We start from the raw sequence: 57,671 nt of genomic DNA, 5'->3' as shown, positions 1-57,671 counted from the left end.
GGCGGGCGGCGCGGATAGCCCCGGCCGAGGGGCTGGGCGCCGACTGACCGGCGCCGGGGTCCGCCCCGCGGTGCGGACCCCGGCGGGCCCCTCAGCCGCCGTCCGGAAGGGGCCCGGGGGCGTTCCCGGCGTGGTCGACCAGGCCCGCCTCGTGCGCCAGTACCGCCGCCTCCACGCGGTTGCGGACCCCCAGGCGCTTGAGGATCGTGCTGACGTGACCCTTCACCGTGCCCTCCACGAGGAAGAGCCTGCGACCGATCTCCAGGTTGGACAGCCCCGCGCCGAGCAGGGCCAGGACCTCGCGCTCGCGTCGGGTCAGGCCGCTCACCCGCCCACCGGCCGCGAGGCGCTCCGCAGCCCGGCCGCGGTCCAGCTCGTCCAGGACCCGCCGTGCCACCCGCGGGGAGAGGAACGCGCCGCCCTCGGCCACGGCCCTGACCCCCAGGATCAGCTCACGGGGGTCGCCCGTCTTGAGGAGGAACCCGTCGGCGCCTCCGGCGAGGGCCCGGAGCACGTACTCCTCCTCGCCGAAGGTGGTCAGGATGACCACGCCCGTTCCCGGTGCGACGCGCCGCATCTCGGCCGCCGCGTCCAGCCCGTCCATCACCGGCATGCGGATGTCGACCAGGGCGACGTCGGGGCGGTACGCACGTGCCATCTCGACGCCCTCCCGGCCGTCGGCGGCCTCCGCCACCACCTCGATCCCCGGGTCGTTGGCGATGATCGAACGCACACCGGCGCGGATCATCGCCTCGTCGTCCACCAGCAGGACTCGCACCATGGCCGGCGTCACCCTCCTCACCACGTCACCACCTCGGCCGACACCAGGGTTTCGGCGTCGAAGCACAGCCGGTACCGATCGTGGTCACCGTCGAAGATCTGCGGGCTCGACCGGTAGAGGGAGCACTCCAGTCCCGGCCGCATCCCGTTCTCCTCCCCGCCTGTGGAGGCCGCGTCCAGCCGGTTCTCGGGCAGGACGGCCTCCACCTCGGCCCGGTCCTGGCCCGGGCGCAACTGCTCGAAGACCTCGGGTTCCAGTGTGGCGGTCGCGGCCTGGTGCGCGTTGAGGGCGAGAGCCAGCCCGTATCCCAGGAGAGCCGTTGTCATGGCGAGGCCCACGATCAGGCCTATCGCCCACCCGGTACGGCGGCGGGCAAGGCGGTGTGTGCTCAGGCTCGACGGTTCCGCGTGCTCGTCCCGTGCCGCCGCGCCCCCGGGGTGCGGCCGCCCCCGTACGGGCATACGGGCCGACACGGCCCAGCCCGGTCCCTCGGGCCCCGCACCGAACGTCCCGCCGACCAGCCTGACACGTTCGCGAAGACTCTCGAGCCCGGTTCCGCCACTCACCCCGTGGGCTCGTGGGTATCCCTTCCCGGGCGCGGATCCGACGACCCGGACCACGACCTCGTCGGCCCCCGTCTCGACAGTGACCCGCACGGCCGCGCCCGGAGCGTGCCGGGCGGCGTTGGTCAGGGACTCCTGGACCACCCGGTACACGGCCCGGTCCACGAGCACGGGCAGCGCACGCGTGTCGCCCTCCTGGCTCAGAACCACCTCCATCCCGGACGCCCTGGAGCGTTCCACCAGGGCGGTGAGGGTGTCGTCCGCCGGGCCCAGAGGCGCGGCCTCGCCATCGACTCTCAGCACACCGAGCGCTTCCGCCAGCCGATCGGCCGCACGTGCCGCCGCCTCGCGCAGCTCGGCGGCCTCGGAACGCCGCTGCTCGGACAGGTCCTCCGCCATCTCCAGGGCGCCGGCGCGCAGCGACAGCAGGCTGAGCTCGTGGCCCACGGCGTCGTGGAGGTCGCCGGCGATGCGGGAGCGCTCGCGCATGCGGACCCGTTCGGCGACGAGTCTCGCCTCGCTCTCCAGGAACCGCGCCCGATCCCACCCCGCCTCCTCCAGGGCTGCGGCGTTGCGCAGGTACAGGCCCACCAACCAGGGGAGGGGCACGGCGAACAGCACCAGGACGCTCCCGGTGATCCACAGTCCCAAGGGCTGACCGGACAACAGCAGCCATCCGGCGCCTCCCGCCGCACCGGTCGCGTACACGGCGACAGCAGGGCGCGGATCCGAGGACAGGCGCCCGGTGAGCAGGGCGGGCAGCGGGACGAGGAGAAAGAGGAGGGGCCACACAAGAGCCGGCAGAGCCACGAGGACCGAGCACGCCAGGGCGGCGTGTCCGGGCGGGATCGCTGCCGGGGAGGTTCTCATATCTCGGAAGGTAACGTCCGGCGCCGGTCCCGTCATCTGACGAAAGTCAGGTACGCGCGGTGCGGGCCGACCGCGGCCCCGGGGCCGGGCTCTCGGGGGTCGGGGAGGGGAAGAAGCGGCGCCGCGGTGGGGCGCCGTCCGTGTCCGGGGCGCCCGGCCCGCCCTCCGGCGGGCCGGGCGGTCGCGCCCGGTCGACCGCGGGCGCGACGTCCCCGGTCAGGCCCTCAGCGGCGTGAAGTCGCGCGAGGCGACGAACCCGGGCCGGCGCTCCCGCGCGGCGAACGGCTCGACCAGAGCGTTCTCCACACTGTTGAACACCACGAAGATGTTCGAGCGCGGGTACGGGGTGATGTTGTTCCCTGATCCGTGCATGCTGTTGCAGTCGAACCACAGCGCCGACCCGCTCGGGCCGGTGAACTGCTCGATCCCGTGGCGCCGCGCCAGCTCGGCGATGTCCTCCTCCTGCGGGACACCGACCTTCTGGGCCTTCAGCGAGGACCTGTAGTTGTCGTCCGGCGTGCGGCCCAGACACGGGACGAACGTCCGGTGGGCGCCCGGCATGAGCATCAGCCCGCCGTTGAACGGGTGGTTGTCGGTCAACCCGATGGACATGCTGACGGCCGCCATGTCGGCCATGCCGTCCTCGGCGTGCCAGGTCTCGAAGTCCGAGTGCCAGTAGAAGCCGGTGCCGCGGAAGCCGGGCATGAAGTTGACCCGGCTCTGGTGCACGTAGACCTCGGAGCCGAGGATCTGGCGCGCCCTGTCGAGGATCCGGGGTTCCCGGATCAGACGGGCGATGCGATCGCTCAACAAGTGGGCGTCGAACACCGAGCGGACCTCCTCGGAGGCGGGCTCGATGATCGTGCGCTCGTCGGAGCGGATCGCCGGATCGTCGGTCATCGCCTTGAGCTCGTCCATGCAGGCGCCGACCTCCTGGTCGGACAGCAGGTCCCGCTGGATGTGGAATCCGTTGCGGGCGTGTTCGGCGAGCTCTTCGGCGGAGGCCGGTCCCTCCTGCGCGCTGCCTCGGACGGTCGGTTCGTCGCTGATGATCCACTTCCGGTCGGAACCGGACTCGACGCGTGTCGGATATCGATCTTGGATGTGGACGTCTACCAGGGTCATGGGACGCCTCTCCTTTCTCGGTGCCCGTCGTTTTCCTCGTCGGCGGACGGTTGCGGTCCGGGGCGCCTCGCGCCCGGCCACGGCCTCCGGGCCCGGCGGAACCGGATTCCGCCGCGGTCGGCCGGAGGCGCGCTCGGCGCGGTGTCGCGGGGCCGTCCGGGACTCCTGCGCGGTGCGGTTCCTCGTGGGGCGCCGACGCCGGCCTGGGCCGTCGACACCGTCGCCCCCCCTTCGGAGCCGGCGGTGGACGGTCCGTGGCCGTTGGCGCCCCGCAACGGGAACCGGGCCGCGCGGGCGCCCTCCGCCGGTCCGCAGTTCCACCCGCCGGACCAGGCCATGCCCGCCGGGAACGCCGATAATCATGCCGGAGGGTGTCGGTGGTTTCTCCCAGGGTGACCGGAAGATCCGATCACGGTGTCATGCCGCCTCTGCCGTATCGGCCCTGTTCGCGGGCGCCGTCCGGCACTGCCTGCGAATTGCTTCCCGGTGTCCGTCCGGACAGGCGCGCGGGGCCCGGCGCGCCCCTCGGGGCTGTGCCGATCCGTGTCCGGGGAGGGGGCGGGGCCGTGGGAAGGCCTGCCCGTCGTGCTGCCGGTGTCGGCGGGTCAGTTGACGGCGCGCTCGATGACGAGGTCGGCGTCCCGTCGCAGCTTGTCCACGGCCCGGGACAGGGTGCTCTTCACGGTGCCGAGAGTGACGCCCATCCGGGCGGCGATCTGCGCCTCGGTGAGGTCGTCGTAGTAGCGGAGGACGACCGTGGTGCGCTGGCGGTCGGGGAGGCGTTCGATGGCCCGCCCGACCACGTCGGCGAGGTCGCTGCGCCAGGTGGGGTCGTCCACGCGCTGCTCGGGGATGTCGTCGGTGGGGTAGACGTCCAGCCGTTTGCGGCGCCACTCGGAGATCTGCGTGTTGACCATCGCCCGGCGCACGTACCCGTCGCGGGCCTTCGGGTCGGCGATCCGCTCCCAGGAGAGGAAGGTCTTCACGAGGGCGGCCTGGAGCAGGTCCTCGGCGTCGGCGAGGTTGTTCGTGAGGGAGCGGGCCATCCGCAGCAGGGCGGGGCCGCGCTCGGCCACGTAGCGGCTGAACTCGTCGTACCTGGGGGTCCGGGTAGTTCCTGTCACGCCGACCACCGACTCTCACAGGTGCTGCGTGCTGCTTTGTCATGCTTTCTTCCCCTCACTGTCACACAGCGAACGCAAATCTCCGGGCACCTGTGCCCCATGTGCCGGCCAACGGCACGCCATGGAGGGCCGGTCCCGTCGGGCGGCGGCCCCGGGCCGGACCCCCGACACGCCGGGGCGCGGGGCCGGGGAAGGGCGGGGCGGCGCGCAGACTCTTGGTCATTTTTGTGGATCTATCGGTGTGTATCGGGTCTATCTGCGACTTTGCAGCCACAAGCTGTACTCAAGCGGCTGCATGCGGTCATCATGGTGGATGGTCCGCATGGGGCACTGCCCCGGACGTACCGGCTTCCGGAAGGTTGCCGCGAGCAAGGTCCGGGACATGCGGACCACCCGAACAGGTGCGTGTCGGCGTGTGGCCGGTGGCCGGTGGTTCCGACCGGGACAATGGGCAGAGAGTGACGAGTCGGGTGACAAGGGGGCGCAGACGACATGTCAGTGATGACGGACAGCGGAAGGGACCGCAGAAGGTTCACCGCGGCGGTGCTCGGCCCCGAGACCGCGCTCGAACCCACACCGGTGGGCGACCGCGTCGTGCGCGGCGTGGTCGTCGGCGCCACCACGCACATGCTCTGCCTGGCCACGCCCCGGGGCGAGGAGCGGTTCCTGTACGACCGCGCCACCGTGTTCTGGCGCGGGGGAGAGGTCCGGCCCGACGACCTGAGGGACGGCGACGACGCCGTGGTGCTCTGCTCACAGGACGGTCGCCTCGTCGCCGAACGCGTGTGGGCCCAGGCCGCCCGGGCGACCGGCGTCATCGTCGGCCGCGAGGGCGAGACCCTGGAGATCGACCCCGGCCACGGCCGTCCCCGCACGACCGTGGTCCTCCCCTACCGCACCTCGGGCCGCATCGCCGTCCGCCACCCGCGCCTGGAACCCGGCTACGTCTTCGACGCCGTCGGGGTCTGGCGCGAGGGGGCCGTGTGGGCCGCCCGACCGGCCACGACGCAGCCGCCCTACCCGCTCAGCGCCACACCGCCGAGGCCGCCCACACCCCGCCACTCCACCACGCTCAGCGGCATCGCCACCTGGTACGACCCCGCCTGGGGGCGCTCGTCCCACCTGGACCCGCGCGCCCGCGTCGACGGCGTCGCCTATCCGGCACTCGACCCCGTCGGCCACGACGCGGACTGCGACCGGCGCACCTCCTGCGTGCCGCTTCCGCTGCTGTCCGCCGGTGCGACGCCGAACCTGCGCAACGACTGCACGAGGGACACGGCCGTGCTCCCCGTCGTGGACTGCGCCGCCGCCGACAGCTGGCTGTGCGACCTGTGCCCCGCCTGCGGGGGCCAGGGGGCGGGGCGGATCGCCTCCCTCACCATGACCGCGTTCGTCGCGCTCGGGGGGCTTCTGGAGGACGGCTGCTTCAACGCGACCATGACGGTCCACAACGGGGAGGGATGACCATGCTGCCGGAGATCGTGGAGGCGTTCCGCGAGGTCCAGCTGCCGCTGCTGGCGGTGCTGCTCCTGCTCGGCGCCGCGAGCAAGACCACCGGGCAGGCCGCCGGCTCGGGACTGGCCGTCCTGGTGCCCGAGCGCCTGCGACGCCCGGCCACCGTCGGGACCGGCCTCCTGGAGGTCGCGCTCGCCGTCGGGCTGCTGGCCCTCACCGGCCTCCCGGGCGACGCCGTGCGCCTGCTCACCGCCGTCGTGTTCGCCGCGTCGGTGGTGGTGCTGGTCCTGGCGCGCAGGCGCGACCCGGAGGCGGGCTGCGGCTGCTTCGGCGGGCTGAGCCGCGCCCCCATCGGTTGGCGCACGCTCACCCGGGCCGGGCTCCTGTCCGCCGCCGCCCTGGCCACGCCGGGCCTGGAGCCCGCCGGGTGGCAGGTGGCCCTCGCCCCCACCGCGCTGCACGGCTGGGTCCTGGGCGCGGAACTGCTGCTCCTCGCGGCTCTCAGCCCCGAGCTGCGCGAGGTGGCGGCCCGGACCCTCCACCGGGAGCCGTGCGAGCTGCGCGAGGTCCCGATGCGCCGTACGGTGCGCAGACTGCGCCGCAGCGACGTGTGGCGCACCAACGAGAACGTGATGATCAAGGCCGAGCCCGACGACGTGTGGAGGCACGGCTGCTGGCGGTTCCTGCGCTACGACGGGATGCGCCACGGGCGGCGTGTGGACGTCGTGTACGCGGTCAGGATCGGCGGGCGCCGCCGTACCGGCGTGCGCGCGGTGCTCGTCGACCGGGGGAGCGGGGCGGTGGTCGCCTCCTTCGGCGCCGTGACCGGCCTCGAACTGGTCGGGCCGCCGCGCAGGCTTCCCCGGCCGCGCCAGGCGGCCAGGCGGGACGCCGAGCGGCACGACGCGGCCCGGGCCGCGGAGACGCTCCGGGCGGCGCGTGAGCACCCGGCCAGGATGATGCCCGACCACTCGCGCGACGCCGACACCGGCCAGCCGGTGTGACGGGTTCCCGCACGGGACCGGCCCCCGCCGGACCGGTTCCGTGCGGCCCCCGCGGGGAACCGGGCGTCCGGGCGCCGGAGCGCCGCCCGCCGGGGCCGGGCCGGACAACGGGATCCCGGGCGGGCCGCCGCGGTGCGGCCGGGGTCCTCAGCCCAGCATCCGGTCCTGGCGTTCCACGGCGGCCTCGCTGAACTCGACGAGCATCTCCTCGTAGTCCTCCAGCGCGCCCTGGCCGAGGATCGACGTGGTGCCCACCAGGCCGCCGTTGCGGTACATGATGCTGAACATGCGGCTGTCCTCCTCCGCGGAGCTCACCTCGATGGCGTAGGCGCGGGACTCGTCGCCGATCTCCGGGACCTCCTCCAGGTCGCTCACCCCGTAGTCGGACGTGGTCCCGTCCTCGTAGGTGGCGGTGTACGCGGCGCAGCTCTCCGGAGGCCTCGCGGCGAGCGCCTCGGCGGCGGTGCCCTCGTCCAGCTGGACCAGCATGTGCGACACCGCGCCCTCGGACCACTCGTAGGCGGCCACGGAGGCGGGCGCCCCCTGCACCCCGTCCAGGTCCCCCCAGCGGTTCGAGGCGTCCAGGCACTCGGGCTTGTCCAGTTCGGTGGTGGCCCGGACCTCGGCGCTGTACCGCACTGTGACAAGCTCGGAGTAGGTGCCGCTCTCACTGCCCTCGGGCACGAGGGTGGCGTCGCGGACGTGCAGCGGGTGCGCGTCGTACAGGGCGGCGGCGGCCTCGGCGTTGGGATCGTCTCCCCCCTCGGCCCCGCCGCCGCACGCACTGAGCATGACCACCACGGGTAGGACCATGGGAAGAGCCAATGGCCGGACGTGTGCCCGCCCTCCCCGCGGGCGGGGGTTCTGACCAGCCGGAATCCGAGCTGAGCCGGCGGGACAGGGACGCAAACGCATGGTGCTATCTCCTCGTTTGTGCGATATTTCCGCTGGGTGCGGTGATCGGCCCGGGCGCGAGATCGCTGAGCGTGTCGCGGGGTTAGCACAAAGTATTGAGGAAGGACAATGGTGTCGGAGTCGAAATCGCCATATCTGCGGTCGGTGCTGGAGAGCATCCCCCCGTACAAGCCGGGCAGGAAGGTCGTCGGCCCCGAAGGCCGGTCCGTCAAGCTCTCCTCCAACGAGAGCCCCTACGGCCCCCTCCCCTCGGTGCGTGAGGCCGTCGCGCGGGCGGCCGCCGAGCTGAACCGCTACCCCGACCCGGGCGCCGAGGAGCTCACCTCCCGTCTCGCGCGGCGCCTGGACGTCCCCGAGGAGCACCTCGCCCTCGGCGCGGGCTCCGTCGGCATGCTCCAGCAGCTCCTGGAGGCGGTCGGCGAACCCGGGGCCGAGGTCGTCTACGCCTGGCGGTCCTTCGAGGCCTACCCGCTGCTCGCCGGGCTCGCCGGGGTCACCCCCGTGCAGGTTCCGCTGAAGGACGAGGCGCACGACCTCGACGCCATGGCGGACGCGGTCACCCCGGCCACCCGCATGGTGATCGTCTGCAACCCCAACAACCCGACCGGCACCACGGTCCGCGAGGACGAGCTGACCGCCTTCCTGGACCGGATCCCGGACAGCGTGCTGGTGATCCTGGACGAGGCGTACCTGGAGTACGTGCGCGACCCCCGCGTGCCCGACGGCGTCGACCTCTACCGGGACCGGCCCAACGTCGCCGTGCTGCGCACGTTCTCCAAGGCCTACGGCCTGGCCGCGGTGCGCCTGGGCTACCTGGTCGGCCACCCGCCGGTGGTCGACGCGGTCCGCAAGACCCTCGTCCCGTTCGCCGTGAACCACATCGCCCAGGCCGCGGGGATCGCCTCCCTCGACGCCGAGGGCGAGCTCATGGAGCGGGTGGCGGCCACCGTCGCGGAGCGAGACCGCGTCCGCGACGCGCTCGTCGCCTCCGGGTGGACCGTGCCGCCGACCGAGGCCAACTTCGTGTGGCTGCGGCTGGACGGGGACACGCTCGACTTCGCCGCCGCGTGCGCGGAGGCGGGCGTCTCGGTGCGCCCGTTCGCGGGCGAGGGCGCCCGCGTGAGCCTCGGCACCCCTGAGGAGAACGACGCGTTCCTGGCCGTGGCCACCTCCTACGCCGAGCGCCGCTAGGGAACCCGCGGGGGTGCCCGTGCGGCGGTGCCCGTCCGGCCGGCCGGGGTGTCCGGCGCACCGGCCGCGGGGGCGCCCGTCCGGCCGGTGCGCGGCCCCCGGGAGCGGGGGCCGCCTCGTCGTCCATGCGCGGGAGTCTGGCAGCGGGGAGCGGGGTTGTCACCGGATTATCCACAGCCTGTGGACGGGGATGGCGGGGGCGGGTTGGAGAGGGGTAGCGTCGATTCGGGGGACCCGCGGCTCCCCGTGGCCGCTGTGCGGCGCCCCCGTGTTCCACGCTCCCACCGGGCCGTTCCGCGGGCAACGCCCCTCCACGGCCTGTGGAGAACCCGGCCGGGCCGCTTCCGGCGGATCCCGTACGCGGTCCGCCACGTCTCCGGAAAACCTGGCCGACCCGCTGTCCGTCACCGCGAACCTGGCCGCCCGGTCACCCCAGACGCCTTCACGGGCCCGATCGGCTCGCCCCGGGGCTTGTTCCCCACAGGCCCCCGCGGACACCCCACAGAGTGGTCCCGGACTGCTCAGCAGCCCCTCGAGGCTGGGGCCGGGCCCTCACACGGTCGCCCCGCAGCACCGGGGCAGCACGCGGCGGGGGCGGTCCCGTTGGGAACCGCCCCCGCCCGCGTACGTGTGGCGCCTGTCCGCCCACCGCCTACTTGCCCGCCGCGTCCTTGTCCAGCTTCTCCACGATCAGCCTGTAGAGCTGGCGCGGGCGGCCGGGCTGGAGGGTGCGGTTGGGGGGCAGCGGCCATGCCAGCCCCTCCTCGACGAGGGTGCGCAGCAGCCGGCGCGCGGTCCGGGAGGTGACGCCGAGCATGCGCCCGGCGTTCTCCGCGTCGACGACCAGCGGGCCGTCCTCCTCGGCGATCTTCTCCGAGAGCCGAATCAACGTCTCGCGGCCCTTGGTGCGCAGCGGTTCGGAGGACTGCCGTGCGGGCGCGCGCTGGGCGGGGACCAGGGAACGACCCTCGCGGTCCACCGCGAAGCTCTGACGGGACGCCTGGGCGCGGTTCAGGGCGGCCCGGGCGTGCGCCTCGGCGTCCTGGGTGGTGCGCCCCATGCCGATCCCGACCTCGATCGCGATCCCCAGCTCCGCCTTGATGCGCTCCACGAACGGCGGCTGCCGGAACCCCTCGGTCGCGGTCACGAGCGATCCCCGCGTGGCGGTCACCATGAACGAATGGTCGTCCAGGCGGTGGGCCGTGGCGTTGATCCGGTGGGCCTCCTGGAGGAGGAGCCGGTGCAGCGACAGCCGCAGCTCCTCGCGCCAGTACCGGGGGGTCGACCGCCGGGACGAGTCCCGCAGCGTGGGCACGTCCACCACCACGACGCCCAGCTGGGCCTCCTCCAGCCGGTGGTGCGCCCCCAGCAGTCCCGCGGTCTGGAGGGCGCTGCGCACGCCGGCGTTGGTGGGCCGCAACCGGATCACGGGGACGCCGATGGCCTCCAGCCGCTCGGCGACGCCGCGCACGCAGGTGATCGCCATGCGGGTGGCCTTGCGCCGCCACAGCCCCTCGTGGAAGGACGTGAGCTGCGCGGTGTTCGTGAGCTCCTCGTGCACGTGGATGCCGTCCACGGGCAGGTCGACCTCGGAGTAGGCCTCGACCACGTCGGCGCGGCTGAGCACGTCGAGGCTGGCTCTGGTCGGGTCGTACCGGTCGTCCAGGGTCGCCCGGAGCAGGGCCTCGTGCAGGCTGGCCCCGCCGAGCGGCACGAAGGTGGCGGGCATCGTGAGAACCCCGGCCTTGCGCGCGAACTCGTACGGGACAGGGCTGGCGAACAGGTAGGCGTCGATCGCCGAACCCAGCCTGACGACCTTGTCCGTCGCCTCTTGCTCATCTCGGTACGCGGCTGCGATGAGTCTGGCGTTGAGGGGCCCGGTGGACCCCGGGCCCATGAGCATGACCCGTTCGACCACCTCATGGGGCCCTATGACGCCGATCGTCAAATCGCCAGTACGCTGGGCACTCACCTCGGGTTGCTCCCCGCTACCATTCCACGCTCTTCACTATGTGCGCCCACTGGTTTCCCGACCCGATCTCTGTCACGGCATGATTGCCGAGATCGTACCCATTGTGCGGGGCCAAAGAAGATCGTTTTCGATATCAACGCCGAAAGCCCGGGTGGGAGGCAAGCCCCCACCCCGGCTTGAACTGCGCTTTCGGCTCCCTACGAGACGACGACGCGCTCCACGTCCGCGCCGAGAGCAGCGAGCCTCGCCGCGAACTGGGAGTGACCGCGGTCAACCAGGTATCCGGGCGCCACGATTGTCTCACCTTCCGCGACCAGTCCGGCGAGGACCAGGGCCGCACCGGTGCGCAGGTCGTGGGCGATGACCTCGGCCCCGCGCAGGTTGGTCGGCCCGTGCACGATGGCGCGGGTGCCCTCGACCTCGATCTTCGCGCCCATCTTGTTGAGCTCGTCGGCCAGGGCGAACCGGCCGTCGTAGATGGCCTCGTGGATGTAGCTCTCGCCCTCGGCCAGGGTGGCCAGGGCCATCAGCGGCGACTGGAGGTCGGTCGCGAAGCCCGGGAACGGCGAGGTGACGGCGTTGATCGGGCGCAGCGGCACGGAGGGGTCCCTCTGCACGTGCAGGACCGCGCCCTCCTGGGAGAAGCCCACGCCCATCTGCTCGAGCTTCCAGCGGGCCACGCCCAGGTGGTCCAGGTGGGCGCCCACCAGGCTGACCTCGCCACCGGTGGCGGCGACGGTCATCGCGAACACGCCGGCGTCGATGCGGTCCGACATGATCGTGTGCTCGACCGCGGTGAGCTCCTCGACGCCCTCGACCGTGATGAGCCCGGTGCCGCCACCGCTGATCCTGGCGCCCATGGCGCTCAGGAAGTTGATGACGTCGATGACCTCGGGCTCGAGGGCCGCGTGCTCGATCACCGTGGTGCCCGGCGCCAGGACGGCGGCCATGAGCAGGTTCTCGGTACCGGTGTGGGACGGCGTGTCCAGGTAGAGGCGGCCACCGCGGAGGTTGCTGGCCTCCACGTTGATGTGGTTGCGCTCGAGGTCCTCGGTGACCTCCGCGCCCAGGCGCGCGAAGCCCCGGTAGTGGAAGTCGAGGTTGCGGCTGCCCAGGTTGCAACCGCCGACGCCCTCGATGCGGGCGCGGCCGGTGCGGTGCATCAGCGCGGGAACGAAGAGCACGGAGCCGCGGAAGCGGGCCGCGATCTCGGCGGGCAGGACGGCGCGCTCGGGGTCGTTGAGACGGGACGCGTCGATGACGACGGTGCGCTCGGCCTCGTGGAACTCGACCTTGGCGCCCACGTGTTCGGCGAGCTCAAGCGCGCGGTAGACGTCCTCGATGACGGGCACGTTCCGCAGCACGGTACGGCCCTTGGCCGCGAGTAGAGCGGCCCCGATCATCGGCAGGACGGCGTTCTTCGCGCCTTGGATGAACGCCGTTCCACTGAGGGGGCGTCCGCCGCGGACGCGGTAACGAACCTCCTGGCCCATGCTCATGTGCTCCTTTGTGAGGCAGATGTGAAAAAAGGTCACCCTCGTCGGGTTTCGCCTGTATGCGTTTTAGACGCGGGTTTCCCCTGGAACGTTGCGACCATCTTGCGCGTGACCTGCGCGGCCGGTGAAGCCGGTGCTCGCGACGACTCTATAGCACCCACCCGCGTGTACCGGCACAGAACGTGGTATACCCGCCGGACGTGGATGGGGACCGGTCAAACAGCCAAAGAGGTATTCGGCCCAAGGGAAAGACCAGGGATGCCGCGCGCGTGGCAGGACGCCGGCGGGACGCCGCGCACAACGTGACCACCATACGTGGTCCCCGACGTGAAACGACTGCCCCGTGCGCCGAATCACTACCGGTTCCCGGCGCGGAGACCGGGCTTCCGGCCGGTCAGGCGCTCATGGATCTCCGTGTAGCGGTCCAGCGTGCGTTCCACCACGTGCTCCGGAAGCGCGGGCGGCGGGGTCTCCGAGGCCCGGTCCCATCCCGACTCGGGCGAGGCCAGCCAGTCCCGCAGGACCTGCTTGTCGAAGGAGGTCTGCGGGCGTCCGGGGGCCCACTCGTCCGCCGGCCAGTACCGGGAGGAGTCGGGGGTGAACACCTCGTCGGCCAGCACCAGGGCGCCGTCGGCGTCCCGGCCGAACTCGAACTTGGTGTCGGCGAGGATGACGCCGCGCTCCCGCGCCAGCTCCCGGCCGCGCCGGTACACGCGCAGGGTGAGGTCGCGCAGCTCGGCGGCGAGGGCGGCTCCGTGCCGGTCGGCCACGACCTCGAACGACACGTTCTCGTCGTGGTCGCCGACCTCGGCCTTGGTGGCCGGGGTGAAGACCGGCTCGGGAAGCTCGGAGCCGTCGACGAGGCCGTCGGGGAGGGCGACGCCGCACACCGTGCCGTCGACCCGGTACTCGGCGAGGCCGGAACCGGTCAGGTAGCCGCGCGCCACGCACTCCACCGGCACCATGTCCAACCGGCGGCACACCAGTGTCCTCCCGTCCCAGTCGGCGGGTGCTCCCGCCGGTGGGACGTCGGACAGGACGTGGTTGGGCACCAGGTCCCCCAGCTGGTCGAACCACCACAGGGACAGCTGGGTGAGCAGGCGCCCCTTGCCCGGGATCTCGGTGGGCAGCACCCAGTCGTACGCCGACACGCGGTCGCTGGCCACCATCACCAGGCTGCCGTCCGCCGCCGCGTACAGGTCGCGCACCTTGCCGGTGTGCAGGTGGGTGAGCCCCTCGACCCGGACGGGCTCGGGGGTGACGACGAAGCCGCTCATGTGGGTTCTCCGGTCCTTGCTACAGCTCGGCGGCGGCGCGCTCGGCGATGTCGGTGCGGTGGAACGAGCCGCGGAGCTCGATCCGCGACGCGGCCTCGTACGCCCGCTCGCGCGCCTGGCGGAGGTCGGCGCCGGTGCCGACCACGTTGAGGACACGGCCCCCGCTCGCCTTGACGCCGTCGGTGCCCTCCCACGCGGTGCCGGCGTGCAGCACGTACGCGCCCTCCAGCGCGTTGGCCGCGTCCAGGCCGCCGATCAGGTCTCCCTTGACCGGGTCGCCCGGGTAGTTCTCCGCGGCGACCACGACGGTGACCGCCGCGCCCGGCTTCCACTTGAGGGAGCCGATGCCGCCCAGCCCGGCCGTGTCGGTGGCCTGGAGGACCGCGCCGATCGGGGTGGCGAGCCGGTCCAGGACCACCTGCGTCTCCGGGTCGCCGAACCGCGCGTTGAACTCGACCACGCGCGGGCCGCCCGACGTGAGCGCCAGACCCACGTAGAGGAGGCCCTGGTAGCGCGTGCCGCGCCGGTTCATCTCCGCGAGGGTCGGCCGCACGACCGACTCCATCACCTCGTCCACGAGGCCCTGCGGCGCCCACGGCAGCGGGGCGTAGGCGCCCATGCCGCCGGTGTTGGGGCCCCGGTCGCCGTCGTAGGCGCGCTTGAAGTCCTGCGCGGGCAGCAGCGGCAGCGCGTGCACACCGTCGCTCAGCACGAAGAGGGACACCTCGGGGCCGTCGAGGAACTCCTCGATGACCACGCGGCCGCACTCCCGGGCGTGCCGCTCGGCGAGGGCGCGGTCGTCCGTCACCACGACGCCCTTGCCCGCGGCGAGGCCGTCGTCCTTGACCACGTACGGGGCGCCGAACTCGTCGAGGGCGTCGGAGACCTGGCCCGCGGACCGGCACACGCGCGCCTTGGCGGTGGGCACCCCCGCCGCCTCCATGACCTCCTTGGCGAACGCCTTGGAGCCCTCCAGCTTCGCGGCCGCCCGGTCGGGCCCGAACACGGGGATGCCGCGGTCGCGCAGGGCGTCGGCCACACCGGCGACCAGCGGGGCCTCCGGGCCGATGACGACCAGCTCGGCGCGGATGCGCGCGGCCAGCTCCGTCACGGCGAGACCGTCGGTCACGTTGATGACGTGGTTCTCGGCCAGCTCGGAGATGCCCGGGTTGCCGGGCGCACTGTGGATGCCGGTGACACCCGGGTCCAGGGAGAGGGCGCGGACGAGGGCGTGCTCGCGGCCTCCGCCGCCGAGAACGAGGGCTTTCACTGCAGGGGGCCTCTTCGTGTTGAAGGCGGACGGGCGGGGGTCAGACCAGGGAGCGCAGCTGGAGGGTCTCGTCGCGTCCGGGACCGACGCCGATGGCGGAGACGGGTGCTCCGGCCATCTCCTCCAGGGTACGCACGTAGACCTGTGCGTTCTTGGGGAGTTCGTCGAACTCGCGGACTCCGGTGATGTCCTCGGACCAGCCGTCGAGGTACTCGTAGACCGGCACCGCGTGGTGGAAGTCGGTCTGGGTCATCGGGATCTCGTCGTGGCGGACCCCGTCGACCTCGTAGGCGACGCACACGGGGATGCGCTCCAGGCCGGTGAGCACGTCGAGCTTGGTGAGGAAGAAGTCGGTGATGCCGTTGATGCGGGTGGCGTAGCGCGCGATGGGGGCGTCGAACCAGCCGCAGCGGCGGTTGCGCCCGGTGGTCACGCCGTACTCGCCGCCCTGGGTCCGCAGCCACTCGCCCTGCTCGTCGAGCAGCTCCGTGGGGAAGGGGCCCGAGCCGACACGGGTCGTGTAGGCCTTGAGGATGCCCACGACCTTGGTGATGCGGGTGGGGCCGATGCCCGAACCGGCGGCCGCGCCGCCCGAGGTGGGGGAGGAGGAGGTCACGAAGGGGTAGGTGCCGTGGTCGATGTCCAGCAGCGTGCCCTGGGAGCCCTCCAGGTAGACGGTCTTGCCCTCGTCGAGCGCCTTGTTGAGGATCAGCGAGGTGTCGGCGACGTACGGGCGCAGCCGCTCGGCGTAGCCGAGGTACTCCTCGATGATCGGCTCGGCCTCCAGGCCGCGCCGGTTGTACACCTTGGTGAGCAGCTGGTTCTTGTCGTGCAGGGCCAGCTCGATCTTCTTGCGCAGGATCGAGGGGTCGAACATGTCCTGGACGCGCACGCCCTGGCGGGAGACCTTGTCGGCGTAGGTCGGGCCGATGCCGCGACCGGTGGTGCCGATCTTGCCCTTGCCGAGGAAGCGCTCGCTGACCTTGTCCAGGGCCCGGTGGTAGGGCATGATCAGGTGCGCGTTGGCGGAGATGAGCAGGCGGGACGTGTCCACGCCGCGCTCGTCGAGGCCGCGGAGCTCCTCCAGGAGGACGCCCGGGTCGATGACGACGCCGTTGGCGATGACCGGCACCACGTTGGGGGAGAGGATCCCGGACGGGAGCAGGTGGAGGGCGTACTTCTTGTCGCCGATGACCACCGTGTGGCCGGCGTTGTTGCCGCCCTGGTACCGCACCACGTAGTCCACGCGGTCGCCGACGAGGTCGGTCGCCTTGCCCTTGCCCTCGTCGCCCCACTGGGCACCCACGAGCGTGATCGCCGGCATCTGGATCTCTACCTTTTCGCTCGACACCTGACCGGGGTTCCCACCCCGAACATGGATGAACCCCTGGCGCAAGGCAGCGACAGGGGCCGTTGCGTATTGAGCGTACACGACCTGCGCATCCGGGTTAAGTGGGGCGCCGGGGCGTCTGTGCCACACCGGCCCGGGGCGCTCGGGGAGAGGGCGGGAGCCGCGGGGCCCTCAGCCGGAGGCGGGCGCCGAGAGCACTTCCAGCAGGCTGGTGAAGCCGGCCTCCGCGTCGCCGGTGTGGTCTCCGGCGTCGATCCGGGGCGCGTAGAACCGGAACACGGCGGCCAGGGAGTCCGTCTCGGTGACGGGGAGCAGGGCCTCGGCGCCGATGCCGTGGGCCCTGGCGACGGCGAGGGTCTGGAGCCAGCCGAGCAGGGAGGTCCAGAAGAAGGTCATCCCGGGCTGGTGGTACAGCGCGGCCAGCCCCGGATCCTCGCCGAGGTAGGTGGTGGCGGTGAAAACCTCCAGGGTCTCCCGGTGGAGGCGGAACACCTCGCCGGGGCCGCTGTAGAAGGTGGAGGACCCGGGTGAGCCGATGCCCGAGGGATCGGACCGGACGCCTCCGGTCAGGTGGTGGGCGCCGTGCCCGGCGAGCCACCGGGCGGCCTCTCTGGCGCGTTCGGGGGTGTCGGAGCTCAGTGGCGGTCGCCGCGATCCGGCACGGGGAGAGGGGGTTCGCGGACGAGCTGGACCGGTGCCTGACGGCCGCCGGGGACCCGGCCGAGGGCATCGTCGCCTGTGTGCGGGCGCTGGCCGAGGGGATGCGCGAGTCCGGCTGGGAGGACGGGTGCCCCGTCGCCTCCACCGCCCTGGGGGTGACGGGCAGCGTTCCCGAGATCCGGCGGGCCGCGGACGCGGCCTTCGCGCACTGGCGCCGGCTGGTGTTCGAGAGGCTGCGGGACCACGGCATCGCCGAGGACGACGCGGCGGATCTGGCGTACACCGTGATCAGCACCGTGGAGGGCGCCGAGATGGCGGCGCAGGTGGCGCGGGACGAGGCTCCGCTGCGGATCGCCGGAACCCATCTGGCCCGGCTGATCGGCCTCTACGCGTCCGGCCCGCGGGCCTGAGCGGGGTGTGGCCGACGGCCCCGGGGCCCGCGCGCGGGCCCCGGGACCGTCGGGGCGTCAGCCGTTGAGGACCTTGTCGGCCTCGGCGCTGGAGTCGCGCAGGAAGTCGGCGCAGCGCTCCGCCTCCTCGGCGTCCCCGATCTGCTCGGAGGCCTTGCCCAGGGCGTGCAGGGCGCGCAGGAAGCCCTGGTTGGGCTCGTGCTCCCACGGGACGGGGCCGTGGCCCTTCCAGCCCGAGCGGCGCAGCTGGTCCAGCCCCCGGTGGTAGCCGGTGCGGGCGTACGCGTAGGCGGCCACGGGCTGCCCGTCGGCCAGGGCCAGCTCGGCCAGGCGCGCCCACGCGGCCGAGTACTCGGGGAAGCGTCCGGCGACCGGCGTGGGGTCGTCGGCTCCGGCCAGGGCCTCACGGGCCTCGGGGTTGTCGGCCAGACGGGTCTCGGGCGGCTCGTTGAGCAGGTTCCGGTGCAGGTTCATGACCCCATCCTGCCACCGGGTCCGCACCCCTCACGGTGCCTCCCGCGACATCGCGCGTCCGTCCCCGGCCCCGTCCTCCGGGGGCGCGGCGCCCGGCGGCCGTGCGGCCGCCGGGAACCGCGCGCGGGCGCGCCCGCCGCAGCGGCGGGCGCCGGGTCCCCTACTTCATCTTGTTGCCGGCGGACTTCAGCTGCCGCGCGGCCTCGGCGACGCGGTCGGCCATGCCGGCCTCGCCCGCCTTGCCGTAGGAGCGCGGGTCGTAGGCCTTCTTGTTGCCGATCTCGCCGTCGATCTTCAGCACGCCGTCGTAGTTCTTGAGGATGTGGTCGACCACCGGACGCGTGTACGCGTACTGGGTGTCGGTGTCGATGTTCATCTTGACGACGCCGTAGCCGATGGCCTCGTGGATCTCCTCGATGGTGGAGCCCGAGCCGCCGTGGAAGACGAAGTCGAAGGCCTTGTCCTTGCCGTGCTTCTCGGCGACGGCCTCCTGCGCCTTCTTGAGCACCTCCGGGCGCAGCTTGACGAAGCCGGGCTTGTAGGAGCCGTGCACGTTGCCGAAGGTCAGGGCGGTCAGGTAGTAGCCCTTCTCGCCCAGGCCCAGCACCTCGGCGGTGCGCAGGGCGTCGGCCGGCGTGGTGTAGAGCTTCTCGTTGATCTCGCCGACGATGCCGTCCTCCTCGCCGCCGACGACGCCGACCTCGATCTCCAGGATCGTGCGGGCCGCCTCGGACGACGCCAGCAGCTCCTCGGCGATCCGGAGGTTCTCCTCCAGCTCGACGGCCGACCCGTCCCACATGTGGGACTGGAACAGCGGCTCCTGGCCCTTGGCGACGCGCTCCTTGGAGATCTCCAGGAGCGGGCGGACGAAGCCGTCGAGCTTGTTCTCGGGGCAGTGGTCGGTGTGCAGGGCGACGTTCACCGGGTACTTGTCGGCCACGACGCGGGCGAACTCGGCGAAGGCGACCGAACCGGTGACCATGTCCTTGATCGAGGCGCCGGAGAGGAACTCCGCTCCGCCCGTGGAAATCTGGACGATGCCGTCGCTCTCCGCCTCGGCGAAGCCGCGCAGGGCGGCGTGCAGCGTCTGGCTGGAGGTCACGTTGATCGCCGGGTAGGCGAAGCCCTGGGACTTCGCGCGGCTCAGCATCTCGGTGTAGACCTCGGGACTGGCGATGGGCATGGCTTGACTCTCCCTGGATTCGGCCTGGAGCGAGCGGCCGCCGGTATCGCTCCGGCGGCACCCCACGTGCGTTCCCGGTGGAGGCCGGCGAGCGGGGGAAGGCCCATGGGGCGGGCCGCGCTTCCGGACGTGTCCACCAGGTGTCACCCAAGTATCCCGAATCCACGGAGCCCTTGAAAAGGTCTAGACCAAATTGTCCGGAGTTCCCGGTGTCGTCGCAGCTGACGGCGCAGGCGTTCCCGGTTCTCCGGCCCCGGTGTGAAAAGTTGTGCATTTCGCGGGCGAACGTGAACGCATCATGGGAACCCCTGGGCAGAGGGCCGATCACTGTCGCTTTTTGTCGTGATACGCGCTACATTCAACGCCGTGGGAAGGCATAGGAATGACCCTCGCGGCGTTGGCCAGGTGATGGCCATCGTCGGGGCTGTCCTGCTCCTGGTCACGCTCCTGGCCCTCGGCGGATTCTTCTTGTACCGCTCCCTCCCGGGCAACGGCGCCAGTGTGAGCGCCAACGCCTCGGGAACGGCGGCGGAGTCGGAGGAACCGGAGAACATGGGTGTGCTGCACATCCGTGTGACCGGTGAGTCCAGCGACGTCTTCGTCCGCATCCCCGGAGGCGACGTCCTCCTCGACCAGGAGGTCACCCAGGGCCAGTCGGTCAACTACGCGAGCGCCGAGGGCGGCCTGGAGGTCACCATCGGCGACCCCTCCGCCGTCGAGGTCTTCGTCCACGGGAACCGGCGCGACATCGCCGACCGCGAACCCGGCCACAGCTTCACGATCGACGGTTAGACGGCCGCGCGCCGCACCGGCGCGGAGTGACGGGCCCGACCGGGCCCCGCCCCCGCGGAGGCGGCCCCGGCCGCGGCCGGAACCGCGCCCACGGGCCGGACCGCTACACGTCCAGGTCGGACACGCCGTACACGGCCCGGTAGTCCAGGCCCTCCTCCGTGATCCGCCCGCGGGCGCCCCGGTCCAGGATCAGCGCGACCGCGACCACCTCGGCGCCCTCCTCGCGCAGGGCCTCCACCGCGGTCATCACCGAGCCGCCCGTGGTCGAGGTGTCCTCCAGGGCGAGCACGCGCCGCCCCCGCACGTCGGGGCCCTCGATCCGCTTCTGCAGGCCGTGCGCCTTGCCCGCCTTGCGGACCACGAACGCGTCCAGCCTGCGGCCGCGCGCGTGCGCGGCGTGCACCATCGCCGCGGCGACCGGGTCCGCGCCCAGCGTCAGGCCGCCCACCGCGTCGAACTCCAGGTCCGCGACGTTGTCCAGCATGACCGAGCCGACCAGAGGCGCGGCCTCCCCGTCCAGGGTGATCCGCCGCAGGTCGACGTAGTAGTCCGCCTCCAGGCCCGAGGACAGGGTCACCTTCCCGCGCACGACCGCCTTATCGTTGATCAGACGCAGGAGTTCATCACGTTCGCTCATGACCAGTGAGCCTAGAACACCCGGTCGGGCGGTCCGGACCGCGGCGGCCGGGACGGAGGGACGACCATGCCACAGCACGAGACCGTCCGGGTCGAGACGACGGTCGACACGAGGGACGGCGCCGAACGGCTGGCACGGTCGGTGGTCGACCGCCGGCTCGCCGCGTGCGCGCAGGTGGGCGGGCCCGTCACCAGCTTCTACCGCTGGGAGGGCGAGGTCCGGAGCGACGAGGAGTGGACCGTGGTCGCCAAGACCTCGGCGGACCGGCTCGACGAGCTCACCGCCCACATCGTCGGCGTCCACCCCTACGACGTCCCCGAGGTGGTCGCCGTGCCGGTGGCGGGCGGCAACCCCTCCTACCTGGCGTGGGTGCGCGACGAGACCGCGGGCCGCACCGCGTGATCGCCGTCCTCCTCCCCCCGACCCTCGGCGCCGCCACCAGGCTGCCCGACCTCCACCGGCGGCTGCCCGAGGTCGGGGCGGGCGCCGTCCGCCCCGAGGTGGGCGGGGACGAACTGCCGCCGCACGCGGCGCGCTACGTCGCGCGGGCCAGCCTGGAGATCAACCGGCTGGTCGCGGCGGACGCGCCGACCGCCCTCGTCGCGGAGGGGGACGCCGGGCCCCTGCTGGGCGCGGTGGGCGCGGCGCAGCGGGCCGCCCACCGGCCGGTGTTCGGCTACGTGCTGGTGGACGCGTTCCTGCCCCAGCCGGGCAGCGCCGACAGGGCCGGCCTCGTGCGCTCGCAGAGCCCCGAGGGCGGCGCGGTCCCGCCCGGCGCCGACTCCGGCGCTCCCCGGCCCGGCGAGCCGCCCGCCTACCGGACCGAGCTGCTTCCGGTGGCGGCCGACTGGCCGGACGCCCCGTGCGCCTACCTGCTCACCGACCCGGCCTTCGCGCACGTGGCGCGGCTCGCGGCCATGCGCGGCTGGACCGTGCGCGAGACGGACCCCGACGGGGCCGCCGCGGCCCTGGCGGAACTCCTCGTCGGGCTGCGCGGCATGTCCTGAGGCCGTGCCCGCCGCGCCCGGCGTGTCCGTCGGAACCCCGGGGCCGGGACCGGGACCGGCGGAAGGCCGGGCGGCACGGCCGGAGCCCGGGACGGACACGCCCTCCCGCCGGAACGCGGTCAGGCGTCGACGGCCTTGGCCGCCCGCAGGTCGGCGGCGAGCGAGGCCAGGATCCCGGTGAGCATGCCCGCGCCGGTGACCGCACCGCTCACGAGGGGCGCCCACCCCGGGTACCCGGCGAAGACCATCGCCAGCCCGGCGAGGCCGAGGACCGACATGTAGGCGGCGGTGAACACGAGGGACCGGGCCCGCCAGCGCCGGGCCAGCGGGAAGAAGTGCAGTCCGACCACGAGGGCGATCCAGGCCACGTTGGCCTGCATCGGCGCGTCCAGGGCCCTCAGCGCCTGGATCCCGCCGAACAGCGCGACGGCCTCGACGGCCAGGACGGCGCCGAAGAACCCGTCGAACCGCATCCGCGGCGCGTCGGGGCCCGGGTCTGCGGCCGGCCGTCGGCCGATCGCGACGACCAGGGCGAGGACGGCGACCACCGCGGCCACGGCGAGGACGCGGAGGACGAGCGCCACCGCGGGGGGCAGCGGCGGCCCGGTGTTCGCGAGGACGAACGCCAGCCCGAATCCGACACCGATGAGGGACCCTGCGAATCGTGTCATTGCGAGAACCTACAGCGCTGGACGGCGGCAGCTCCTCCCTTTTCGCCCATGGAGGAGCGAAACGGGTGCTAACCCCCCCAGGGGGCGGGACCGCCGCGCGGGAACGCCGCGGCCGGGCCGGGAAGCGTGCTCCCGACCCGGCCGCGGGCGCCCTCCGCCGGGGGCGTCAGGCGCGGTCCGGGAGCGGCGCCTCCCGCACCGCCGTCTGGATCAGCCGCCCCGTGTCGCCGCGGGTCACCCACTTGCCGCGGCCGGGGGGCTGGGGCGCGGCGTACACCCGGGGCAGCAGCTGGCCCTCGCTCCGGTCGCCCGACATCACCAGGGCGCTCGTCCCGATCTCGCGCATCGCCTGCACCAGCGGGTCGTACATGCCGCGTCCGGCGCCCGCCACCCGGCGCGCCACCACGAAGTGCAGGCCGATGTCGCGGCCGTTCGGCACGAACGGCACGAACGGGGCCAGCGGCTTCTGGCCCGCCGTGGTGAGCACGTCGTAGTCGTCCGCGAGCACCACGATGCGCGGCCCCTTGAACGACCCCGGCTCGAGGGAGTCGACGTCCCCGTCCTCGGGCAGACGGCCCTCCACCTCCTTGGCCACGCCGCCCGCCAGGCCGGCGCACACGCGCGGGCTGCTCGCGTAGCCGCCCATGTACTCCTCGGGGACCACGTTGCGCAGGGTGCGGCGCGGGTCCATGACCGCGAACACGACCTCGTCCGACGAGTACCTCTCCACCAGGCTCTCGGCGATGAGCCGCAGGAGGTTGGTCTTGCCGCACTCGCCGTCGCCCAGGACGAGCAGGTTCTGGTCGCGGTCGAACAGGTCCAGCAGGACCGGCTCCAGGGCGCGCTCGTCCACGCCGATCGGCACCAGGCGGGGCTCCGACTCGACCGTCGGCAGCGTGCGGGCCGACAGCCGGTGCGGCAGGATGCGCACCTTGGGCGCGCGCTTGCCGCGCCAGGCCTGGTCGACGGCCCGGACGGTCTTCTCCACGACCTCGCCCAGGTTGTCGCCGTCCGCCACCCCGTCGATGCGGGGGAGCGCCACCTGGCCGAAGAGCTCGGCGTCCGTGAGGACGCGCCCGGGGGTCTTCGCGCTGATCGTCTCCGAGAGCTTGCGGTCGATCGTGGAGTCCGACGAGTCGTTCAGGTGCAGCTCCACCTTCTGCCCGAAGTTGGACTGGGCGGCGATCCGGACGTCGTTCCAGCGCAGCATGCCCGCGACCACGTGGACGCCGAACCCGCCGCCGCGCTGCAGCAGGTCGGTGACCTTCGGGTCGATGTCCTCGAAGTCCTTGCGCAGCGCCCCGAAACCGTCGATGCAGAACACCACGTCGGCGCTGGCCAGTTCCGGCACCTCGCCCCGGGCGTGCATGCGGCGCAGCTGGGCGACGGAGTCGATCCCCCGGTCGCGGAACACCGCCTGCCGGTGCTCCAGCATCCCCTGGATCTCCTCGACGGTACGGCGGACGCGCTCGCTGTCGGTGCGCACCGCCACCCCGCCCACGTGCGGGAGCGACGCCAGGGACTGGAGGCCGCCGCCCATCAGGTCCAGGCAGTACACGGCCACCTGTTCCGGCGTGTGGGTGAGCGCGAGCGACAGCACGAGGGTGCGCAGCAGGGTCGTCTTGCCGCTCTGCGGGCCCCCGATGACGGCCGCGTGGCCGCCGGACGCCGTCAGGTCGAGCTTCCACACGCCCTGCCACTGCTTGGTGGCGTCGTCCAGGACGCCGACCGGGACGTGCATCGGCTCGTGGGTCCCGGGCAGCCGCAGCCCCCGCTCGCCCTCCACCGGAGCGCCCGCCACCGTGTCCAGCGTGGTCGCGGACGGCAGCGGGGGCAGCCAGATCTCCCGGGTCCGCTCCCCGTGGCGGCCGAACTGTCCGACCATCACGTCCAGCAGGGTCGGCCCGACCGTCCGGGACGGCATCGGCGTGTCCTCGCCGGGGGCCTGGGCCGCCGCCGGGTCCTGCCCGCCGTCGCTGTTGTACGCCGTGTACGGGCGCACCGACGGGGTGCCCTCCGAGACCTCCTCCTCGGCGACCGGCCCCCGGTAGGCGCCGGACACGTATCCGGCCTTGAACCGCTGGTAGACGCTGGTGTCGACCTTCAGGTAGCCGAACCCCGGCAGCGAGGGCAGGTGGAACGCGTCCGGGGTGTTGAGGACGGTGCGGCTCTCCTCCTCGGAGAAGGTGCGCAGCCCCAGGCGGTAGGACAGGTAGGTGTCCAGGCCGCGCAGCTTGCCGCCCTCGATGCGCTGGCTGGACAGCAGCAGGTGCACGCCGATGCTCCGGCCGATCCGGCCGATGGACAGGAACAGCTCGATGAAGTCGGGGCGCGCGGTCAGCAGCTCGCCGAACTCGTCGATGATCACCAGCAGGTGCGGCAGCGGCGGCAGGCCCGGGTCGTGCTCCCGCTTGTACGTGTAGTCGCCGATGTTGGACACGTTCCCGGCGTCGCGGAGCATCTGCTGGCGGCGCTGCACCTCGCCGGACAGGCTCGCGTACACGCGCTCGATGAGCGCCGCGTCGTCCTCCAGGTTGGTGATCACCCCGGCGACGTGCGGCATGTCCTCGAACGGGGCGAACGTGGCGCCGCCCTTGTAGTCGACCAGGACCATGCTCACCCGCTCGGGCGGGTGGGAGGCGGCCAGCGCGAGCACGAGGGTGCGGAGCATCTCGCTCTTGCCGGAGCCGGTGGCGCCCACGCACAGCCCGTGCGGGCCCATGCCCAGCTGCGCGGACTCCTTGAGGTCGAGGATCACGGGCTGTCCCATGTCGTCCACGCCGATCGGGACGCGCAGGAACGCCCGCTCGCTGCGCGGCGCCCACAGGCGCTGCACGTCGACGGCGCCGGGGTCCTGCACGCCCATCATCGCGGGGAAGTCGACGCTGCCGCCCTCCTGGGCGGTCTCCTCGATCGACTCCGGGGACAGGCGGAGCGGGGCCAGCATGCGGGCCAGGCCCGTCAGGGTCGCGGCGGAGACGTCGTCGACGGTGCCGCTGGTGACCACGGGGTCGGCGCCGCGCAGCTCCTCGATCCGGACCTGGTCGCCGTCGACGCTGATCCTCAGGTTCACGTCGCCGGGCTCGTCGACCTGGCGGGACACCAGGTGCAGGACGGTGACGCCGAGGTCGGCCGGGTCCACGGCCTCGTCCGGCCGCACGAGCTCGGCGGCCACCTCGCCGTGGGTGTCGTGGACGACCAGCAGGCGCCGCATCATCCGGTACGCCTCGCGCTTGCCCATGCCCCTGCGGACCTCCGACGCGAAGTCGGTGCGCGAGCGCAGCTCGTCGGCGATGAGGCCGCCGAGCTTGGCGGGGGTCGGGGCGATGAGGCGGACGGCGGCGCCGCCCTCGCGCCGCCGCGGGTCCAGGACCTGGGGCAGCCACGGCAGCCAGGACCAGTCGTCGGCGTTCTCGGCCGGGTAGGACACGGCGAGTCCGGCGTCCTCGGGGGCGTGGAACGCCCCGAACTGGGCGGCGAGCGCTCTGACCAGGCGCATCACGTCCTCGCGCTCCCCGATGACACTGACGTTCCCGGCCATGTCCAGGGGCAGTGTGAGCGGCATCTCGGGGACGGACTCGAACCGGCGGATGGCCGCCTGCGCCTCGGAGAGCATGAACGGGTCGGTGGGGGTGAGGGCGGTCCCCTGCTCGGCGAGGCGGAGGGGGCGGCCCTCCGTCAGCCCGCTGCCCACGCGCACCCGGAGGAAGTCGCGGTGCCTGCGGCGGCGCTCCCACAGCCTGGTGGGGTCGCGGACGACGTCGTACAGGGCCTCGGGGGGCGGGTCGAGAAGGCGGGCGTGCGCGCGGGTGCGCTGCTCCCATCCGCCGAGCTCCTCCCTCAGCTCCTCCAGGTACTGGAGGTACAGCTCCCGCTGGTTGCGGCGCTGCCGGGCGACCTGCCCGCGCCGGGAGAACAGCATGGCCAGGGCGGCGAGGAGGGCGACGACCAGGACGACGCCGCCCAGCGCCATGAACGCCGGGTTGCGCATGACCATCATGATCGTCAGCGACGCCATCATGCCGACCATGGGCAGGATGGTCATGAGCGGGTTGCCCTGGGCCTTGCCGTCGGGGAGGGTCGGCGGGGCCTCCACCTCGTGAGGGTCCTGGGCCGGAGTGGGATGGACGGTCCGTGTCGGCCGGTGGACGACGCGAAGGCTCATCGGCTTTCCTCTCGGCGCAGGGGTGGGAGGACGAGGGCGCGGGGGAGGGGTGCCCGTTCCCGGGAGAACCCTACCGAAGCCGGACCTCGGGGAGCCTTGCGGTGCGCACGGGCACGAAGCGCCCCCCGGGCCGGGGCCAGGGGGTTCCGGGCGGCGCCTCGGCCACGCCGCCGCGCGGGATCGGGGAGGAGTGTCCGGAAGTCGTGCCCGCGGCCCAAGGGTCCCTCCGCACCAGGTCGTGTTCTCCTGCGCCGTCCCGGGCCCGTGTCCACCGTGCTCCGCCCCGTCGCGCCTCCGGGCCCGGCCAGGTGTCGCAGACCGACCCCGAGAGGGGAACCGGACGGCCGACGGCCGCCCCGGGAGCCCCCCCGGAGGGCGCGTCCCGGTGGACCGGGCGCCACTGGGTGGGATACCGGGGGCGCCCGCATGGTTCACGCCCCGCGGCCCACGGGCGCAGCCGGCCCCGTACGCGGCCCCGGGGAGGGGTGGGCGCGGAGCCGCGCCCGTCACGCGTGCGGCGCGCACCGGCCGGGTCAGGAGGAGGGCGCGTCGGACGGGCGGAGGTGGTCCATGAGGGCGCGGAAGCGGTCCCACGAGTCGGGCTCGGTGCCGTCCCCGATCCGGTACCAGACGGCGGGCGTCATCGGCGGACCGAAGGGCACGCCCCTGACGGGGGCGGAGAGGGCCCGGTCCGTGCCCATCGAGGAGACGCCGTCGACGCCGACGGCCAGCCCCACCGGGACCGGCAGGCCGGACCAGCGGGGGGCGTAGGTGAGGTCCGCGCGCCCGAGGAGCCGCTGCACGGTCAGGCTGCGCAGTGCCTCGTTCGCGGACAGCTCCTTGACCATGGCGTTCAGGGCGGAGAAGTCCGGTTCCTCTCCGCCGGGCCGGCCCACCGCGAGGGTGACGCTCTCCCGGACCCCGTCGGGGACCGTGCTCACGCGCAGGGTCCCGGTGAACGGGAGGGCGCCCTCCTCGCGCACGCTCTCCGGCCGGCCCGTGAAGGTCAGCCAGGTGGCGCCGGGGGCGCGCCGGCGGCACAGGTCGGTGACGCGGCCCCGGTCCCAGGCGTGCGCGAGGGGCTCGCTGGTGCCCCAGAGGGCGGGGGAGGACGAGGCGAGGTGTCCGGCGACCAGTTCGACGGCCCCGCCCAGCCGGAGGCTCACGGTGGCGGGGTGGACCATCTGGAAGTCGACCAGCAGCTGCGTGCCCGGGACGCCGTCGGCCTCGGACCAGCGGAAGTCCGCATGGGGCAGGGGAGCGGTACCGGGGTCGGCGGGACCGTCCACGACGAACGCCGACACCGGGTCCCACACGAGGGGGACCCCGGAGAAGCCGTCGTGGTGGCCCCCGTCGCCGTTCCGCACCACCCAGCGCGCGGTGCGGTCGGTGAGCAGGGAGCGCAGCGAGTGGGTGATGCGGCTGTGCGCGGGGGTGACGACCTGGAGGTGGCGGCCCTCGCGGCCGTGCCGGGCGGTCGCGTCGACGAGCCAACCGCTCATGGGGACCAGGGGGCGGTCCTGCACCACCACGAACGCCTTCTCCGTCAGGACGGTGACGGCGGGGTGGTCGGTGGAGCCGGTCAGGACGTCCTCGCGCCCCGGCAGCCGGGGCTCGGGGACCCACACCGCGCCGCCGTGCCGCTCGACCAGGTGTTCGGCGAACCGGCGCACCAGCGCCGCGGTGTCGACGTCCGCGAGCTCGGCGCCGCGCGCCTCCACCCAGTAGGGCTGGGCGGGCAGCTCGTCGCTGATCCCGTCGGTGAGGAGGCGGTCCGCCTCGGCGGACAGGGCCAGCCGCTGGGCGGCCTGCATGGCGGCGACGAGCCTGCCGGAGTCGTCGCGCAGCTCGATGACGGCGCCCTCGGAGACGGAGCGCACGCGCAGGTCGGGCCCGGCCGCGACCAGGGCGTCGATGAGGCTGCGCCGGGCGGGGGCCTCGGCCAGCAGGGCGACCACGTCGTGACTCAAGAGGGCTCCTTCGGGAGTGTCACCTGGCGCGGGAAACCCTACCGAACCGGGTGCGGGGCACCGGTCGAGGCCGTTCCGGGGCCGGTGCGGCACGGCGGGCGGGTCCCGGGTCGGCCGCCGGGCCGCCGGGCGGGGCCCGGCGCGCGCCCGGGGCCGGGGCGCGGGACCACGGGTGACGGCTCCGACGGCGGCGGTTCCGCCGGACGGGGACCGGCCCCGGAGAGGGGGCCGGCCCCGTCCCGGAGGGGGAGGCGGGGGAGCCGCGGCACGGGGCGCTGGCCGGTTGTGGCCACGCGCCGCCGGTGCGCCCCCGGGCGGTGCCCGGGCGGGGCGCCCCGGGCGCCCGGCCCCGGATGTCCCGGCCGTTCACCGCTGACGGAGGGGACGGACCCGCCCTCCCCCGGGCCGCGGCGGCGACCCGCACCGTCCCGCGGGGTCCGTGGGAAGGGAGGGGTTTTCCCGAGGCGGAATTCGCGGCGGACATATCCGCTCCGACCTGCGGCCCCGGTCATTCCCCGTTCGGAGCGGGGCCGGTGGCCGCGCCGGGGGCGGGGCAGGCCCCCGACCCGCCCGGGACGCCCGCCACCTGCCCGGACCCCTCCGGCGCGACCGCTTCCGCGCACACGGCCCGCGCGGCCCGGAGGTCCCGGACGGAGCTTCCCGTCCACAGGTCGCGGAGTACGCCTATTTCTTCGTCAGGGGTCGCTTGTACTATTCAGATTCCCCCCACAGGGGTGATCGAGTCCATTGTCCGGTTCCGGGACTCTCCCTCCGAACCACGGGCACTCCGCGTGCATCCTCCCCTTCGGGAGGCGACCGCCTCGCGAGGTCCCCCGAGGAAAGCAGGTGAACAGTTGTCACGCTGGGAAGTCGGCGAAAGCACTCTGAACACGCTGGCCCAGAACACCGGCGGCGCCGGTGACGAGCTGAGCAGCCTCATCCAGCAGCTCATCCAGGCCGCGGAACCGCTCGCAGGAAAGTTCGACGGCGCGGGCAAGGCGGCCTTCGACTCCTTCAAGTTGCAGGCCGACAGCATCACCGCCGACCTGCGCGCCGGCCTCGGCTCCATCCAGGAGGGGCAGGGCGGCATGAACACGGCCTTCACCACCGGTGCCGACACCATGGCCGACGACGCCAACCAGAACATGGGCGCGGCCAACTTCGACGCAGCCAAGTTCCGCTGACCGTCCCCGAGGAGTCCGCATGAGCAACAACGCCTACGACATCGGAGCCTCCCAGGAGGCCCAGACCAACATCACCACCATCACCAACCGGCTCGAAACGCTGATCGGCGAGCGCGACACCGACGTCAGCGCGGCCATGGCCGAGTTCGAGGCCACCGGGGTCTCCGAGGAGTACAGCGCCAAGGAACTCAAGTGGCACAACGCCGGCAACGAGGTCCGTGAGATCATCCGGCTGGTGCGCACCACGCTGGAGACCAACGACGGCACCGCACAGGAGACCCTGAGCCGCGCCAACGCCGCGGTGCAGAACATCTGACCGGTCCCGGGCAGGGCGGGAATCACACGAGAGGCAACGGGGGGCACGGTTGGCACGCGACTACGACAGTCAGCTGCTGGAGTCCGTCGCCGTGCGCCGACAGCGCCTCCGGGAGGCGGTCCTCTTCGGGGGGCAGCGCACCCGGCGCCGCCTGGACGAGAACTTCGGCAAGGTGGCGATCAGTGCCTGCCTCGCCGCCGTCATCTGCGGCGGCACCGTCGGCTGGTCGTTCGTCAGCACCCAGCTCAGCACCCAGAGGGTCGAGCAGGAGCAGGAGGCGTCCGGCCCGGCGAACAACGCCGTCCCGCCCGTCCCCGGCGACTGGGTCGGCGCCCAGGTCACCCTCGACCGGGCCCGGGAGGAGCTGGACGCCGCCGGGGTCCCCCGGAGCCTGTACGTGCTCCCAGGGGACCCCCGCCCCGAGCCCGAGACCGTCGACAGCTACTACGTGATCACCCAGGACGAGGAGGGCTACCTGGCCGCGGCCGTCATCGACTTCGACCAGGGCCGTCCCGGCATGGAGTTCACGACCGAGGACCAGGCCGCGCGCTGGCTCTACCAGGAGCTGGCCACCACCGAGCCCGATCCCGCCCCCCTCACGCAGGCGGAGGAGGCCGAGACGGCGGAGGCCACGGCGGAGCTGGTCACCGAGGTCCGCGAGAGCCTGGAGGAGCGCAGCGGCGGCTCCTACCTGCACGGCCTGGAGGTCGGCGACGTGGTCGACGCCTTCGGCCAGGAGAGCGGGCGGTACCTGTTCCCCGACGGGACGCCGTTCGAGGAGCGCGGCCTGCCCGGGTACGCCCGCACCGGCGCGGACGGCGGGGAGCTGTACCACCGCTACCGGGTCATCCACCCCTTCCAGGTGAGCGCCACCGCCGCGCCGGCGCACGAGGGCCTGCCCGGCGGCGGGATCCGCTTCACGCTCGACACGGCCGGTTTCTCCGAGGTCCCCCCCGCGCCCACGGTCCGCTGGCTGGTCGGCAACGGCTACCTCGAACGCATCGCCGTGGACGACGTACCCGCCTGACCCCGGAAGGCCCGGGCCCTCCCCGGGCCCGGGCCCGAAAACGGTGGTGGACCGCCACCCCAGACGCGAGAGCAGGATTGGAAGGCAATGACCGCTTGGAGCCGGGTGACGCTCGTCGGTGAGGAGCGCAGGGTCGACGCCGTCCTACCCGCCGGCGAACCGGTGGGCGCGCTCATGCCGGAAGTCCTCGACCTCCTCGGCGACCAGGTGGAGAACCCCGCGAAGCTGCGCCACCTCGTCACCGCCTCCGGGATCGTCCTGGACGGCGACACCACCCTCGCCGACCGGCAGGTCGCGGACGGGGCGGTGCTGCGGCTCGTCCGGGCGGAGGAGCCGGTGCCCGCGCCCGTGGTGCACGAGGTCCCCGAGGCGGTGTCCATGGCACTGGACGGCCACCAGGGGCGCTGGAGCCCCGAGGCGGCCCGGTGGACCGCGACGCTGGCGCTGGTCGTCCTCTCCCTCGGGGCGGGATGGGTGCTCCAGGGGTACTTCTCCGGGGCCGGCGGCATCACCGGGCTGGCCGTGGTCGCCGCCCTCCTCGTCGCGGTCGGCGCGGCGGTCGGCCCCACGTGGCGCGAACCCCTGGGCACGGCGCTGTCGATCAGCGGCGCGGCGGTCGGCGGCCTGGCCCTGTGGCTGGCCTGCGACGCGTTCGGATGGCCCGAGTGGGCCCGCTGGGGCGGCGCCGCCGCCCTGCTGGCGGGCCTGGTCCTGCTCCTCGGACTCACCTCCTCCCTGGGCCGCGGCGGGCTGACCGGCGGCGGGGTCGGGCTCGCCCTGGCCGCCGTGTGGTCGGCGGGGGCCGCGTTCGGGCTGCCCGCCCACCAGATCGCCGCGATCATGACCGTGGCCTGCGTGGTCCTGCTGAGCCTGCTCCTGCGGCTGGCGCTGACGTTCTCCGGGCTCGCCGTGCTGGACGACCGGCGCAGCTCCGGTGACGCGGTGGCGCGCGGCGACGTCCTCACCTCGGTGGCCGGGGCCCACCGGAGCCTGGTGATCGCCACCGTCTCGGTCGCGGCGGCCACGGCGACGGCGGGCATCGGCCTGGCCACCCGCTTCGACTGGTGGACGGCCGGGCTGTCGGTGGTCCTGGCGCTGGTGGTGGCCAGCCGTGCCCGGCTGTTCCCCCTGGTGGCCCAGAAGTCGGCGCTCATCGGCGCGAGCCTGGTGGTACTGGTGAGTTTCCTGTTCGCGTGGGCCGACGCCGTGCCGTGGGGCGTGTGGCCCGCGCTGGGCATCGCGGTCGCGGTCGCGGCGATTCCGGCCGTGGTCCTGTCCGTCGAGCAGCCCGAGCACGTTCGCGCCAGACTCCGCGGGGTCACGAGCAGGTTCGAGGCGATCGCCGTCGTCGTCCTGGTGCCGTTGGCGATCGGCGCGTTCGGCACCTACCAGCGACTCCTCACGACCTTCTGAGCGGGGGACGATGAACGCTTCACAGACCCACCTCGCGGGGAACCCCGCCGCGCCCCCCGTTCCGGCGGCCGGCGCGGGGCGCGCGGCCCCGGCCCGGCCCGTGCCCGCCGACGGCCTGGTGCGCAGGATCGGACGCACGGTCCTGCGGCCGTTCCGGCCGGTGGACGAGGTCGCGGAGGCCATCGAGCTGGGACGGCGGTTGCAGCGCGCCACCTCGACGGGGCGCCGCATCCTCGTCGACGACCTCGGGACGGGCGCGGACGCGGCGGTGGTCACCGCCCTCGTCGCCCGCGCGCTGGCCCACTTCCGCCACGACCGGGTGCTGGCGGTGGACGCCACCGGGCGGGCGCCGTCCATGGCCGACCGCCTGGGAGCGGGCGAGCCGGGAGACCTGGAGGGGGTCGACCCCGCCACCTTCGAGTCGGTGTGCGCCAGCCTCGGCGAGGTCGGCGAGAACCTGTGGACGGTGGGCGCAGCGCCGGACCGGGCGGACGCCTACTCCTCGGGGCTCCTGCCGATCTCCCGGTTCTTCGGGGTGACACTCGTGGCGGGCCGTGCCGACGGCGCCTTCCCGGCGGCCGTCGGCGCGGGCGCCCACTCCCGGGTGCGGGTGGTCCGGGCCACGCGCGAGTCCGCGCTGAGGGTCGGACGCGAACTCGACTCGCTGGCCGCGACCAGGCCGGACGAGGTGGGGCGCACCGTGGTGGTCGTCTTCGACGAGCGCAGGCGCGAGGACCCGGCGTTCGACGTGGCGCGCACGACCGGGATCATCGCCGAGAGCGGCGCCGCCGTGGTGGTCGTGCCGCACGACCGGCACCTCGCGCAGGGAGCGGCGGTGCTCCCGCGGCTGATCGGCGAGGCAACCCACCGGACGGTCCAGCTCGTCGCCGCCGAGGCCCTGGGCCGCGCCGTCGACGGGGCCGCGCCCGCCCGCGCACGCACGGAAGGGGAGTAGGCCGTGAACCAGCACCACGGGTCCGATCCCGGCCAGGACACCCCTCCCCGGGGGAATCCGGGCCGGGACGACCCGCGTCCGGCACCGCACGCAGGAGCGGACGGTCCCCCGGACGCCCCGCCGCACCACCCCGACCGGGACGCCCCGCCGCACGGCGCCCCCTCCCGGGGGGACGCGCCCGCGGGCGCCGCCGCGCCGCCCCCGCAGGAAGGGGCCGGACAGCAGGGCGGCGGCGGTGCGCAGCCGCCCCGGCCCGCTCCGTGGTTCCCCGAGGAACCCGGACAGGACCCGCCGCACGGAGGCGTGTACCCGCCGCCGGGGCCGTTCCCCCCGACCCCCTACGCCGTGGAGGCGCCGCGTCCCCACGAGCCCACCGGTCCCAACCGGACGCCGTGGGCGGGCCCCTCCGGCCCGCAGGTCCCTCCGGCCCCGCCGCAGCAGCCGCGGGCCTTCGCCCAGGACTCGATGGCCGAGGCGTTCCTGTCGGGCGCCCCGATACCCACCCCTCCGGCGCAGCCGCCGCCCGCGCCCCCGCAGGGACCCGGGCCGCGGCCCGACGCGGTTCCGGGGCCCGGTTCCGGTCCGCAGCGCCCTTGGGAGGGCCCGCCCCCGGGGCCGCAGCAGCCGCCGTCCGGCCCCCGGCAGCCGGTGCGCCCGCAGTCCGGGCCCCAGCAGCCGGCGGGTCGGCCGACGTCGGGTCCGCAGCGGCCGTATCCCGGCCCGCAGGCCCCTTCAGGGCCGCAGTCGCCGTATCCCGGTGCGGGGGCGCCCTCGGGTCCGCAGCGGCCGTATCCCGGTCCGCAGGCCCCCTCGGGTCCTCAGCCCTCGGCCCGGGAGCGTCCGACCTCGGGTCCCCAGTCGCCGTATCCCGGTGCGGGGGCGCCCTCGGGTCCGCAGCGGCCGGTGGAGCGACCGCCCTCGGGTCCGCAGCGGCCGTATCCCGGTCCGCAGGCCCCCTCGGGTCCGCAGCCGCCGATGTGGCCGCAGCCCCACCGGGGCCCGGCCCCGGGCGGTCCCGCGCACCACGCGTCGGCTCCGGCCCAGGCCCCGCCTGCCCAGACCCCGCCTGCCCAGACCCCGGAGCCGCCCCGGCACGCACCCCCCGGGGGCCGCCAGGAGGTGCCCCCGGCCCGCGCCTGGTTCGGCACGCGGGAACCCGCGGAGGCGCCGGCTCCCCGGCCCGACGCCGGAGGCTCCCGCGCGCCCCGCGAGGTCGGGCCGCCGCGCCCCGCCGACCCGCCGACCGCCGTCGGCGAGGACTCGGAGGGGACCGACCCCGACGCGGAGGAGACGGACGTCTTCCTCATCCTCGGAGCCGACCGCCGTGCCCGTAAGGAGAAGGACGAGGAGCCCGCCGGAACTCCCTCCGGCCCCGGCACGGCGTCCCCGGAACGCGGTCCGCGGGCGCGGACCGAGCCGTCCTCCGACGCGCCCCCCGCCCCCGCGGGCCCGGTGCCCGCGGAGGAGACCCTCCTGTACCGGGGCGCCTCCCTGCTCGGCGAGGACGGACCCTTTTCCGCCCCGGCGCGGACCGACGGCCCCGGAGAGGCCGCCGGTCCCGCCTCCGCCGCTCCGGAGGAGCCCTCGGCCCCGGCCCCCGCAGGCGGGGCCGGTGCCGGCGCCGACCCGGTCGGCGCCCGGGACCGGGACGGCACCGGGGCAGCAGCCGATCCCGTGCGGGACCCGGAACGGCCCGGGGGCGGAGCCGCCGCGGAGGCCGCCCGCGCTCCGGAGGGCACCGGTGACGGATCCGCCGTGGCGGCCCCCGGCCAGGCTCCGACCGCGGACCCGGCGGCTCCCGCGGACCCGGCCGTCCCCGAGTCCTTCGACCACGCTCCGCCGTTCCCCGTGACCGAGGTCCGTCCGGGGGCCGCCGGCCCCCTGGAGGTGACCGGCTTCCTGGACATCCCGGCCGCCCCCTACACGGAGGGCTGGCGGTCCGAACCGCTCGAACGCCCCGATCCCTCCGAGCGGTTCGAGGGGCTGGCGGGGTTCGAGCAGGCGCACGAACCCGCGACGCCCGAACGGTCCGCGTGGTCCACGGTCGCCGAGGCACCCGCACAGGAGGGGCCGCCGGAGGCCCGTCCCGCGGACGTCCTTCCGGAGGAGGCCCGTCCGGGCCCGGCGGCCGGGTCCGAGCAGCCCGCGGCGGCCGGTCCCACGGGCCTCGAGTCCTGGATCGAGGCGGCGGGCACGGCGGGCGCCGTGGGGCCCACGGTGACCGAGGTGGCCGCGATGGCGGCCGTGGCCGCGAGCGACGGGCACGTCCCCGTCCCCGGTGGGTTCGAGCAGCGGATCGCCGCCGTGAGGCCCGTTCCCGCGTCCGCCTGGAAGCGCGCGGTCTTCGGTGCGACGGGGGGACGCCTCAACCTCGGGTGAGCGCGGGGCCGGACGGGCACGGGGCAGGACGCCCACGGCGAGGGGGCGCGTCCGCCTCCCCTTGCGGACGCGCCCCCGGGGAGGCCGGAACACGGCGCTCCCCCTTCCGCCGAGCGGTCCCGGCCGGCTCTCCCGTGTACCGGGGAACCCGGGACCGTCGCCCGGCGGGCGGCCGGCCGGTCGCGTTCGTCCCCTCGGCGAATCCGCGCCCCGTCCGGCCACCGTCCGGTGCCGGGCCCGCCGCTCGGGGGCCGCACGGCGCCGGACGGCGTCACCCGGTCATCCGGGCCTCCCCAGACCCTCGACCAGCGCCAGTGCCTCCCGGTGCGTGGGCGGCAGTGCCACCGACCACACGCCGGCGCCGTGCTCCCAGCCGATGCCCCGGCGCAGCTCGTCCAACCGCGGGTCCAGGTCGTCGGCCTCGGCCGCGACGACCCCGATCCGGCCCCGGCCGATCAGGCACACGGACTCGCCCCGGGTGAAGAACCGGGACAGCTCGTAACCGAGGACGATCAGCCGGGCGGCGCGTCGCCACGGGTCGATCCCGGGGTCCAGCGACACGATCGCCAGCCGGTGGCCCGAGGCGGGGGACGGTCCGCCGTCCGCTCCCCGGTACAGCTCGCCGAGCCTGGTCCGCAGGTACTCCTGGGTGGCCAGACCGGTCAGCGGGTCCTGACAGGTCTCCCGCCCCCGTCCCGCGTCGGCCCACCCCTCGGCCATGGCGCGCACCAGTTCGATCGGCGGGCTCCGCCACCCCGCCAGCGCCGTGAACGCCGCGAGGTCGTCCAGGCTCTGGCCGATCCCCACCCCGGAGCGTGCGCGGGCCTCGCCCAGCCGGGCGCACGGCCCGGCCAGGTCCGTCCCGGTGGCGAAGGCCTCGCAGACGGCGTCGACGGCGGGGGTCCACCAGTCGTCCGGCGGCTCCCAACCCGCCTCCCGGCTCCGGCGCCCCCACGGGGCGCGCAGGCGCCGGGTGCCGACACCGCGGTCCCACGTCCCGGTTCCCGTTTCGGCATCACCCATGGTGTGTGGCTCCTGATCCTCGGTCCGCCCGGGTGAGCGGCGGGGGCCCGTGCCCCCGCACCGGGTCCCCGCCGCTCGCCCTCACCCTGATTACCGGGATCGGTGGCGGCCATGACGCGGATGCGGGATATTTTTTTCGAGTACGTGTTCTTCCGACGCCGAACCAGCGTTCTTCCTGGCTTGTGGCGGGATCAGATGAGAGGACGTTCGGTGTCCGACGCCGACAGAAATCACACAGAGACACTCGTCGGTGACGCTGAGATCATCAGGCGGGTGCGTGGCGGCGACACCGCCGCCTACGCGACTCTGTACGAGCGGCACGCGGCGTCGGCGCGCGGACTGGCCAGGCAGCTGTTGCGCGGGGAGGCCGAGGCGGAGGACGCCGTCGCCGAGGCGTTCACCCGGGTGCTCAGCGTCATCCGGAGGGGCAAGGGCCCCGAGGACTCCTTCCGTCCCTACCTGCTCACCGCGGTGCGCAACGCCGCGTACGACCGGGGGCGGGGGGAGAAGCGCCAGGTCGTCACGGACGACATGGAGAGCCTCGTCCCGGGCCAGCCGTTCGTGGATCCGGCGCTGGAGGGGCTGGAGAGATCACTGATCGCCCGTGCCTTCCTCTCCCTGCCGGAGCGGTGGCAGGCCGTCCTCTGGCACACCGAGATCGAGGGCACCAAGCCGGCCGAGGCCGCGCCCCTGCTCGGCATGAACCCGAACGGGGTCGCCGCCCTCGCCTACCGGGCCCGGGAGGGGCTCCGGCAGGCCTACCTCCAGATGCACCTGGCCGGCGGCGCGGCCGCGGAGGCGTGCCGCCCGACCCTGGGGCTCCTCGGCGGTTACGTCCGGGGCGGCCTGTCCAAACGGGACACCGCCAAGGTCGACACGCACATGGACGGCTGCGCGGACTGCCGTGAGGTGTACGCGGAGCTGATGGACGTCAACGTCGGCCTGCGCGGGGTCGTCCTCCCGCTGGTGGTCGGCTCCGGGGCGGCGGGCTACCTCGCCCTCACCCCGGGCGGCGCGGCCACGGGAGCCTGGTGGGGCCGGATGTCGCGCCGCCAGCAGCAGGCGGCGGCCGGCGGCGCCGCCGCCGCGGGCATGGCGGTCGCGGTCGCGCTCGCCCTGACCGGCGGGGAGGTTCCGATGCGTCCCGAGGACCCGCCCCCGGCGGCGGCCCCGCAGGAGGAACCCGTTCCCGCGCCCGCGCCGGGGGACCCGGCCGCCCCCGACACGCCTCCGGGCCCGCCCCCCGCCGCCCCGCCCCCCGCCGCGCCGGGGGGGACGTCGGCCCCGGACCGGCCCGCGCCCCCGGAGGCCCCGGCGGAGCCGGCCGTGCCCCCGGCGGACGTCCCCGAGGAGGAGGTGGCCGAGGACGCCCCCGAACCGCTGTTCGCGGCGGGCATCGACCCCGTCGGCGCGCTCCTCCCGGGCAGCGAGGGGATCGTGGTCCTGGACGTCCGCAACATCGGCGCGTCCACGGTCGAGGACGTCATCGCGGTGATCACGCTGCCGCCGGGGGTCGAGATGGTCTCCTCCGGCGGCGCCGGCAGCTCCGTCCCCATGGCGACCGGGAACGGCGACTGGAGCTGCTCGTCGGGCAGCGGCGGCGGCCGCTGCGCGCACCCGCGGATGGCGTCCGGGCAGAACAGCACCCAGTTCCTGGACGTGCGCGTGGACGCCGGGGCCGACGTCGGCGTGCCCGCGTCCGTGACGGTGTCCTCCGGAGGCGTGGCCGCCAGTGCGACCGGGGAGCGCGGGGTCTCCTCCGAGGGGGTGGCCGCGCGCTACGCGACGGCCGGGCGGGTGCGGACCGAGAGCGTCGGCAACGCGCTGATGACCTGTGTCGAGCCGGAGCGGGACCACGGGGGGCACTGGCCGTGGCCGTGGCCCTGGCGGCCCGGGAACCCCGGCGTCCCCGGCGCCGGCCCCGGGACAGGGGGGACCCCGGGCGCCGACGGGCGCACCGCTCCGGAGGCCGACGCGGACCTGGCCCGCGCACCGCGGGGGCCGCTGCCCGCGGAGCCCGGCACGGAGGCGTCCCCGGGGGAAGAGGGGTCCCGGGGGGAGGAGGAGATCCCCGAGGACGACGCGGAGGGAGAGGACGGCGGCGCCCCTGACGGAGCCGGCGCCCTGCCGGACGGCGTGTCGCCCACGGCCCCGGAGCGGGACCCGAATCCGGAGGTCGCGGACCCGGAGGTCGCGGACCCGGAGAACCCGGACGGCGGCCCCGGGCCCGTCCCGGAACCGGAACCGGGTCCGGACCCGTCCTCCGGGGCCGGGCCGGAGGCGCCGGACGGCCCCTGTGCCGACGCCCGCCTGAGGGAGGGGGAGCACCGCGACAACGACAACTGGGTGATGGCTCCCCTCGAGGGCGATCCGGACGCCACCACCTCGGCGAGCGCCGCGACCTGGGACCTCCCCGAGGGCGGCGCGGTCCGCTGGGCGGGGCTGTACTTCTCGGCCGCGGGCGCCCCCGACGCCCCCGCGGCCCGGGTCAGGGGGCCGGGCATGACGTCCTACCGGACCGTGGCCGCCACCGACACGAAGGTCGCGGACCTGCCCGGATACCCCGCCTACCAGGCGTTCGCCGAGGTCACCGACCTGGTGAGGGCCCAGGGCGGCGGCGAGTGGTGGGTGGGCGACGTGCCGGCCCGGGAGGGCCGGGGCGTCTACGCCGGGTGGAGCCTGGTGGTGGTCCTGGAGGACCCGGGCATCGGCTCCTACAACCAGGCGATGGTGCTCGACGACACCGGGGCGGTCTTCCGGAGCCGCACGGGGATGTCGTTCCCGGTGTCGGGTCTGCTCCCCGCCGCGGTGCCCTCCCACGTGGACGTGGTGGCCTGGGAGGGCGACGCCGACCTGCGGGGGGACCGGGTGACGGTGGACGGCCGCGCGGTCGCCCCGAGCGGCGGGTACGGGGAGGAGGACAACGCCTTCGCGAGTTCCGCCCGCGGGGCCGTGGGGGACCCCTTCACCTTCGGTACCGACGTCGTACGATTCGACCCAGTACTCGGCAGGGAAACGGATATCCGAATCCTCTCCGAACAGGACGCGGTGCTGGTCGGCGTCGTGGCGCTGACCGCCCCGATGCGTACCTGAAGTCCGGTATTCGCGACGGGTTTCCCGGCAGGCCCGGGCGGCTGGAAAAGCCCGCCCCTCAACGGGATCCCGCCTGTGTGTAGTGGGTCAATAACTTTCCGTATTCAAAGAGGGCACGCAAAACCAGACAGACTTGGCTAGGCTGTGCCCCGGTCATGGATATGGCCCCAGAGTCAAAAGGGAAGGGGGCGGTGTCACGTGGACCGCTGCGCGTTGTTCGTTGACGCGGGATACCTTCTCGCGGACGGCGCGATGGCCGTGCACGGAACCCGCAACCGGGACTCCGTCTCCTGGGACTACTCCGGACTCGTCCAGTTCCTCAACGAGGTCGCACGGGACCGCACCGGTCTTCCGCTGCTGCGTTGCTACTGGTACGAGGCCGTCGCCGAAGAGCGGCGCTCCCAGGAGCAGGACGGCATCGCCGACATCCCCGGCGTCAAGTTCCGTGCCGCGAGGATACGGCCCGGCCGCCGCGAGGGCGTGGAGAGTTATGTCCAGCGCGACATCACCACGCTGGCACGCACCGGCGTCCTGTGCGACGCCGTCCTGGTCAGCGGTGACGAGGACATGGCTTCCGTCGTCGCCGACGTCCAGGACATGGGCGTGCGCGTTACCGTCGTGCACGTGTCCGTCGAGGGCAACTGGACCATCTCCCGGGCCCTGCGCCGGGAGTGCGACGACCTCATCGAGATCGGGGCGGGCCACCTGCGCCCGCACGTCAACCTCCTCTCCAGCAGCGGCTCCTCCCAGGAGACCGCGGCCAAGACCACGACGCCGTTCGCCAACGGCCGGGCCCGTTCCGCGCCCGAGACGCCGCGGCAGCCCGTCGCGGCCCAGCCCGGCGGCGCCCGGGTCGACCCGGTGGGATCCTCCAGCGGCGGCCTGGAGGCGATGTTCGCGGGGACCGGGGGCCAGCCCGTCCCCCAGGGCAGCGCCATGGACCAGCTGCGCGCCATGCGGAGGTCCCTCGCGCAGCAGCGCGGCGGGGACCACCTCGTCGGACCGGGGGGCGACGGCGGCCAGCAGCCGGGCGGCATCGACGCCAACGGATTCCCGTCCGGCGGGCAGACCCCGCCCGGCACGGGCGGCGGCTCCTACCCCGGCCACTCGGTGACCGGGGGCCACCCCGCCCACAACGGGCAGCAGGGCTATCCCGTCACCGACGGGCACCCGTCGATGCGCGGCGCGGACCCGAGCGGCTACGGCATGCCCGGGAGGCCGGCCTCCGGATCGGGGCCGATGACCGGAGCGCAGCCCTCCTTCAACGGCACGGGACCCCAGCAGTCCTTCGCCGCGGGGACGGGGCCGCAGCGCTCCTTCGCGTCGGACGGCCAACCCGGCCACGCGCCACCTCCGAGAAGCGCCCCACCCCAGGACCCACGGCAGGACCCGCGCCAGGACCCGCGCTACGGGGGTGGGGACGGCTCCGGATTCGGGGGAGCGGCCGACGCAAACCCTACCTATGGGACCAGTACGGAAACTGACACCGCTCACCGCGGTGGGGCAGCCTCCCCCTACGGGGGGCCGCCACCTACTGGTCCCGAACCCGCCAGCCGGTTCAGCGCCGGCGGCTACCAGGAATCCCGTCCCAGTCCTGGATATCCACAGCAGACACGTCCCGCCGCGCATACCGTTGACGAAGCGGTGCATGTCGCGCACAAGGAAGGGAACGACTTCGCGGAGTCGATCGCTCGCGAGGCGCCCGCCCTGTGGGTGGAGGCCGTACTCGCCCGCAGGCCCAGGATGCCCTCCGACCTGGAGGCGCGCCTGCTCCAGGGCTCCTCGCTGCCGATCGACCACCTGTTGCGTGACGAGGTCCGTGACGGACTGCGCCAGGGGTTCTGGCAGGCCCTGGAGCGGGCCAGGTCCTGACAGGGCGCGCGGGAGTGCGAGTAGGGGATGGGGGCGATGCGGTTGACCCACGTGACGACGGCAGAACTCGACCGTTGGGAATTCCACGCTGTCCGGTCCGGTGAGCACGGACGGGTCGCCGCCCAACTCCTGGACCTGGCCAACCGGGTCGACGCGGGGAGCGAGGTCTCGCGCGCGGAGCTGTTCGTGCGCGCGGGGGAGCAGTGGGAGATCGCCCAGGAGTTCGAGCGCGCCTGCTCGGCCTACCAGAGGGCGATCGACGACGGCGGGGCCACGGTGATCGACGCCCGCGCGCTCAGCGCCGGGGCACTCCTGCAACTGGACGAGGTCGACCAGGCCTACGCCCACCTCAAACGCCTGGAGGGCGAGGATCCGCCCGGACTCCAGACCTTCATCCACGTCGCGGAGGCACTGTACGCGCACGACGACCTGGAGGGCGCCGAGCGGTGGGCGACGGTCGGCGCGCACCGGTTCCTCGACCGGGCCTCCTCGCCCTACGTCCGCGACCTCCTGGTGGAGCTCCTGCGCATCCGGTTCCGCATCCGCACCGACCTGGGGCTGTCCGAGGACCGGCTGGACCGCAGACTCGACGAGGAGTGACCCCGGCCGTCCGGGCCGGGGCACTCCGGCCCGGCGGAGTGAGCTTTCCGACGTGCGGGCGCGCCGCCGACACGCCCGGGGCGGTGGAGGCACGGATCTCCGCCCGGCCGCTCCGGTCCGGGGCCGGCCGCCGCGGACACGGCCGTGTGGTCAGCGGCACCGGTTCGCCTGGCGCCGTCCGAACCGCCTCGGAAGCGGCGTTCCGGGCGTTCGGCCGCCCCTCGGGGGGGCGCTCCGGTCCCGGGGAGCCCCGGCGACGATCTAGGCTGTGTCCGGTCGCCTCCCAGCTGCCCCGACGAGGCGCGACATCCCCCTGAACCGGGTGCCCGAGGCCCTCTCATACCACGGCCCACGCGTGTGTTCGACGATCGTCGAAGAATCCGAGAAATCGATGACACGCCATCATCTTGCGGTGTTCCAACGCAGGGCCCCCTAGATGTAGTATCTGTCCCGCTGGTGGTTCACCCCTCGGGGTGAGGCAAGAGGGAACCCGGTGCGAAGCCGGGGCTGCCCCGCAGCGGTAAGTGGGAACGAAGCCGTCACAGGCACTGGGGACCCCCGAAGGCCCCGGGAAGCGACGGTGCGTAGGCCGCCCACGAGCCCGAAGACCTGCCACCGGTGCGCACGTGAACGTGCGCCGACGACGGGGCTTCGAGGGTGAGCCGCCGCGACCCACCGGTCGGACGACCGCACGCACCCGGTGCGTCGGTCCCCCGGTGCGTGCCGCGCACCTTGCCCATCGTGTCCCCTCCCCGCCGGGACTCTTCTACCGAGGTTGGAGCCGCTGTATGACCCTTGACGTCGAGGCCGTGCCCGTATCCGTTCGGCCCGAGCCGACCAACGAGGGCGCGCCCCCCGCCGCCGTCGACCGGATCGAGCACGTCGTGACCGAGGCCTGTGCGAGGCTCACCGGTGTTTCGGCGGAGAAGGTCCTCACCGAGGCCCGCCGCGGCTTCTACCCCGGCATCCCCGACTCCGAGGTCGAGCTCGCCCTGGTCATGGCCGCCCGCAGCTTCGTGGAGGTCGACCCGGACTACTCGTTCGTGGCCGCCCGCCTGCTGCTGGACAAGCTGCGCCGCGAGGCCCTCACCTTCATCAGCGGTGCCCCCGACGCCGCCGGGCAGTCCGAGATGGGCGAGCGCTACGCCGCCTACCTGGCCGCCTACGTCAGCCGCGGCATCGACCTGGGCCAGCTCGACCCGGCGCTCGCCGGGTTCGACCTGGAGCGACTGGGCGCCGCCCTGCGCCCCGAGCGCGACGAGCAGTTCACCTTCCTCGGCATCCAGACCCTCTACGACCGCTACTTCCTGCACAGCGACGAGGTCCGCTACGAGCTGCCGCAGGCGTTCTTCATGCGCGTCGCCATGGGGCTGGCCCTCAACGAGGACGACCGCGAGGCCCGCGCCATCGAGTTCTACGAGCTGCTGTCCTCGTTCGACTTCATGGCCTCCACGCCCACCCTGTTCAACGCCGGCACGGTGCGCGCGCAGCTGTCCTCCTGTTTCCTCACCACCGTCGGCGACGACCTCCAGGCCATCTTCCACGGCATCAGCAACAACGCGATGCTGTCCAAGTACTCGGGCGGGCTCGGCAACGACTGGACCCCGGTGCGCGGCCTCGGCTCGCACATCCGCGGCACCAACGGCAAGAGCCAGGGCGTCGTCCCGTTCCTGAAGATCGCCAACGACACCGCCGTCGCGGTCAACCAGGGCGGCAAGCGCAAGGGCGCCGTGTGCGCCTACCTGGAGACCTGGCACATCGACATCGAGGAGTTCCTCGACCTCCGCAAGAACACCGGCGACGACCGCCGCCGCACCCACGACATGAACACCGCGAACTGGGTTCCGGACCTGTTCATGCAGCGTGTGGAGCAGGGCGGCAGCTGGACCCTGTTCTCGCCGGACGAGGTCCCCGACCTGCACGACAAGTACGGCACCGACTTCGCCGAGGCCTACGAGAAGTACGAGGCCGCCGCCGAGGAGGGCCGGATCAAGGTCGCCAAGAAGATCCCCGCGGTCGACCTCTGGCGTCGCATGCTGACCATGCTGTTCGAGACCGGGCACCCCTGGATCACCTTCAAGGACCCGTCCAACCTGCGCTCGCCGCAGCAGCACGTCGGCGTCGTGCACTCCTCCAACCTGTGCACCGAGATCACGCTGAACACCAGCGCCGACGAGGTCGCCGTCTGCAACCTGGGCTCGGTCAACCTGGCCCAGCACGTGGGCCCCGACGGCCTGGACGCCGAGCGCCTGCGCCGCACCGTCCGCACCGCCGTGCGCATGCTCGACAACGTCATCGACGTGAACTTCTACACGATCCCCGAGGCGCGCCGCGCGAACATGCGCCACCGCCCCGTGGGCCTCGGCCTGATGGGCTTCCAGGACGCCCTGTTCAAGCTGCGCACCCCGTTCGCCTCCGAGGGCGCGGTGACGTTCGCCGACGAGAGCATGGAGCTGATCAGCTACTACGCCATCGAGGCGTCCATGGAGCTGGCCTCCGAGCGCGGCGCCTACGAGTCCTTCGAGGGCTCGCTGTGGAGCCGGGGCGTCCTGCCGATCGACTCGCTGCGGCTCCTCGCCGACTCCCGCGGCGGCGACCTGGACATGGACCGGGGCGAGACCCTCGACTGGGACTCGCTGCGCGAGCGCGTGAGGTCCACCGGGATGCGCAACTCCAACGTGATGGCGATCGCGCCCACCGCGACCATCGCCAACATCACCGGTGTCGGCCAGTCGATCGAGCCGCTCTACCGGAACCTGTACGTCAAGTCGAACATGTCCGGCGACTTCACCGTCGTCAACCCGTACCTGGTCCGGGACCTCAAGGCGCGCGGCCTGTGGGACGACGACATGGTCTCGGCGCTGAAGATGCACGACGGCAGCCTCGGCGCCATCGACCGCGTCCCGGACGACCTCAAGGCGCTGTACGCGACCGCGTTCGAGGTCGACCCCGAGTGGCTGGTGGACGCGGGATCGCGCCGCCAGAAGTGGATCGACCAGGCCCAGTCCCTGAACCTGTACATGGCGGCCCCGAGCGGCAGGAAGCTCGACACCCTGTACCGCCGCGCGTGGCGCTCCGGCCTCAAGACCACCTACTACCTGCGTTCGCAGAGCGCCACGCACGTGGAGAAGAGCACGCTCAAGGGCACCGACGGCCGCCTCAACTCGGTCGCCGCGACCCCGAGCGCCCCGGCACCCGCCCCCGTCCCCGAGCCGGTCGCGGCGCCCGCCGCCGTGAACACCGAGGTCGAGGACGAGTTCGAGATCGTCGACGGCCAGGCCTGCTCCATCGACGACCCCGAGTGCGAGGCCTGCCAGTAGGGCGTGAGACCCGGGGCCGCCCGCCGGCGGCCCCGGGCCGGTCCGGCCGCCCCGCCGGACCGTGCCCGCGGCGACGCCGCGTCCCGCTCCCGACAACGACTTTCCGGCCCGGCCGGAGAACGGAAGAACCCCAGCATGACCGCAGTCTCCGAGAACAACGCCGGCGCCACCAGCGGCCTCGGTGAGATCGAGCGCGACGCCGAGCGCGTCAACGTCGACGACAAGGCGATGATCAACGCCCGCGCCGACGTCAACCAGCTGCTCCCGCTCAAGTACACGTGGGCGTGGGAGAAGTACCTCGCGGGCTGCAACAACCACTGGATGCCCACCGAGGTCGCCATGCAGGCCGACATCGCGCTGTGGAAGTCCAAGGACGGGCTGACCGAGGACGAGCGCCTGATGCTCAAGCGCAACCTCGGCTTCTTCGCGACCGCCGAGTCGCTGGTGGCCAACAACATCGTCCTGGCCGTGTACCGCCAGCTCACCAACCCGGAGTGCCGCCAGTACCTGCTGCGCCAGGCCTTCGAGGAGGCGGTGCACACCCACACCTTCCAGTACATCTGCGAGAGCCTGGGCCTGGACGAGGGCGAGCTCTTCAACATGTACCGGGAGGTCCCGTCGATCACGGCGAAGGACGCCTGGGCGCTCAAGTACACCCAGAACCTGGAGAACCCGGAGTTCCGCACCGGCACGCCGGAGGCCGACCAGGCGTTCCTGCGCGACCTGGTGGCGTTCTACGTGATCTTCGAGGGCATGTGGTTCTACACCGGCTTCGCGCAGATCCTGTCGCTGGGCCGCCGCAACAAGATGATCGGCATCGCGGAGCAGTACCAGTACATCCTGCGCGACGAGTCGATCCACCTGAACTTCGGCATCGACGTGATCAACCAGATCAAGATCGAGAACCCGCACCTGTGGAGCGAGGAGTTCCAGGGCGAGGTCCGGCGGATGCTGGCGGAGGCGTGCGAGCTGGAGGTGGCGTACGGCCGCGAGACCATGCCGCGCGGCGTGCTCGGCCTCAACTCGGAGCTGTGCGAGAAGTACATGCACTTCATCACCGACCGCCGCGCCGAGCAGATCGGCCTGGCCCCCATCTTCGGGGAGACGGAGAACCCGTTCCCGTGGATGAGCGAGATGATGGACCTCCAGAAGGAGAAGAACTTCTTCGAGACCCGCGTCATCGAGTACCAGACCGGCAGCGGCCTGGACTGGGACTGACGGTGTCCCGGCCCGCGTGAGGCGGGCCGGACGGGGTTCTCCTCCAGGGAGGCGGACACGGCCTCCCCCCGGGCGGCCCGGATCGAGGCGCGCGATCCGGGCCGCTTTCGCGTGCGGGGGGTGTGTCCCGGGCCCCGGCCGGAGGCGCCGGGACCCGGCCCTCAGCCCTTGGCGGTCCAGGTCATCCGGACGTTGAAGGTGGCCTCGCCGGTCCCCTTGACCACCACGACGTCCGCCTCGGCGCTCACGGTCACACCGAATTCGACCTCCGTCTCCGAGGGCGCCAGCGAGGAGGAGGAGAGCTCCTCCAGTTGCGCCGACACGGCCTCGGCGATCTTCCTGATGCGGAGCAGGACGGAGTCGAGCCTTTTGTCCCCGGTGGCCTTTCCCGGGGTCCGTGAGACGGGGGCGGCCCCCTCCTTGCGGACGGGGGCGGACTCGATGCTGATCACGGTGCCGTCGTCGGTGACGAAGTCGATCACTTTGTTCACATTGGCCTCACGCATTCTCCGAAGGGGCTTGCCATTCCTCTTGATGTCCACAGAAAGTAAAATAGGGGGAGATGTCCGGCAACGATGATATTCCGCTGCCGTCCGCGCGGAGGAAACGGTGGGACGTACCAGTTATGACCGGGCGAAACGGCTCAAGTGCCATCTGGCGGGACGGACGCGACGGCACCGGATGGCGCAAGTCGTCGAGGTCGGGATCCGGAGCCGACTGCTGCGAGGCCTCCCTCGGCGAGCCGGGCCGCGTGTGCCTCCGCGACTCCCACCGCCCCGGAGGGGACGTCCTGCGGTTCCGGTCCCGCGAGTGGCTGTCCCTGGTCTCGTCCGTGCGCTGAGCGGCCCCCGCGGCCCCGGGCGTGTGCCGGGACCGCCCCCTCCTCAGTCCCTGACGGGGAAGATGTCGGTGTCCAGCCGGGTGAAGGACGCCATCGTGGCCACGAAGCGGTGCTCGGGCCCGAACCGCGAGGTGTAGTGCTCGCGCAGCGCCTCCCACTCGTCCCCGACGTCCTCGCCCAGCGCCCGCCGGCTGATCAGCAGGTTGCGCCGGGCCGTGGTCAGGAAGACGTGGTGCTCCCCCAGGGCCTCCCGGCACAGCTCCACGCTCGCGGCGTCCTGGGCGCGGGCCTCCTTGAGCCTCCCCAGGGCGAACAGGTCGTTGCCCAGGTTGACCTCGACGGCGGTGAGGGTGACGTCCGCGTCGGGGAAGCGCTCGCGGATCTCCGCCATGGCGGTGCGGTCCAGCTCGTGCGCCCGCTCGTACTCGCCCAGCACGCGGAACACGATCGCCGCGTTGGCCCTGGAGGCCCAGGGGAAGAGGTGGCGTGAGGGGAACCTGTCGTCCATGTGTACCAGGAGGTCCTCGACCAGCCGGCGGGCCTCCTCCAGGCGGTTGGCGAAGGCCAGGTTCACCATGTGGATGCTGTTGAGGTGCAGCGTCGGCGGGGCGTGCGGCCCGTAGCGCGCGACGTTGACCTCGCGCGCCTGCTCGGTCAGCTCCAGCGCCAGGGTGTGGTCGCCGAGCCGGCGGTGGATGACGGAGAGGAAGACCGGGATGTCCGAGGTGTGGGTGCTGGCGTTGGCCTCGGTGACCTCGAACCGCCTCCGGCAGTCCACCAGCGTCTCCCGGGCCTCCTCCAGGTACCCGAGGGCCATGAGGCCGAGGCCGATCGACAACCGCGTCCGCAGCGTCGGGATGCCGTCCGGCCCGAACACGTACTTGCGCTGTTCGAGGGTGCGCCGGTCCAGCTCCAGGGCCTGCCGGAAGCGGCCGAGGCGGCGCAGGCAGCCGCCGATGTCGTGGGCGATGACCAGGGTGTTCTCGTCGTCTTCGGCGAAGAGCATGGTCCTCGTCCGGTGGATGTCCTCGAACATGGCCAGGGCCCTGGCGTAGTGCCCGAGGTTGCTGAGCGCGATGGCCCGCGCCCGGTGGGCCTCCAGGGCCTCCTCGCTCTCCGGGCCCTCCAGCTGGGCCTGCTCCGCGTACATCCGCTCCGCCTCGGCGAGGGCGATCTCGTTGTCACCGCGGATCCGGAGGATCCTGGTGCGCAGCAGCTGGATCTGGAACCTCTGCGCGGTGTCGTCGTACCAGGCCTCGATGGCCCGGTCCGCCAGGGCGAGCGCGGCGTCGCCGTTCCCGGTCTCCACCAGGTAGACGATCACGTTGCCCACCAGGCCGCGGACCTGCGGGTCGTGGCTGCGCCACGCCTCGGAGGCGTCCACGTGGGTGTACAGCAGCTGGTACTCGGGCCAGTTCTGCGGGAGCTCGGGGCCGAGGGGGTCGCTCTGCGCCAGCAGCCGGTGGGCCAGGTCGCGGTAGCGCACCCGCTCCTCGTCGCCGAGGGTGCTCTGCACGACGGTCTGGAAGGTGACGTGCAGCTGGAAGGTGTGGTTGGTCCGGTCGAACTCGGCGAGGCTGTGCCTGCTCACGTAGCGCAGGACCCTCGTCAGGACCATCTCGTTGCCGAGGATCTGTGACAGGTCCGGGTTGGGGCTCAGCCCGCGGGCGCGGTGGAACAGGGTGCGCGAGAGGGAGCGCGGGGCGAAGAACGAGCAGAGCTGGACGAACTCCCTGACCATCCGCTTGAGGGCGCGGTCGGGCCCCGTGCCGCGCCGGAGGTCGTCGAGCTGCATGTTCCAGGCCGCCGCCAGGGGCAGGGGGTACAGGTCCTCCGGCTCCACGTGGGTGACGAGTTCGTCGAACTTGTCCTGGAGCAGGTGGAGGAACTCCTCCACGCTCATCAGGGAGTCGCGCAGGTAGGCGCCGACCTGCGCGAGCGCGAGGGGGAGGTGCTCCAGCCGCTCGGCGATGCGCAGGGCCGTCGCGTCGTCGTCCAGGCCGTGGGGGCAGACCTTGCGGAGCAGGGCGACGCTCTCCCGCGCGCTCAGGCTGGGGACGATCGAGCCCTCGCTGCGCCCGCTGGGGATCCAGCTCTGGTCGCGGGAGGTGATGATGACGTCCCCGGGGCCGTTCGAGGGGAGGACCTCCTCCCCCAGCTGGTCGAGCTCGGAGACGTCGTCGAAGACGAGGAGCCAGCGCCCCACCCCGGGGTCGCCCTCCAGGACCTCCCGTACCTGCTGGGCGACCTGCTCCAGGTTCCCGGTGTCGTCGCCCAGGCCCAGGTACCGGGCCAGGCGCAGGTAGGACTGCTGGACGTCCGAGGCGCTGTTGGCGGCGAACCACCAGATCAGGTCGTACTCGTCCCGGTGCCGGTGCACGTACTCGGTGGCGATCTGGGTCTTGCCGATGCCGCCGCCGCCCGCCAGCAGGTAGACCCCGCCGACGGAGTCCTCCAACAGGTCGTGGACGTGTTCGAGGATCTTCTCCCGCCCGGTGAAGTTCAGGTTGTGCGGCGGGACGCCGCGGAGCTTGGCGAGCGGCTTCTGCCGCGAACGGCGCAGCCTCGAACTGCCCAGGGCCAGGGGCTCCGAGCCGGCGGACTCCGTCGCGGGGGTGTGGGGGTCGGTCACGGTCGGGCTCGGTTCCTCTCGGGGGGCGGTGGTCTGGGGGCGGGGCGCGTCCCCGTGCCGGGGGGCGGGGCCGCCGGGGGAGCGCGCCCCGTCCGGGGGTGTGCTGCGGGCCGCCGGGGCGCCCGTCGGAGCGGCCTCGCGGGCGGGCGCCTCCCCCAGGGCGACGCGGAGCTGGTCCGCGAACCTGCGGTACTCGCCCGGCATCTCGGAGAGCGCGGGCAGCACGGCGCGGGCCAGGTCCTCCTCGCCGTCGAGCGGGGGGTCCTGGGGGGCGCCGGTCTCGATCCGGGACAGCCACTGGTAGAGCCTGGCCGCGTCCTTGAACTCGATCCCGAGGGAGTAGAACACCGACCGCATCACGCTGAGGTCGCCGAATCCGCCCAGGAGGTCCCTGCGGACCCCCGGAAGGAACTCCAGGGCCGCGGCGGCGGGGTCGTCGAGGTCCCCCAGGGGCACGGCCGGGTCCATCAGCTCGCTGCCGAACACCTCGGCGATCTCGGTGACGGCCGCGCGCGGGTCGCGGGGCGCGTGCGGGATGTTGCTCTGGATCAGCTCGGCCACCCTGAGGTTGACCGGGGCCTGGGCCAGCCGCACGGCGAGGTCGCGTGCTCCGCGCGAGGCGTGGGAGAGGAAGCGCGACACGGGATCGGGGTCCCAGGGGGCGGAGCCCGGGGGCCGGGCGCCGTCGGCGGGGAGCACGGCCGCGTCGGCCTCCCAGGCGCCGGCCCCGCCGCTCACGACCGCGCTCCACGCGGTGAGGGCGTCCGGGCCGAACTCCAGCACGGGGAGCACGGCGGCGTCCGCGGGGAGGCCGCCGTCCCCGGCGCCGGCCGCCGCCCCCGTGAACTCCCAGGAGGAGGGCGGGACGGGGGACGGCCCGGTCATGCGCATCGGCCCGGGCGCGAGCGGCCCCCCGGACCAGACGGAGCGGTCCAGGAGGTGGAGGAGGACGGTCGGCAGGCGGGAGGCGAGCGAGGCGGCCCAGGCGCGCAGCCTCGGGCCGCGCCACCCGCGGTCCTGCGTGTCGGTGACGAGGACGGCGACCGCGGCGTCCGGGGGGAGGTGGGACTCCAGGGGCCACGGTGGATCGTGTTCACCCCTGGTGTGCGTGGGGTTGCCGGGGTGGAAGCGGACGACCGTGCACCCGGCCCGCCCGGCGCCCTCGACCAGCGCGGCCACGCTGTCGCGGTGCAGCTCCATGAGGGGGGACGAGTCGACGAGAACGACCGGGCGGGACGAGCCACCTGTCAGAGTGCTGAGTGCGTTCTGGTACCTGTGGGACAAATCGTCCATTATGTCGTCTTTTTCCCCTTGTGGGGAACTTCAAAGGAGGGGTCGGCGGGCCCCTCTTCTGAACTCCTCCTGGAAATGTCCTTCCTCCGATTCTGCCACGCCGCCGTCGGGGGCGGTGCCGTGCGGCGCGTCCCGATCGCCCGGGAAATCGGAACGGACCCCCGATGTGCGTGTTCGGGAGGGTTCACGGGTCGGTATCGCCTCCGCTTCCAGACGATTTCGGCCGAACGGCACGGGCATAAAGGATGGAGTGGAATGGTCGGCACGGCGGCTCTCCCCGGCTCGGTCAGTCCGGCACGTCACGGGAGGCCGCCGCCCGAGGGGACGGCACCGCGCCCGTCCCGCCCCCTCCCGCCCGGGGGAGCGCCGAACCCCCGTCGAGGACGGCCCGCGCGAGCACGTCCCCGTAGTCGTCCTGGAACAGGGAGACGTCGCGGAAGTCGGGGTAGTCCTGCGACTTGTCGCGGAGGAGCCGGGGGAGGGCGGTGATCCTCACCCGGGACCGGGGCTCCCGTGCGAGCAGCTCGTTCACGAAGTCGAACACGGCCTTCTTGGGGCCCTTGACGATGGTGGGGACCCCCATGTTGACGGCGGAGTCGTAGACGTGTTCGGCGTCGCCGGTCTCGGAGTCCACGGCGCACACGGTCAGGTGCGACCTCGACAGGGCGTCCGCGACCTCGCTCACCTTCTTCTCCCACGTGAGGAGGACGTTGCGGTCCTCCACCAGGGCCTCCTCCCGCTGCTTCTCCGAGCGCAGGAGCCACCGGCCGGGAGGGGTCCCCAGGTAGCTCGGGTCCACGTGCCGCTCGCGTATGTGGTAGACGATCTCGTACCTCGACGCCAGCCGGGAGGGGAACTGCACCTCGCTGGTGCCGGTGGCCTGTCCCAGGCGCAGGTACAGAAGGTTCCTCGGGAGGAAGACGCGCAGCCGCAGGGACTCCTCGTTCGGGGTGACCAGCCTGCGCATGACCACGTCGCTCATGAGGTCGCCGATCTCGTCGCAGATCTCCGGCTCGCTGACCAGCCTCGTGTCCTGGTGCAGCGGACGGCCGTCCGCCTCGCCCCGCCGGGCGAAGCCGTGCGAGAGCTTGAAGCCGCCGGTCACCGGCTCCAGGTCGAAGAACACCATCGTGTCGGGCTCGTCGGGGACGGGCTCGGGGGCGGGGCGCTCCGCGGGGGAGGGCTCCTCGGGCCCGCGCAGGCGCTCGCCCCGGTCCGCGGCCAGGGCCTCCGCCCACTCACGGCCCAGGACGGAGGCCTCGTCCCGGATCCACTGCCAGACCATCGGCGGGACCGGCCTGTGAGGGGAGACCTCCCGGTAGACGTGGTGGACCCAGGCCACCCGTAACGGCGGTCTCCCCGCCCCCGGCACCAGGTCCCACAGCGCGGTGAGGACCCGCCAGGCGGTGGTGGCGGCCCCCTGCTGCCTGACCCGGCGCATCTCCCGGGGCTCCAGCAGCCTCTCCGGCGGGACCGCCTCCAGGGGGATCGAGTCCAGGAGGTCGTGCAGGCGGTCGTAGGTCCGCCTCCCGCACAGCGACTCGTCCGCGAGGCGCTGGGCCGAGACGGTCTCGCCCCCGGCCCGCTCGCCCGCGATCTCCTCCACGGGCAGGATGAAGGCGATCCCCGAGGGCTCGCCGGGACGCCCCCACTCGTAGTGGTGGTTCATCTGCACGAGTCCCACCAGCTCACCGGTCTCGGTCCGTACGGCGCACCCGCTGAACCCGCCGGTGATCCGGGACGACCGCGAGGGAGGCGTCTCGACCTGGTGCGTGACGCCGTTGGGTCCGCCCCTGCCGTGGTAGGTCACCGAGGCCTGGAGCGACCGCATGTCCTCCGGGTACCCCGTCGTGTACAGGGCCTGCCCCGGCTCCAGGCCCCCGCAGCCGCTGAGGACCGGGAAGTCGGTGTCCGGCAGCCCCGGGCCGCTCAGGCGCAGCAGGGCCAGGTCGCGGCTCTGCGGCCCCGCCGCCCACAGGTCGGTCGCGACCTCCGCCTCCCACACCCGCCCGTCGAACGAGCGCAGGCGCACCGTGGTGCCCGCTCCCGGGTGGTCCTCCGGGTCCCCGTCGCGGCCGAGCGCCGTGTTGACGACGTGCGCGCACGTCACCAGCAGGCCGGGGGACAGCAGGACGGCGCCGCCCACGGCCTCGTCCTCGTAGAGCACCCGCATCTGCCAGGCCGGTTCGTTCGGCTGGAGGCCGCGGGGTGAAAGGGGGGTGTCCACTGTCGGGGGGACCTCTCTCGAATTCCGTTGTGCCCGGAACCGTTCCCCCGAGGGGCGACTGTGAACCAGGGGGCGAAGGCCCGGCGCCGGGCCCCGCCGGCGGGCCGGACACGCGGACGACCGCCCGCGGGGAGGCGTCCCGCGAGCAGGGGCGCGGGCCGGACCCGGCACGGCTGCCGGAGAGCGGCCGGCGCCGCGGGCGGCGCCCCCCGGTGGTCGCGGACCCTGAAGGACCGGGGGCAAGCCTAAGCTGACCGTGTGGACCCTCCCACCGATCCCGCGGCCGAGGCGGTCTTCCGCCCGGTGCCGTCGGGCAGAGCCCTGGAGGCCACCGTCGACCGGCTGCTGTGCGCGATCCGGCTCGGCGTGGTCCCCGCCGGAGCCCGCTTCCCCGCCGAGCGCGACCTCGCCGCCAGGCTGGGCGTCGGCCGCGTCACCCTGCGCGAGGCCCTGCGCCTGCTCCAGGACCGGGGGTACGTCGAGGCGCGCAGGGGGCGCAGCGGCGGAACGTTCGTCCGCGGTGTCCCGCCCCGCCCCACGCCCGGCCAGGCCCTGCGCGGCCTCGCGGCCACGGGCGCCGGGCTGGACGACCTGCTCGCCCTCCGCCGGGTGGTGGAGACCGGGGTCGTGGTCCGGCTCGCCGAGACCGGCCTGACCGCCGAGCAGGAGCGCCTGCTGTCGGTCGGCCTCGCCGCCGCGGAGCGGGCCGACCGGGCCGCCTACCGCCGCCTCGACACCGTCCTGCACGTCACCCTGGCCCGCCTGACCGGTTCCGAGGAGCTCACCGCCGTCCTGACGGACGTGCGGATGCGGGTCAACGGGCTCATGGACACGGCCCCGCCCACAGAGGAGGGGATCGCGCTCAGCAACGCCCAGCACGGGGAGATCGCGCGCGCCGTCCGCACCCGCGACCCGGAGGCGGCCCGGCGCGCCCTGGGCGAGCACCTCGCCGCCGTGGAGTCGGGGCTCCGCACGCGGTTCGGCTGAACCCGCCGGGCGGCCCCGGCCCCCCACGGGTCCGCGGAGGCCGACAGCGTCCTCCGCGACGCCCCGGTCGGCGCCCCACCGCCCCCTCGGGCCGCGAGCGGCCCCGCCGCCCCACGGTGGCTCGCGCTCCTCCTGTCCGATCGGACAAACCGCGGGCGTCCCGCATGGCCGCACGGACAAACGGCGCCCCCCGAGGACTCGGCGCGGTCTCGAAGCGGTGTGGTTCACCGCACAACCGTTGTGACCCGTGGAACAAGGGGTAGTGATCGCGAGCAATGTCCGTAAACAGCGCGTAAGGGCATCAGTTGCGCGCGCAAGGGAAGGGAGGAGCCGGTCTTGAGCGAATCGATGCTCTGGTCGATCGGAACCTTCGCGGTCTACCTCGCCGGCATGGTCGCCATCGGCCTCTGGGCCTACAAGCGGACCGTCTCGCAGTCCGACTTCGTGCTCGGGGGCCGCCAGCTCAACAGCTGGGTGGCCGCCCTGAGCGCCAACGCCAGCGACTTCAGCGGATGGCTGCTGCTCGGCCTGCCGGGCGCCATCTACGTCTCCGGCCTGGGGGAGGCGTGGATCGCCGTGGGCCTGGCCTGCGGTTTCGCGGGGAGCTGGATCCTCCTCGCCCCCCGGCTCCGGGTGTACACGGAGCGGGTCACCGACGCCCGCGCGGGCGGCGACTCCGACTCGCTGACGCTCTCCTCGTTCCTGGAGAACCGCTTCAACGACCCCACCCGCCTGCTGCGCGGGGTCTCGGCGATCCTCATCATCGTCTTCTACTTCTTCTACGTCGCCTCCGGCCTGGTCGCCATGGCGGCCCTGTTCGACCAGGTCTTCGGCCTCTCCCCGGCCCCCGGCATCGCCATCGGCGTCGGCATCGTGGTGCTCTACACCGTCCTCGGCGGCTTCCTCGCGGTCTCCTACACCGACGTCGTGCAGGCCGCGATGATGTGGCTGGCGCTGCTGGTGGTCCCCGTCATGGCGGTCACCGCGCTCGGCGGTCTCGGCGGCCTGGCCGAAGGCGTGTCCGCCAGGAGCGACGGCCTCCTGTCCGCCGTCGGCGGGGTCTCCCTCGACGCCGACCTCGGCCGGTGGGCCTCCACGGAGACCCTCGGCTGGGTCGTCATCCTCTCCGGGCTGGCCTGGGGCCTGGGCTACTTCGGACAGCCCCACATCCTCTCCCGCTACATGGGCATCCGGTCGGTCAGGGACATCCCGAAGGCCGCCGTCATCAGCGTCACCTGGGCGGTCAGCGCCATGGCCATGGCCGTGGCGATCGGCTTCATCGGCATCGCCTACTTCGACACCCCCCTCGGCAACCCCGAGCAGGTCTTCCCGCTCCTCATCGAGTCGCTGAGCCACCCGCTGGTCGCCGGACTCCTGCTCGCCGCCATCCTCGCCGCCGTCATGAGCACGGCCGACTCGCAGCTGCTGGTCGCGGCGTCCGCGCTCACCGAGGACGGCTACAAGGCCTTCGTGAACAGGGACGCCGACCCGAGGGCGCTGCTGTGGATCAGCCGCGTCACCGTCGTGGTCGTCGCCCTGGCCGCCGCGGCGATCGCGCTGTGGGGCAACCAGTCGGTGATGGACCTGGTCGGCTACGCGTGGGCCGGTTTCGGCGCCGGCTTCGGACCGATCCTCGTGCTCTCCGTTTTCTGGAAGAGGATGACCTGGGCCGGGGCGCTCGCGGGGATGATCGCGGGCGGCGTCACCGCGATCCTCTGGGACGTCGTCGACACCGCCTACCTCGGCATCGGCCTGTACGCGATGGTTCCCGCCGTCGCCCTCAGCCTCGTCGCGATCTTCGTGTTCAACGGACTGGCGAAGGTCAGCACGCAGATGGAGGAGGACTTCGACCGGGTCGAGGCCGAACTCCGCGCGGCCGGGTCCGGCCCCGGGGCCGAGAAGGCCGCCGGGGTCTGACCCCCCCTCCGCGCCGGGGCCGCACCCCGGTGCGGAGGGCCCTCTCCGGGTGCCCCGGCCTTGTGCCCGCTGCGCGTGCACGGGTCGCGTGCCCGGTCGCCGGTCGTCCCCGCGCAGGGGCTTCGCCCGGCCGACGAACCGGCGTCGGAGGAGGCGCCCGTCGACACCGCCGCCAACGGCGTCGAGGGTGGGGAGATCGCGAGGGTCCTCGACGACGGGGCCGATGTCCGCGCCGGGCCCGGTGGCGGGGAGATGTTGCACACCCTCACGAGTCCGAACGACTTCGGGGTGGAGCGGGCGTTCCCCGTCGGACGCAACGAGGGCGAGTGGCTTCAGGTGCTGCTGCCGGTCCGTCCGAACGGCGGCACGGGCCGGGTGAGGAGCGAAGAGGTGTGGCCGACCTCCACGGCGTACCGCGTGGAGGTCGACCGGCGACTTCGAGTTCACCGTCTTCGACGGGGACGAGGGGGTGCGCACCGGTGTGATCGGCGCGGGGGAGGGCGAGATTCCCGCTCCCGAGGGCCGCTACTATTCCACCGAGCTGCTCCAGCCGCCGGATCCGGAGGGGCCCTACGGGGTCTACGCCTTCGGCCTGAGCGGGTTCTCCGAGACGTTGGAGACGTTCGCGGACGGCCCCGGACGGCTCGCGGTGCACGGCGCCGGCGACGAGGACGCGCTGGGCCGCCAGGTCAGCCACGGGTGCGTCCGTGGCTTCGACGAGGACATCACCTTGATGGCCGAGAACCTGCCGATCGGCACCCCGGTCGAGATCTCCGCGTGAGCCGACCGTCTCCGGATCGCGGCGCGGGACGATATCCCGCTCACATGAACCACACACGAGGACTGCCATGCGTCTGAAGCACTACCTGATCGTCGCCGGTTTCGCGGCCGCCGCCCTGTTCGGCGGATCCCCTGCCTGGGCCGACGACGCGGTCCCCGGCTACCCCACCGCGACCCCTGACTACCCCTCCGCGATCCCCGACTACCCCTCGGCGATCCCCGGTTACCCCA

Annotated in this window: 45 protein-coding genes and 1 riboswitch (2 of these 46 running past the window's edge); of the genes, 24 read left to right on the top strand and 21 right to left on the bottom strand. The window is 73.5% G+C overall.

The window, feature by feature from the left end:
* Positions 1 to 47 carry the final stretch of an FtsX-like permease family protein gene (locus OUQ99_RS30370; RefSeq protein WP_267947177.1) on the top strand. It extends 2,398 nt beyond the left edge of the window, so only the last 47 of its 2,445 coding nucleotides appear in the window; its start codon lies beyond the left edge, outside the window; the stop codon is at positions 45 to 47.
* Between the two features lie 44 nt (positions 48 to 91).
* On the opposite strand, the gene OUQ99_RS30365 is transcribed toward OUQ99_RS30370, so the two are convergent.
* The 4 genes from OUQ99_RS30365 to OUQ99_RS30350 all read right to left on the bottom strand — a co-directional run bounded on the left by OUQ99_RS30365 (position 92) and on the right by OUQ99_RS30350 (position 4,472).
* Entirely contained in the window at positions 92 to 781 is a 690-nt protein-coding gene (locus OUQ99_RS30365; RefSeq protein ID WP_267947176.1) for a response regulator, read from the bottom strand.
* A gap of 17 nt (positions 782 to 798) precedes the next feature.
* On the bottom strand, positions 799 to 2,214 hold the full coding sequence (locus OUQ99_RS30360) for a sensor histidine kinase (protein WP_267947175.1): 1,416 nt from the start codon (positions 2,212 to 2,214) through the stop codon (positions 799 to 801).
* Between the two features lie 216 nt (positions 2,215 to 2,430).
* Complete coding sequence (thpD, locus tag OUQ99_RS30355) at positions 2,431 to 3,339, bottom strand: ectoine hydroxylase (RefSeq protein WP_267947174.1); 909 nt, start codon at positions 3,337 to 3,339, stop codon at positions 2,431 to 2,433.
* A gap of 605 nt (positions 3,340 to 3,944) precedes the next feature.
* The gene (locus tag OUQ99_RS30350) at positions 3,945 to 4,472 is read right to left on the bottom strand and encodes a SigE family RNA polymerase sigma factor (RefSeq protein ID WP_267947173.1); all 528 of its coding nucleotides are present in this window, start codon (positions 4,470 to 4,472) and stop codon (positions 3,945 to 3,947) included.
* Between the two features lie 483 nt (positions 4,473 to 4,955).
* Here OUQ99_RS30350 and OUQ99_RS30345 point away from each other — a divergent pair, with 483 nt between their 5' ends.
* Together OUQ99_RS30345 and OUQ99_RS30340 are read left to right on the top strand one after the other, a co-directional pair.
* The gene (locus OUQ99_RS30345) at positions 4,956 to 5,927 is read left to right on the top strand and encodes a hypothetical protein (protein WP_267947172.1); all 972 of its coding nucleotides are present in this window, start codon (positions 4,956 to 4,958) and stop codon (positions 5,925 to 5,927) included.
* A 2-nt stretch (positions 5,928 to 5,929) separates the two neighbouring features.
* On the top strand, positions 5,930 to 6,922 hold the full coding sequence (locus tag OUQ99_RS30340; RefSeq protein ID WP_267950570.1) for a MauE/DoxX family redox-associated membrane protein: 993 nt from the start codon (positions 5,930 to 5,932) through the stop codon (positions 6,920 to 6,922).
* 147 nt (positions 6,923 to 7,069) lie between these two features.
* On the opposite strand, the gene OUQ99_RS30335 is transcribed toward OUQ99_RS30340, so the two are convergent.
* On the bottom strand, positions 7,070 to 7,735 hold the full coding sequence (locus OUQ99_RS30335) for a hypothetical protein (RefSeq protein ID WP_267947171.1): 666 nt from the start codon (positions 7,733 to 7,735) through the stop codon (positions 7,070 to 7,072).
* 210 nt (positions 7,736 to 7,945) lie between these two features.
* On the opposite strand from OUQ99_RS30335, the gene hisC reads away from it, so the two are divergent.
* Positions 7,946 to 9,028, top strand: coding sequence for a histidinol-phosphate transaminase (hisC, locus tag OUQ99_RS30330; RefSeq protein ID WP_267947170.1), 1,083 nt, complete (start codon positions 7,946 to 7,948; stop codon positions 9,026 to 9,028).
* Between the two features lie 652 nt (positions 9,029 to 9,680).
* Here hisC and OUQ99_RS30325 read toward each other — a convergent pair.
* From OUQ99_RS30325 to OUQ99_RS30300, 6 genes are all read right to left on the bottom strand, one after another.
* Positions 9,681 to 10,946 carry a transcriptional regulator gene (locus OUQ99_RS30325; protein ID WP_378553683.1) on the bottom strand — a complete coding sequence of 422 codons (1,266 nt, stop codon included), beginning with the start codon at positions 10,944 to 10,946 and terminating at the stop codon, positions 9,681 to 9,683.
* 251 nt (positions 10,947 to 11,197) lie between these two features.
* On the bottom strand, positions 11,198 to 12,493 hold the full coding sequence (gene murA / locus OUQ99_RS30320) for a UDP-N-acetylglucosamine 1-carboxyvinyltransferase (RefSeq protein ID WP_267950568.1): 1,296 nt from the start codon (positions 12,491 to 12,493) through the stop codon (positions 11,198 to 11,200).
* Between the two features lie 359 nt (positions 12,494 to 12,852).
* Positions 12,853 to 13,773, bottom strand: a complete 921-nt coding sequence (locus OUQ99_RS30315) for a phosphoribosylaminoimidazolesuccinocarboxamide synthase (protein ID WP_267947169.1) — start codon at positions 13,771 to 13,773, stop codon at positions 12,853 to 12,855.
* 19 nt (positions 13,774 to 13,792) lie between these two features.
* The gene (gene purD, locus OUQ99_RS30310; RefSeq protein WP_267947168.1) at positions 13,793 to 15,043 is read right to left on the bottom strand and encodes a phosphoribosylamine--glycine ligase; all 1,251 of its coding nucleotides are present in this window, start codon (positions 15,041 to 15,043) and stop codon (positions 13,793 to 13,795) included.
* Between the two features lie 40 nt (positions 15,044 to 15,083).
* Entirely contained in the window at positions 15,084 to 16,367 is a 1,284-nt protein-coding gene (locus OUQ99_RS30305; protein WP_267947167.1) for an adenylosuccinate synthase, read from the bottom strand.
* Positions 16,368 to 16,565: 198 nt separating this feature from the next.
* Positions 16,566 to 16,886 carry a hypothetical protein gene (locus OUQ99_RS30300; protein ID WP_267947166.1) on the bottom strand — a complete coding sequence of 107 codons (321 nt, stop codon included), beginning with the start codon at positions 16,884 to 16,886 and terminating at the stop codon, positions 16,566 to 16,568.
* Positions 16,887 to 17,032: 146 nt separating this feature from the next.
* On the opposite strand from OUQ99_RS30300, the gene OUQ99_RS30295 reads away from it, so the two are divergent.
* The gene (locus tag OUQ99_RS30295; RefSeq protein WP_267947165.1) at positions 17,033 to 17,464 is read left to right on the top strand and encodes a TetR family transcriptional regulator C-terminal domain-containing protein; all 432 of its coding nucleotides are present in this window, start codon (positions 17,033 to 17,035) and stop codon (positions 17,462 to 17,464) included.
* A gap of 57 nt (positions 17,465 to 17,521) precedes the next feature.
* Here the strand turns inward: OUQ99_RS30295 and OUQ99_RS30290 are convergent, their stop codons facing one another.
* Together OUQ99_RS30290 and fbaA are read right to left on the bottom strand one after the other, a co-directional pair.
* Complete coding sequence (locus OUQ99_RS30290; RefSeq protein WP_267947164.1) at positions 17,522 to 17,938, bottom strand: DUF3151 domain-containing protein; 417 nt, start codon at positions 17,936 to 17,938, stop codon at positions 17,522 to 17,524.
* Between the two features lie 160 nt (positions 17,939 to 18,098).
* Entirely contained in the window at positions 18,099 to 19,121 is a 1,023-nt protein-coding gene (gene fbaA, locus OUQ99_RS30285; RefSeq protein ID WP_267947163.1) for a class II fructose-bisphosphate aldolase, read from the bottom strand.
* A 408-nt stretch (positions 19,122 to 19,529) separates the two neighbouring features.
* On the opposite strand from fbaA, the gene OUQ99_RS30280 reads away from it, so the two are divergent.
* Positions 19,530 to 19,913 carry a RodZ domain-containing protein gene (locus OUQ99_RS30280; protein WP_267947162.1) on the top strand — a complete coding sequence of 128 codons (384 nt, stop codon included), beginning with the start codon at positions 19,530 to 19,532 and terminating at the stop codon, positions 19,911 to 19,913.
* Positions 19,914 to 20,016: 103 nt separating this feature from the next.
* Here the strand turns inward: OUQ99_RS30280 and pyrE are convergent, their stop codons facing one another.
* Positions 20,017 to 20,550, bottom strand: a complete 534-nt coding sequence (gene pyrE / locus OUQ99_RS30275; RefSeq protein WP_267947161.1) for an orotate phosphoribosyltransferase — start codon at positions 20,548 to 20,550, stop codon at positions 20,017 to 20,019.
* Positions 20,551 to 20,616: 66 nt separating this feature from the next.
* On the opposite strand from pyrE, the gene cutA reads away from it, so the two are divergent.
* Both cutA and OUQ99_RS30265 read left to right on the top strand, forming a co-directional pair.
* Positions 20,617 to 20,952: a divalent-cation tolerance protein CutA gene (cutA, locus tag OUQ99_RS30270; protein ID WP_267947160.1), complete on the top strand. Its 336-nt coding sequence runs from the start codon at positions 20,617 to 20,619 to the stop codon at positions 20,950 to 20,952.
* Positions 20,949 to 21,557 (top strand): hypothetical protein, encoded by a 609-nt coding sequence (locus OUQ99_RS30265; protein WP_267950567.1) that lies wholly within the window; start codon positions 20,949 to 20,951, stop codon positions 21,555 to 21,557. Before cutA ends, OUQ99_RS30265 begins: the two co-directional genes overlap by 4 nt.
* A gap of 119 nt (positions 21,558 to 21,676) precedes the next feature.
* On the opposite strand, the gene OUQ99_RS30260 is transcribed toward OUQ99_RS30265, so the two are convergent.
* The 3 genes from OUQ99_RS30260 to OUQ99_RS30250 form a co-directional block, all read right to left on the bottom strand.
* Positions 21,677 to 22,228, bottom strand: coding sequence for a hypothetical protein (locus tag OUQ99_RS30260; RefSeq protein ID WP_267947159.1), 552 nt, complete (start codon positions 22,226 to 22,228; stop codon positions 21,677 to 21,679).
* Positions 22,229 to 22,394: 166 nt separating this feature from the next.
* Entirely contained in the window at positions 22,395 to 26,393 is a 3,999-nt protein-coding gene (gene eccCa / locus OUQ99_RS30255; RefSeq protein ID WP_267947158.1) for a type VII secretion protein EccCa, read from the bottom strand.
* 533 nt (positions 26,394 to 26,926) lie between these two features.
* Positions 26,927 to 28,363: a DUF6177 family protein gene (locus tag OUQ99_RS30250; RefSeq protein WP_267947157.1), complete on the bottom strand. Its 1,437-nt coding sequence runs from the start codon at positions 28,361 to 28,363 to the stop codon at positions 26,927 to 26,929.
* A gap of 854 nt (positions 28,364 to 29,217) precedes the next feature.
* On the opposite strand from OUQ99_RS30250, the gene OUQ99_RS30245 reads away from it, so the two are divergent.
* The 6 genes from OUQ99_RS30245 (at position 29,218) to OUQ99_RS30220 (ending at position 35,637) form a co-directional block, all read left to right on the top strand.
* A complete protein-coding gene (locus OUQ99_RS30245; protein WP_267947156.1) occupies positions 29,218 to 29,547 on the top strand; it encodes a hypothetical protein in 330 nt (109 codons plus the stop codon).
* Between the two features lie 19 nt (positions 29,548 to 29,566).
* The gene (locus OUQ99_RS30240) at positions 29,567 to 29,863 is read left to right on the top strand and encodes a pore-forming ESAT-6 family protein (protein WP_267947155.1); all 297 of its coding nucleotides are present in this window, start codon (positions 29,567 to 29,569) and stop codon (positions 29,861 to 29,863) included.
* 49 nt (positions 29,864 to 29,912) lie between these two features.
* On the top strand, positions 29,913 to 30,890 hold the full coding sequence (locus tag OUQ99_RS30235) for a TNT domain-containing protein (RefSeq protein ID WP_267947154.1): 978 nt from the start codon (positions 29,913 to 29,915) through the stop codon (positions 30,888 to 30,890).
* Between the two features lie 87 nt (positions 30,891 to 30,977).
* Positions 30,978 to 32,303 carry a type VII secretion integral membrane protein EccD gene (gene eccD, locus OUQ99_RS30230; protein WP_267947153.1) on the top strand — a complete coding sequence of 442 codons (1,326 nt, stop codon included), beginning with the start codon at positions 30,978 to 30,980 and terminating at the stop codon, positions 32,301 to 32,303.
* 10 nt (positions 32,304 to 32,313) lie between these two features.
* Positions 32,314 to 33,258, top strand: coding sequence for an ATPase (locus OUQ99_RS30225; RefSeq protein ID WP_267947152.1), 945 nt, complete (start codon positions 32,314 to 32,316; stop codon positions 33,256 to 33,258).
* A 1,119-nt stretch (positions 33,259 to 34,377) separates the two neighbouring features.
* Complete coding sequence (locus OUQ99_RS30220; protein ID WP_267947151.1) at positions 34,378 to 35,637, top strand: hypothetical protein; 1,260 nt, start codon at positions 34,378 to 34,380, stop codon at positions 35,635 to 35,637.
* Between the two features lie 279 nt (positions 35,638 to 35,916).
* Here the strand turns inward: OUQ99_RS30220 and OUQ99_RS30215 are convergent, their stop codons facing one another.
* On the bottom strand, positions 35,917 to 36,660 hold the full coding sequence (locus OUQ99_RS30215; RefSeq protein ID WP_267947150.1) for a hypothetical protein: 744 nt from the start codon (positions 36,658 to 36,660) through the stop codon (positions 35,917 to 35,919).
* Positions 36,661 to 36,933: 273 nt separating this feature from the next.
* On the opposite strand from OUQ99_RS30215, the gene OUQ99_RS30210 reads away from it, so the two are divergent.
* From OUQ99_RS30210 to OUQ99_RS30190, 5 genes are all read left to right on the top strand, one after another.
* Positions 36,934 to 39,753, top strand: coding sequence for a sigma-70 family RNA polymerase sigma factor (locus tag OUQ99_RS30210; protein ID WP_267947149.1), 2,820 nt, complete (start codon positions 36,934 to 36,936; stop codon positions 39,751 to 39,753).
* Positions 39,754 to 39,951: 198 nt separating this feature from the next.
* Positions 39,952 to 41,625, top strand: a complete 1,674-nt coding sequence (locus OUQ99_RS30205; RefSeq protein ID WP_267947148.1) for an NYN domain-containing protein — start codon at positions 39,952 to 39,954, stop codon at positions 41,623 to 41,625.
* 27 nt (positions 41,626 to 41,652) lie between these two features.
* Positions 41,653 to 42,225 carry a hypothetical protein gene (locus OUQ99_RS30200; protein ID WP_267947147.1) on the top strand — a complete coding sequence of 191 codons (573 nt, stop codon included), beginning with the start codon at positions 41,653 to 41,655 and terminating at the stop codon, positions 42,223 to 42,225.
* Positions 42,226 to 42,665: 440 nt separating this feature from the next.
* A riboswitch (cobalamin riboswitch) is annotated at positions 42,666 to 42,856 on the top strand.
* Positions 42,857 to 43,013: 157 nt separating this feature from the next.
* Positions 43,014 to 45,545: a ribonucleoside-diphosphate reductase subunit alpha gene (locus OUQ99_RS30195; RefSeq protein WP_267947146.1), complete on the top strand. Its 2,532-nt coding sequence runs from the start codon at positions 43,014 to 43,016 to the stop codon at positions 45,543 to 45,545.
* A 135-nt stretch (positions 45,546 to 45,680) separates the two neighbouring features.
* Positions 45,681 to 46,763 (top strand): ribonucleotide-diphosphate reductase subunit beta, encoded by a 1,083-nt coding sequence (locus OUQ99_RS30190; protein ID WP_267947145.1) that lies wholly within the window; start codon positions 45,681 to 45,683, stop codon positions 46,761 to 46,763.
* A 161-nt stretch (positions 46,764 to 46,924) separates the two neighbouring features.
* Here OUQ99_RS30190 and OUQ99_RS30185 read toward each other — a convergent pair whose 3' ends face one another.
* Complete coding sequence (locus tag OUQ99_RS30185) at positions 46,925 to 47,245, bottom strand: CU044_2847 family protein (protein WP_267947144.1); 321 nt, start codon at positions 47,243 to 47,245, stop codon at positions 46,925 to 46,927.
* An 80-nt stretch (positions 47,246 to 47,325) separates the two neighbouring features.
* Between OUQ99_RS30185 and OUQ99_RS30180 the strand changes: the two genes are divergently transcribed.
* Complete coding sequence (locus OUQ99_RS30180; RefSeq protein ID WP_346660224.1) at positions 47,326 to 47,604, top strand: DUF397 domain-containing protein; 279 nt, start codon at positions 47,326 to 47,328, stop codon at positions 47,602 to 47,604.
* 43 nt (positions 47,605 to 47,647) lie between these two features.
* Here OUQ99_RS30180 and fxsT read toward each other — a convergent pair whose 3' ends face one another.
* Together fxsT and OUQ99_RS30170 are read right to left on the bottom strand one after the other, a co-directional pair.
* A complete protein-coding gene (fxsT, locus tag OUQ99_RS30175; RefSeq protein ID WP_267947143.1) occupies positions 47,648 to 51,529 on the bottom strand; it encodes an FxSxx-COOH system tetratricopeptide repeat protein in 3,882 nt (1,293 codons plus the stop codon).
* Between the two features lie 286 nt (positions 51,530 to 51,815).
* Positions 51,816 to 53,756: a S1 family peptidase gene (locus tag OUQ99_RS30170; RefSeq protein WP_267947142.1), complete on the bottom strand. Its 1,941-nt coding sequence runs from the start codon at positions 53,754 to 53,756 to the stop codon at positions 51,816 to 51,818.
* 258 nt (positions 53,757 to 54,014) lie between these two features.
* Between OUQ99_RS30170 and OUQ99_RS30165 the strand changes: the two genes are divergently transcribed.
* The 4 genes from OUQ99_RS30165 to OUQ99_RS30150 all read left to right on the top strand — a co-directional run.
* Positions 54,015 to 54,743, top strand: a complete 729-nt coding sequence (locus OUQ99_RS30165; RefSeq protein ID WP_267947141.1) for a FadR/GntR family transcriptional regulator — start codon at positions 54,015 to 54,017, stop codon at positions 54,741 to 54,743.
* Between the two features lie 348 nt (positions 54,744 to 55,091).
* Entirely contained in the window at positions 55,092 to 56,660 is a 1,569-nt protein-coding gene (putP, locus tag OUQ99_RS30160; protein WP_267950565.1) for a sodium/proline symporter PutP, read from the top strand.
* Between the two features lie 469 nt (positions 56,661 to 57,129).
* Entirely contained in the window at positions 57,130 to 57,441 is a 312-nt protein-coding gene (locus tag OUQ99_RS31615) for a L,D-transpeptidase (protein ID WP_346660223.1), read from the top strand.
* Positions 57,442 to 57,508: 67 nt separating this feature from the next.
* Positions 57,509 to 57,671, top strand: the beginning of a protein-coding gene (locus tag OUQ99_RS30150) for a hypothetical protein (RefSeq protein ID WP_267947140.1). 452 nt of this gene lie beyond the right edge of the window; only the first 163 of its 615 coding nucleotides appear in the window; the start codon lies at positions 57,509 to 57,511; its stop codon lies beyond the right edge, outside the window.

Origin of the sequence: Streptomonospora nanhaiensis (assembly GCF_026642255.1) — a bacterium.
GTDB lineage: Bacteria > Actinomycetota > Actinomycetes > Streptosporangiales > Streptosporangiaceae > Nocardiopsis > Nocardiopsis tropica.
The sequence above is the reverse complement of the archived record's forward strand: the minus strand, read 5'-3'. Positions and strand labels throughout refer to the sequence as shown.

Excerpts from the sequence above, each read along its gene's own strand:
- OUQ99_RS30340 (WP_267950570.1), top strand. The coding sequence starts at position 5,930 with ATGCTGCCGGAGATCGTGGAGGCGTTCCGCGAGGTCCAGCTGCCGCTG.
- OUQ99_RS30335 (WP_267947171.1), bottom strand. The coding sequence starts at position 7,735 with ATGGTCCTACCCGTGGTGGTCATGCTCAGTGCGTGCGGCGGCGGGGCC.
- OUQ99_RS30345 (WP_267947172.1), top strand. The coding sequence starts at position 4,956 with ATGTCAGTGATGACGGACAGCGGAAGGGACCGCAGAAGGTTCACCGCG.
- OUQ99_RS30290 (WP_267947164.1), bottom strand. The coding sequence starts at position 17,938 with ATGAACCTGCACCGGAACCTGCTCAACGAGCCGCCCGAGACCCGTCTG.
- OUQ99_RS30180 (WP_346660224.1), top strand. The coding sequence starts at position 47,326 with ATGTCCGGCAACGATGATATTCCGCTGCCGTCCGCGCGGAGGAAACGG.
- fbaA (WP_267947163.1), bottom strand. The coding sequence starts at position 19,121 with ATGCCCATCGCCAGTCCCGAGGTCTACACCGAGATGCTGAGCCGCGCG.
- OUQ99_RS30190 (WP_267947145.1), top strand. The coding sequence starts at position 45,681 with ATGACCGCAGTCTCCGAGAACAACGCCGGCGCCACCAGCGGCCTCGGT.
- cutA (WP_267947160.1), top strand. The coding sequence starts at position 20,617 with ATGCCACAGCACGAGACCGTCCGGGTCGAGACGACGGTCGACACGAGG.
- OUQ99_RS30215 (WP_267947150.1), bottom strand. The coding sequence starts at position 36,660 with ATGGGTGATGCCGAAACGGGAACCGGGACGTGGGACCGCGGTGTCGGC.
- fxsT (WP_267947143.1), bottom strand. The coding sequence starts at position 51,529 with ATGGACGATTTGTCCCACAGGTACCAGAACGCACTCAGCACTCTGACA.
- OUQ99_RS30315 (WP_267947169.1), bottom strand. The coding sequence starts at position 13,773 with ATGAGCGGCTTCGTCGTCACCCCCGAGCCCGTCCGGGTCGAGGGGCTC.
- OUQ99_RS30195 (WP_267947146.1), top strand. The coding sequence starts at position 43,014 with ATGACCCTTGACGTCGAGGCCGTGCCCGTATCCGTTCGGCCCGAGCCG.
- murA (WP_267950568.1), bottom strand. The coding sequence starts at position 12,493 with ATGGGCCAGGAGGTTCGTTACCGCGTCCGCGGCGGACGCCCCCTCAGT.
- hisC (WP_267947170.1), top strand. The coding sequence starts at position 7,946 with ATGGTGTCGGAGTCGAAATCGCCATATCTGCGGTCGGTGCTGGAGAGC.
- OUQ99_RS30305 (WP_267947167.1), bottom strand. The coding sequence starts at position 16,367 with ATGCCGGCGATCACGCTCGTGGGTGCCCAGTGGGGCGACGAGGGCAAG.
- OUQ99_RS30225 (WP_267947152.1), top strand. The coding sequence starts at position 32,314 with ATGAACGCTTCACAGACCCACCTCGCGGGGAACCCCGCCGCGCCCCCC.
- eccCa (WP_267947158.1), bottom strand. The coding sequence starts at position 26,393 with ATGAGCCTTCGCGTCGTCCACCGGCCGACACGGACCGTCCATCCCACT.
- thpD (WP_267947174.1), bottom strand. The coding sequence starts at position 3,339 with ATGACCCTGGTAGACGTCCACATCCAAGATCGATATCCGACACGCGTC.
- OUQ99_RS30200 (WP_267947147.1), top strand. The coding sequence starts at position 41,653 with ATGGGGGCGATGCGGTTGACCCACGTGACGACGGCAGAACTCGACCGT.
- OUQ99_RS30240 (WP_267947155.1), top strand. The coding sequence starts at position 29,567 with ATGAGCAACAACGCCTACGACATCGGAGCCTCCCAGGAGGCCCAGACC.
- OUQ99_RS30365 (WP_267947176.1), bottom strand. The coding sequence starts at position 781 with ATGGTGCGAGTCCTGCTGGTGGACGACGAGGCGATGATCCGCGCCGGT.
- OUQ99_RS30280 (WP_267947162.1), top strand. The coding sequence starts at position 19,530 with ATGGCCATCGTCGGGGCTGTCCTGCTCCTGGTCACGCTCCTGGCCCTC.
- pyrE (WP_267947161.1), bottom strand. The coding sequence starts at position 20,550 with ATGAGCGAACGTGATGAACTCCTGCGTCTGATCAACGATAAGGCGGTC.
- OUQ99_RS30360 (WP_267947175.1), bottom strand. The coding sequence starts at position 2,214 with ATGAGAACCTCCCCGGCAGCGATCCCGCCCGGACACGCCGCCCTGGCG.
- OUQ99_RS30260 (WP_267947159.1), bottom strand. The coding sequence starts at position 22,228 with ATGACACGATTCGCAGGGTCCCTCATCGGTGTCGGATTCGGGCTGGCG.
- eccD (WP_267947153.1), top strand. The coding sequence starts at position 30,978 with ATGACCGCTTGGAGCCGGGTGACGCTCGTCGGTGAGGAGCGCAGGGTC.
- putP (WP_267950565.1), top strand. The coding sequence starts at position 55,092 with ATGCTCTGGTCGATCGGAACCTTCGCGGTCTACCTCGCCGGCATGGTC.